The following is a 57,671-nucleotide window of genomic DNA, read 5'->3' on the forward strand; positions in this document are numbered from 1 at the left end:
AGGCTTTATCGCAACTAGAAATTCATGTTGCTGACCTACACCCCGATATGGAATAATACGTAATCTTGATTCCCATGGATGTGAAGAGTCACTCATTGAAAATGAATCTAAACCGTCTGATTTTTCAATTATTTCTGGTGGTAAAAACCCCTTTGCTCTCGATATATCGAGTATCATAACAGGAGACTTTGTAATAGGGTCATAAAGTTGATTTCCACTATCAACTAATCCTCTTAGCATGATCGACCTTTCTTCTATTGAAATGGAGATTTCAACTAATTGGTCATATTGAATTTTTTTAATCTCCATGTCTTCTAATCTTGTTTTTGAGAAATACCATAATAATGGGAAGCTAACGAAAACAAAGCCCCAGCTAACTGGACTTCCAAAACCTGTTGATTTCGTTGCAACAACACCATTCCAAATTTCAATATCAGATTTCATAAAGAAATGTATCCCTAACATACCACCCCCAAGTAAAAAAGTTGAAAAGTAAAAGGTTAATAGTGCTTGAAAAAAATAACGAAAGCGTTTAAAGCCAAATGCAATCAATACCATTACAACAGAAAATAATAGCTTCACTACCGGGTGACTCACAATTGAAAAATAGGGTGTGAGAATAAACAACACAATGGCAGAACCAATCAATGCACTAATGATTAAACGCACTTTTTGGATTTTTCTTTTTAAAATCATAGCAGTTAACAGTAGTAATGATGCGTCGATGCAAAAGTTTAATAACCAGATCGCATCTAGATAGACTGTCAAGCTAGCACAACCTTTACTCGTAATCTAGAAAATAGATTTGGTTCTATTCCTGTAAAAACTAGTATATAGTATATTCTAGTTGGAAGTCTGTCAGTTTATGCCGATAAGAGCATAGAAATTTTGAAAGATTTAAACCTATTTTGTCAAAATGTTGATATTCTTATTTTTCACTCAACACAAGAGCTAAATTTAGTAATATTGTTTATCTGGAAAACTATCTTAGACGAAGATAATTCCATATTGTAGAATCGGTATTGCAAAACATTCATGTTATTTTTTGGATTTCTCCTAGTAAGTATGCGACCATAACAGTAAATCTTACATAAAAAAGATACCTTATAATTCCGTCTTCCATTACAATCTACATGCGCTACATAAGCGAATAGTACTTACTCAAACCCAACCTAATTTAGAAAATAAAAAAACAGTAGAGATGATCCTCTACTGTTTTACTATTATTATTATCTGCGACGATTGCGATTACGTAGGAATGTTGGAATATCTAGTGTGTCTTCACCCTGACTTTGAACAGGAGTTTCTTCACGTTTTACTTCACGCTTCACATGTGGAGTTTGCGGTGTTGCTTTTACTCCACCTTGCAGAGATGGTCTTGTTTGCTTTGGTTCAGGTGAACTGTCATCAAAACCAGTAGCAATAACTGTAACAATGATCTCGTCCTTTAGCTCATCGTTAATAACAGAACCGAAGATCATGTTTACATCTTGATCAGATGCAGATGCCACGATATCAGCAGCTTCTTGAACTTCATATAGACTTAAGTTTGAACCACCTGTAATGTTCATAAGAACACCTTGGGCTCCATCAATTGACTTTTCTAGTAATGGACTTGAGATTGCACGCTTCGCTGCATCTGCTGCACGGTTTTCACCAGCTGATACACCAATACCCATTAAAGCAGATCCTTTATTAGACATGATTGTTTTAACGTCTGCAAAGTCAAGGTTAATTAAACCTGGAGTTGCAATTAAATCTGAAATACCTTGTACACCTTGACGTAATACGTTATCCGCTTCACGGAATGCTTCAAGCATAGGTGTATTTTTATCTACGATTTCTAATAAGCGATCGTTAGGTATCACGATTAATGTGTCTACTGCTTCTTTCATTGCAGAAATACCACCAGAAGCTTGTCCAGAACGCTTTCTACCTTCAAATGTGAATGGTCTAGTAACTACTCCAACTGTTAGAGCACCAATTTCACGAGCGATTTGTGCGATAACAGGTGCAGCACCTGTACCTGTCCCACCACCCATACCAGCAGTAACGAATACCATATCCGCTCCTTTTAGTACTTCTTCAAGTTGTTCTCTACTTTCCTCAGCAGCCTTTTTGCCTACTTCAGGGTTAGCTCCTGCACCTAAACCTCTAGTTAATTTCCCACCAATTTGCATTCTTACTTCTGCTTTTGAAAGGTTAAGAGCTTGTGCGTCAGTGTTAACAGCAATAAAATCTACTCCTTGAACTCCATGTTCAATCATTCGGTTTACTGCGTTATTACCCCCACCACCAACACCAATCACCTTTATCGTTGCCAATGAATCTAAATTTGTATCGAACTCTAACATTTATAGGTCCTCCTAATATACCATATTCCTTACCGTGAAAATCTATTGTGTAAGTCACTCGAAGATAGACTATATCTTATTCAAAGAAATATCCAAAAAACTTCTTTACCTTATTTTGAATGTTTTCATCTTGTGACTTTGCTTTCTTAACTGGCTGGTTTTTCTGTACTTTCCTTTCTGTTGCATCCACATTCACAGAATCACCGATTTTCTTTCCTTGTAACTTTGCATTTTTATAAGCAAATTGGATTAATCCAACGCCTGTTGTATATTGTGGTTCACGTACACCGATATAATCAGGTACAGCAATTCGCATATTGCCTCTTAACACTACTTGAGCTAATTCTAATACTCCTGGCATAGATGCCACTCCGCCTGTTAAGACGAAACCACCCGGAAGTTCCTTCACTCCATGCTTTCTTAATTCTTCACCGGCTAATTCAAAAATTTCTTCTAATCTTGCTTCAATAATATCAGATATTTCCAACTGACTAAATTGCTGGTGTTGATCACTTCCGATAATCGGGACGCTGAATACTTCTTCTTCAGAAGCTGTATCATAAAAAGCATGTCCATGTTTAATCTTGATTTTTTCAGCATCCTCTGTTGAAGTACGAAGACCAATCGATAAATCCTTTGTAATATGTTCTCCACCAATAGGAATAACAGAAGTGGATTGTAGCGTTCCTTGGTCAAACACTGAAATATTTGTAGAGCCGCCACCGATATCAATTAAAGCAACACCTAGATTTTTTTCATCTTTTGATAAGGAAATAGCTCCTGCTGCTAGTGACTGCAAGCAAATGTCTGTTATCTCTAAACCAGCACGTTCTACACAACGCAATAAATTATGTAAAACTGTTTTGGATCCAGTAATGATTGTCCCTTCCATCTCTAGACGCACACCAATCATCCCACGTGGATCATTAATCTCGTCTAACCCATCCACAATAAATTGACGTGGTATTACGTCTATTATTTCTCTTTCAGGTGGGATAGAGATTACTTGAGCTGCGTCTATTACACGTGTGATATCTTCATTTGTAATTTCACGATTTTCACTAGAAACTGCAACAACACCGTGGCACGGTTGTAAGTGGATATGATTTCCGGCTACCCCAACAACTACACGGTTAAGTTCGATTCCTACCATACGTTCTGCTTGTTCAATTGCCTTTTTAATAGAATGAACGGTTTCATCTATGTCTACGATCGTTCCTTTTCGTAAACCTTCAGATTTTACGTTCCCCACTCCAATAATGTTTAAGTTATCATTTAGCATTTCACCAATGATTACCTTTACATTGGATGTACCGATGTCAAGACTGACAAAAATTTCGTTGTTGTTCACTCTATGGCACCTCCCTTATGATTTCCAATTCTATTTCTGTTCTCTCACATTGCCTTTAACTATTTATAAGATAATCCATTCATTTTGTTAAAAAAATTAATACACAAGGAAAATATTCAACAAAGACAGTATAATTCCCTTTTTTGAAATTAACTTTTTTCTACTTTTTCTCTTGGAGTAGACCATTTTGCAATTAAAATACGTCTGATGACGGCAATATTTTGGAATAATCTTACTCCAAAGGCAAATACAGCAGCCAAATACAAGTCTACACCAATATGGACACCAAGAAAAGCTAAACTTGCAGCGAGAATAATATTAAAGAAAAATCCCGATACAAAAACTTTTTCATCATATAAATTTTGTAAGTGAGCACGTATTCCCCCAAACAAAGTATCTAACGATGCTAATACTGCTATTGATAAATAATTGGAGTATTCATCAGGAATTCTAATCTCTGACAGTAGTCCAAGTATAATACCTAAAATTAATCCTAGGAGTGGAAGCCACATCTTAAGATCCCTCCTTCGTGCTATCTGGTTCCATATGTTTAATTCGAATGGTATCATCGTATCCTGGGATCATAATATGATTTGTTGGAGAAGAAATTTGAAGTTTTAGACCTTCAATTTCAAATTCAAACTGAATAGATTCTGAGGCAACCATTCTTTTATAAAGTCTATCTACATCTTCTGAAATGATTTTAACTTCAACAGGTACATCTGGAATCCTCGTATTATTAATATTTGTAAATCCATTTACATCTCTAATTGCTGAAGTATTTACATATCTTTGTTCACTTATGGCAATATGCTTAGCCCCATTTATATTTAATTCATTTATGAGCTTTCGAAGCAAATCAGCAGAAACTTGTGGACTTGCCTGTCCTAAAATAGGCTCGTCAAACATATTTTGAATTGTAATGGTAATACCGGGACCTGAGACATCTGTTAATCCAGCTTCTTCCTTTAGCTCTTGAAGGTTTTCTCGTAACGTCACTTCTTGGCTTTGTCTTCGCTTCGACTCATAGTTTTCAATTGTTTGTTCATACTTTCTAATTTCACGGTGTAAATTAGCTTGTTCTTCTAATTCAACTTTTATTGCTTCTCTTAATTCCCAAGCATCTCTTGTATCTCTCACGATCGGTTCATTCGTTGTTTGAAATTGAATTGCCAACATGAATCCAACCAATAACGTTATAAATGTAAAAATAACCGCACCTTTTTTCAATGGGGACCACCTACAAATTCCACTAAATTCTATTCTCTTCCTAGTAATGGGTCTAATATAATTTGCTGTTTCTTTTCTATTTTCACGCTAACATTTTCACTTACAAGCTGATCCTTTATTCCACCTGTAATATTAAGAGCTCCATCAAGCACATTAGGATCTCCAATTGCAGAGACTACAAAAGGTGCAGGGTGCTGTGTTCCATCGACACTAACAACTGGACCTATACACAAAATAAAAGAATTGTGGAAAATGCGCTGACCATTTATGGCGATTGCATTAGCACCAGACACTAAAAGCTCATTTATTACACTTTGAATGTGTCTTTCATGAACGATATAGTTATTTACATTCGCTTGATCTGGAACATATGAGGAATCGGCAAGGGTAACCTCAATTCCTTTTCCCTTCACTTTTACTTCACCAACATACATTCTAAGTTTTTCTACGTCTTCAACAAGATTAAATAAAACTTGTTCTTCATCTGCTAAATTTTCCTCCAGCTCACGAACTCTTTCTTGTTTTTCAAACAACTCTTGTTGAAGCTTACGGTTAACTTCCTCTTGACTAATTAACGTATTTCGATATTCATATTCCCTTTGCCATTGCTTGTCAGTTAGTACATTTTCTTCTTGATTTTCAGTTTTCGTTAACTGATAGGAGAAGGAAATCATAAAACCAAGTACTAAACAAACAAAGGAAAGAATAACGTACTTACCCTTCACCTTCATCATTGTTTTCATCTTCCTCATTTACTTCTTCAGATTCTGTTTCTGTTTTTCCTGTTTCTTCATTCGATTCTTCTACTTCCAGTTGCTCATACGATTCAAAATAATAAGCAACCTCCATATGAATAATGCCTTTTAATTCAGGGTTCAACTGACTTACAATCGCTGGATATGCACTCATTTTCTTAGCAAAGTCTGTTATTGTTGCACTTACTTCACGACCGTCATTCATAAATAAAGTAATATGCACCGAATCTGATTCCTCTGGTGTATGATGAATTTCTGAAATGGAATTTACAATAGCCGGAGAGAGCTTTGCTAGTTCAGAAGCCATCTCTTGTAATTCCTCACCTGGTTTCCAGTCCATTAAAATGGGTGCATCAGAAGGAAACGATGTACTTTCACTTGATTTCAACACATTCCCATCTTCAAGGATAGGATAATACTTGCCATCATTTATGGCATAAGCAACACGTTTCATTTCAGTAACTACAATTCCCACTGAATTCGGAAGCTTTCGTTCTATTGTTACACTTTTTATTTGCTTATTCTGTTTTATTTTATGTGTAATCGATTCTGTATTTAAATTCCAGAAGCTTGTCTTATCATTAATTTCAGATAACGAAACGATTTCATCACTAAGAACATGAACGTTTCCTTTTACTTCAACATTTTTCACATGACTAAGAGGTGATTGGAGATACAAAATCCCGATAATTAACAGAAAAAATATAGACACATAAAAAATGAGTCTCCGATTTGCCTTTTGTCTTCTCTGCTGCTTAAGCTTCGGAATACGTTCTTCTAGTGTAAGGACTTTCCCCTTCTCCATTTGTTCATCCACCTAAAATATATTATTGTTCATCTATTGAAACTTACGATATGTAAAATGAATCAAATACCTAAAATAAACGGCATTGTTAGTATGCCGTTTATTTACAATACCATTATTAAATTATAGCACAATACTGTATGAAAATGGATTATTTTCGTCCAATTATTTCTACTTCCGTATGAAGCTCAACATGATATTTTTCGAGTATTGTTTTTTGGATATATTCGATCAAATCTAGCACATCTTTTGCCGTTGCATTGTCCGCATTTACAATGAAATTCCCATGCATTTCAGATACCTGCGCTCCACCAATTTGAAACCCTTTTAATCCTGATTCTTCAATTAATTGACCTGCATATTTCGGAAGAGGATTTCTAAAAATACTTCCTGCACACGGATAATTCCAGGGTTGTGTGTCACGTCTGTAATCTTTATTCTTCTTCAACTCTGCCTTAATGTCCTCAGCATTACCTTTTGTTAGGTTTAAAACTGCCGCAACACAAATTCCTGGTCGCTCTTTTTGAAGAATAGAGGTACGATAGGAGTATTTCATTTGTTCATTCGTCAACCATTCAAACGTTCCATCTTCAAATAAGATATATGCCTTCTGTAGGATCTGAGCGAAGTCCGATCGATGTGCACCTGCATTCATGTAAACTGCCCCACCTATTGAGCCTGGTATTCCAGCAGAAAATTCTAAACCTGATAAACCTTGTCGTGAAAGAACTGTTGCAAGTTTTACTAGAGGATATCCAGCACCGACCGTTACTTCTGTTTCATTGATTTCAAGTAAATCTAATCCTTCTCCGAGCTTAATGACAACACCTTCAATACCTTTATCTGAAACAAGTAAATTAGAACCTCTACCAATCGCTCTCCAGTTTACTCCAAACTCTTTAACAAGTTGTATAGTCGTTTCTAATCCTTCAATGGAAGAAGGTTCAACAAATATATCGGCAGGTCCACCAATTTTCATCGTAGTATGGTTTGCTAATTTTTCTCCTATTAAAACTTTACCAACATTAGCTTCCTGAAGCCTACTAGCTAATTTTTCCATGTTGACCTCCTAGTCTCAAGATGTCTCGCCATTATTACCTATAGTATGCAATCGTTTGGGCGAATGTACATTTTATTTACGTCTATTTATAAGCATGATTTGTAGTATAGGGAAATACTTTCTATATCACTTTATCATAATGTATCTAGTGAATTGAAGTAAAAACTAAAGGTCCCGGAGAATCTACAGAAATAATAGAAAACCCTGCTGATTAACAGGGTTTTCTATTATTTAGGATGTTTTCGTTGGGATTGTTGCTTTAAAACAAGCGGAAAGCTCCTGACTCCTGTGGGAAGTAAACGGAAGTGCGAGACCCCATAGGCATATAACGCCGAGGCGGCTCGCATCCCACTCCGCAAAAAGCAAGTTGCCTGCAGCGGAAAGGAATGGTCAGGGTTCAGAGTGAAAACAACAATCTTTTAGAAAAAAACCATTATTTAATATCTAGCGTATCTGCTTATATTCAGCAATACTCCAACCGCCATGAGCATGAGTGTTAAAGATGAGCCTCCATAGCTTAAGAATGGTAGCGTAATCCCTGTTACAGGCATTAATCCTATAACAACACCGATATTAATAACAACTTGGATGGCAATCATAGATATAATTCCAATCGCTAAGAAACTACCAAATAAATCTGGGGCACCTAGTGCAATTCGAACACCTCTCCATAAAAGGAGGGCAAATAATAAGATGACTAATGAGCCGCCGATAAAACCTAACTCTTCTGCCAAGATGGCAAAAATAAAATCTGTTTGTGGTTCTGGTAAGTAGAAAAACTTTTGACGGCTTTTCCCAAGACCAAGTCCTAGAAGTCCCCCAGGACCAATTGCATAGAGAGATTGGATAATTTGAAATCCACTTCCTAACGGGTCTTCCCATGGATCTAAGAAAGAGGTGATCCGCTTTATTCGGTAAGGTGCTGAAGCGATTAGGGCAACAAACCCTAATACCCCTATTAAACCTAATCCAACAAAGTGTAGTATTCTTCCTCCAGCAACAAAAATCATGACCATACAAGTTCCGACCATAACCGTTCCAGTTCCAAGGTCAGGTTGAAGCATAATCATCCCAAAAGCAAAAAACACTAATGATAAAGACGGAATAAGACCTTTTTTCAATGAAGTTATTTTCTTTTGATTCTCAGACAAATATTTTGCTAGAAAGGCAATCATGGCTATTTTCATAAATTCTGAAGGTTGAATGGAAAAAGCACCTACTCCAATCCAACTTCTCGCTCCACCACGAACTAATCCAACACCTGGAATTAGTACGAGTACTAACAAAATAAAACAAATGATTAAGACAACTTTAGACCACGTTCTCCACGTCCAATAGTCAATATTCATAATAAAAAACATTGCTATTACACCTAAACCAGCAAAAAGAAGCTGTCTTTTTGCAAAGAAGAATGAATCCTCAAATTTATACGTAGCCCAAGCAGCACTTGCACTGTAAACCATGATCATCCCCACCGCTAGCAGCATAAGTGTGATGAATACTAATAAAAAATCAGGAGTAGATTTCTTCGTCGGCAATGGGATACACCTCAACTTTTGAATTAAGGGCAAATTCAATTGCTTTAGAAGTTTCAAGCCACTTTTCTAAAGAAAACGTCCAAGCCCTTATTTCAGTTTATGCACGGCCTCCGTAAAAATGTCTCCTCTTACTTCAAATGTTTTATATTGGTCCCAACTAGCACACGCAGGTGATAGAAGAATCACATCATTTGGGTTTGAAAGATTATAGGCGACAGGTACCGCTTTTTCCACATTATCGACATGTTCAATCGTTTTAATTCCTGCTTTTTGCGCAATGTTAATTAATTTTTCGGCTGTTTGCCCAAAAGTAACAAGAGCTTTCACATTATTCATGTAAGGCAGGAGATCATCAAAATCATTGCCTCTGTCTAAACCACCGGCTAATAAAACAATTGGCTTTGTAAATGCTGACAATGCTGCTGAGGTAGCCAATATATTTGTCGCTTTGGAATCGTTATAAAAATCCCTCTCGTTTTTTGTACCAATATATTGTAAGCGATGTTTTACACCTGTAAATGTACGTAAAACATGAATGATTGAATGATTATCAACACCAATTAGCTTTGATACTGATACTGCTGCAAGAATATTTCCTAGATTGTGCTCTCCAGGTAAGGCGATGTCTTTGATGTTAATAATCCCTTCACCTTTAAACTGTAGTACATTATCTACAATACACGCGCCATTTGGAATGGTCTGCTTTGTTGAAAAATACACCTTAGTTGCATTGCTGTGTTCTACAAATTGAGAAACTTCTTGATCATCTAGATTGGCAACAGCAAATTCATCTTCTGTTTGTGCTTTGAAAATATTAGCCTTTGCTTTACCATATTCTTCTTTTGTTCCATGATAATCAAGGTGCGCTTCGAATAGGTTAAGGAATACTGAAATAGCTGGCTTAAATTCTTCAATACCCATTAATTGAAAAGACGACAACTCCGTAACAATATAATTGTCATTTTTCGCTTCTTGGGCTACCTCACATGCAACAGTACCGATGTTACCAGCAATTAACGGATTTTTCTTTCCTACCTTCAACATCTCATAAATCAATGTTGTTGTTGTAGTTTTACCATTCGATCCTGTAATACCAATAAAAGGCGCTTCTGATATTTGATAAGCTAATTCAACTTCTGTAAGAATTGGAATATGAAGTGTACTTGCCTTTTGTAATAGAGGGTTTGTATAAGGGATACCCGGATTTTTTATAATGGCAAAAAGTGATTCGTCTACGAGTGCTAATGGATGAGAGCCACAAACAACATTAATTCCTAATTCAACAAGCATTTGGGCAGTTTCATTTTCCTCTAAAGGCTTCATGTCATTCACAATTACATTTGCCCCGAGCCCGTGAAGAAGCTTAGCCGCAGCAAATCCGCTCTTAGCTAAGCCTAATACTAAAACTTTTTTATTTTTATAGTTATTTATCGTTTTCAATTACATCCACACCTCAATATAGATTCCAATAACAGCAAACAGCAATCCTACTGTCCAGAACGTTACAACAACTCGCCATTCCGACCATCCAACTAATTCATAATGGTGGTGCAGTGGGCTCATTTTAAAGACTCTCTTACCGGTCGTTTTAAAAGAGATAACTTGAATAATAACAGATAACGTTTCTAAAACAAAAATACCACCAATGATCACAAGTAATATTTCTAACTTCAGCATGATGGCAATGGCTGCAATTGCTCCACCAAGTGCTAATGAACCCGTATCTCCCATAAATACTTTAGCAGGATGTGCATTAAAGACTAAAAATCCTAATACTGCACCTACCACGGCTACTGAGAAAATGGCAACATCATATTGAGATTGATTCCAAGCAAGGACAGCAAATGCACCAAAAGAAATGGCCGATGACCCTGCTAACAAACCATCTAATCCATCTGTTAAATTAACGGCATTTGAACCACCTACAAGCATGAATAATAAGAATACAAAATAAAACCACCCTAAATCAAAGGACAATTCAGTACCGGGTACTCGAACTACTGTTGAAAAGTCATGCTGGATAAAAATGATAAAGAATACAACCGCAATAATAATTTGACCGATTAGCTTTTGTTTTGAGGTTAAACCCAAGTTTCTCTTCATTACTACTTTTATAAAGTCATCTAAGAATCCTAAAAGTCCATAACCAAGTGTTACAAACAACAATAAGAATACCTCTACAGAAACATCTGAAAATTTATTTATGATGACAAGTGTAGTCACGGTAATAGAAAGTAAAATCATAATCCCGCCCATAGTTGGGGTACCAGTCTTCTTTTGGTGAGATTTGGGTCCTTCTTCTCGAATGCTTTGACCAAACTTTAATCGACGTAAAAAAGGAATAAAGAAAGGTGAAAGAACAACTGATATTAAAAATCCTAATATAATCGTATACAAAATCACTTGTTCTAACATTGCTCTTCCCCTCCTTTCTCTTCTATCAAGAGATTTGGAATCTCTTTTTTCATGATAGTAGAAAGATTATACAATGTATCCTCTATCTCCTTACTATAAAATTCACTATGTATACATGTTATGGGTAATAAGAATTTCGTATGCACAGTTTCGTTCCCTTTCATAGAATACGTTTCAATATAATAATTTACGACCTTCGTTAGAGCATCACCATACGACTCTACAAAAAACACTGGAAAATGAGTAGGTAAATAGCCAGGTACTGGGTCGTTTTTTTTCCAAAGCGTTCCTACTGATCCATTATTAAGAGCTAATCCCAAATCCTTAACATTTTTTTCATGATCGAAGGACATTGGGATAAATAGGCTTTTTGGTAAGGCAGCATTAGGGTTTGTTGTTACTGTACTGAAGCTAATACTCTCTAATGCAATCCCCCGCTGCTCCTCAAAGATGTGTCTTACATCTTTTAGTGTTAACATTCTGTCAATCTCTCCTTTATTGCCCTTTTCGCAACTTCTCGATCATCAAAGTCAAAGACTTGATTTCCGATAATTTGGTATGTTTCATGACCTTTTCCAGCGATTAATACGATATCATCTTGATGTGCTACGCTTATTGCATATTGGATCGCTTCCGCGCGATCAACAATTGACGTATATTCTTTTCCGCTGACGCCTGCCTCCATATCTTTTAATATTTGAACAGGATCTTCAGAACGCGGATTATCTGAAGTGAAAATAGCCTTATCTGCTAACGTAGCTGCAATATTTGCCATTATTGGTCTTTTCGTTTTGTCACGGTCACCACCGCAACCAGCGATTACAATAACTGCTCCCTTTGCAAATTCCTTTAATGTTTTTATCGCATTTTCAAGGCTATCTGGTGTATGGGCATAATCGACAATCACCGGAAACTCTTGACCTGCTTGCACAAGCTCGAATCTTCCTTGGACACCTTCAATTTCATTTAGTGTATCTAGAATCACTTCAACTGGAACTTTAGCCGCAATACAAGTAGCGATAGCTGCAAGCATATTATAGACGTTAAATAAACCTAACAATTGGATTTGCGCGTCATATTCCTTCTTGAAAATTGAAAGCTTAAAGGAAGTTCCGTTATTCGTCATTTTAATACATGATGCCATAACATCACTAACATTTTTTATTCCGTATGAAATGACGTGAGCAGCAGTACTTCTTTTATATTCATCTGATGCAGCGTCATCATGATTTAATATAGCAAATTTAGGTTTCTTCACATTAAACGTGTTTCCTAATTGAGCAAATAATAATCCTTTCGCTCTTTGATATTCTTTCATTGTGCCATGATAGTCTAAGTGGTCTTGTGTAAGGTTCGTAAATACAGCTATATCATAATCGCATCCGTGAACTCTACCTAAATCAAGGGCATGTGATGATACTTCCATAATCGCTGTCTCAACTTGATGATCAAGCATGTTTGAAAAAGTCTTTTGCAAAGTTAGTGATTCTGGTGTCGTATTTTTCACTTCAAACGTTTGTTCACCAATTTTTGTATGTATCGTTCCGATTAAACCTGTCTTCTTTCCTGCAGCATTCATGATCTTCTCGATCATATGTGTAGTTGATGTTTTTCCGTTTGTACCAGTAATTCCTATTAACTGCATTTTATGTGTGGGTTGCCCATAAAATGCATCTGCTAGAATCGCCATTGCACGTTTCGTATCATTTACGTAAGCGACAGGAACAGATGCTTCAACTGGAACCTCTGCAAGTATAGCAACTGCCCCGTTTTGTAAAGCTTGCGATACATAGTTATGTCCATCTACGGTATATCCTTTTATACATATAAACAAGCTTCCTTGTTTTACTTCCCTAGAATCCATTTCAATAGAAGTGATGTGGGGATTTTCTATAAGATCATTGTTGTATGTAATTATATTTTTTAGTAATATATCGAGTTGCATAAGAAATCCTCCTTGAGAAAAATAGTCCATCCTAATATATATTACATGATGTTTCACATAAAAAAAACCAAGGATTTTACTCCTCGGCAACTTTGTCTTTATTTTCGGCTGAATCTCCAAGGTACACACGTATAACTGATCCTTCTTCTATCTTGACCCCTGCTCTTGGAGCTTGTTGTATAACCGTATCTCCCTCACCTGTAATATCAAGTTTTAAATTATATAGTTGTTGTCTTAATTCATTTTTTGTCATCCCAAGTACATTTGGTACTTCAACTAAAATTGGGTCTGGGTATTTATATTTCTTTTCAATTTGACCTTTTCTTGGCTTTACCTCTAAAGCGCGCAAACTATCTTCCATAATGTTCCCTACAATAGGCGCAGCAACAACTCCACCAAACTGAACGGTTCCTTTCGGATTATCAACGGCTACGTAAATAACAATTTCAGGATCATCTGCTGGAGCAAAACCGATAAAAGATACGATATGGTTATTTTCCATATATCTTCCATCTTTAACTTTTTGCGCTGTACCTGTTTTCCCCCCAACTCGATATCCCTCAATAAATGCACCGCCACCGGATCCTTGTGCAACAACGCTTTCAAGAGCATGTCTAACTTTCTTAGATGTTTCTTCTGAAATTACACGTTTTTTTAATTGAGGTTTATTTTCTTTCACAACTTTTCCTGTCTCTGGGTCAATAAATTCCTTTGCAATATAAGGGGTATATAAATACCCTCCGTTTATTGCTGCGGATACAGCTGTAACCTGCTGAATTGGAGTCACTGATACCCCTTGACCAAACGCTGTTGTTGCTTGTTCAACTGGTCCAACTCGATCTATATTGAATAGAATTCCTCTACCTTCACCTTGAAGGTCAATTCCTGTTTTTTGGCCAAAACCGAAATCTTTAATGTATTTAAAAAGTCGTTCTTTTCCTAGTCTGTCACCTAACTCTACAAACCCTGGGTTACATGAATTTTGGACAACTTCTAAAAATGATTGATGGCCATGTCCACCACGTTTCCAGCAGTGAATGGTTGCCCCACCTACCTTGACAGAACCACTATCATTAAATTCATCTTTCTCTAAGTCTACCTCACCTTCTTCAAGTGCTGCAGCGAGAGTGATAATCTTAAATGTTGACCCCGGCTCGTACGTACTCCACACAGGCAGGTTTCGGTTATATATTTCTTGTGGAACTTCTCTGAAATTAGCTGGATCAAAATTTGGGCGACTATCCATTCCCAAAATTTCACCTGTCTTCGGATTCATAGCTATTGCAATCATACCATCTGGATTGTATTTCGCTTCTGCAATATCTAATTCTCGGTTTATAATCGTTTGGACCTTTGAATCTACTGTCAATTTAAGATCTAAGCCATCTTTAGGAGGCTCATAGTCTGCTGATAAATTCGGCATTGGTTGACCCTTTGCTGTTAAGTAGGGCTGAACACTACCTTTTTCTCCACTTAGTTGATCATCATAATAAGCCTCAAGCCCCATTAATCCTTGATTATCAATCCCTGCAAATCCAAGCACATGAGATAAATAACTTCCATTCGGATAATGACGCTTGGAGTCTTCTGCAATATAAACCCCATTTATCCCAAGTGCTTGAATCTCTCTCGCTTTTTCATGAGTAATCTTCCGTCCCTCATTCACTCTTACTAAGAAACTATTTTGTGTTAAGTATTGATACGCTTTATCCTCTGACATGTTTAAGGTCGCAGCCAACTTTTGCGCAGTCGACTTTGGATCCTTAACTTGTCTAGGCATAACAAATACAGTTGGCGCACTTATATTAGTCGCTAATGGCACTCCATTACGATCTAATATTTCACCCCGCTCTGGTTCAAAAGGGATATCACGACTCCACGAGTTTTTTGCTTTATCTGTTAGCCAGTCTCCTAACCAAAACTGAACAAACCCTAACCGAATATCAATTACTGTAAAAAGAAGTACTCCCACCGTTAATACAATGACTAATCTCCTTCTTACTGTCACGTTCGAAACACGCATATTCCAAGATCCTCCCTTTATAGAGAAGTACAAAATAGTTATTTTCATTCTATTTGTACAATCATTCTAGGCTCGTTTCATCATATGCTTGTACCTAGTGGAATAGAACAGGACATGGACAGGTTGAAAATGATTTTGAATTAGATTTACGGAGTCAGTACATAGGCTTATTTTTTGTGGAATGAAGATTAGTATTCTACTTTTTTGATTTGTGCACGAACTTGTATTTTAAACGTAAAAAGAGCCCCTTAATCAAGAGGCTCTTCCGTATTACTATCACTATCAGCTTGTTCCACTATCTCTTCTTCTGGAGAATTTGGAACAGCAAGTTCTATGACTAGCTGATCACCATCTTTCAATGATGAATTCGCTGCGATATTTTGTTTCTTAACATAACCATGTCCAACGGTATTGACGTTTAACCCAAACAAGTCACTTAACTTCATTACATCGCGCAATGACCATGTCGTTATATCAGGCATGGCATGTTTTCCGTCTGTTCGAAGCAATACTCGCTCTCCTGATAACACTTGAGCATTCGCATATGGGGCTTGGTCAACGATCTTTGTCCCATCGCCGATCACAATGACGTTCGCACCTTTCTGAGTTAACTCTTCTGTGACAGTGGCAACATTCCTACCTTCATAGGAATCAAGTTTAAACCCTACTTGTTTCTTCTTTTGCACCTGCTTTACTTCTTCATCAGAAATGGTTGGTTTAATGTTTAAATATTGTAAGCTGTTTTTAACTACACTGTTAAAGATTGCAGAGACTGGTTGGGAGCCGGATTCATGTAAAGTAAGTTTAGGTCTTGTAACAGAAATATAGACGATTAGCTCAGGATTGTCTTTAGGCGCCATTCCTAAAAAAGAAAATACGTTTTCCCCATGACCATTTAACCAGCCACCCTTACCGTCAGGAATTTGAGCAGTACCAGTTTTTCCTGCGATTTTATAACCTTCAATACGGTAAGGCTTTCCTGTTCCTTTCTCTGAAGAAACTACCGTTTCAAGTATATCCATTACTTGTTTAGCAGTTTGTTCTGATATCGGAGTACCTACAACAGTCGGCTTTCGATTTTCTATAAGTTCTTTAGTTGTTGGATCTTCAATTTTATCTACAATAAATGGTTTCATCATTTTGCCACCATTTGCAATGGCAGTAGCTGCTTGAATTTGTTGGATTGGTGTAACCGTAGAACCTTGACCAAATGAAGTTGTTACCTTCTCAATCGGCCAATTATATAAAATATGGCCACTAGCTTCACCAGTTAAATCAATTTCTGTAGGTTGGCCAAATCCAAATGCTTGTAAATAGTTTAATAGACGGTCATCACCATTCATTTTTTCCATAACAAGCTTTGCCATTGCAACGTTTGATGAACGTTGAAAACCTTCTAAGTAAGAAATCGTTCCCCATCCACCTCGGAAATGATCTCTAATCGTTCGATCTAGAACTCGATATGAACCTGATTTATACGTTTCATTTGGATTGAAAACTCCTTCTTCTATTGCTGTTGCAAGTGTGAAGATTTTCATCGTCGAGCCTGGTTCATATTGCAATCCAATCGCATCATTTAGCATATATGCCCCAGAAGGAATATCATTGGGATTATAGGTCGGTCTTGAGCTCATCGCTAGAATTGCACCTGTCTTAGGGTCAGCAACTATTCCAACAATGTTCTCAGGCTCATATTCTTTCATTACTTTAGACATTGAATCTTCTAAAAATGCTTGAATCTTTTGATCTATCGTTAAGTAAACATTCGCACCATTTTTAGGTTGTATTACTTCATCCTCTTGGAATAGCAATGAAATTCCATTACGGTCACTCTTTTTAGTGATTTGTCCATTTTCTTCAACTAAGTATTTATCAAGTGTTTTCTCTAAACCTTGCAATCCCTTCACTTTGCCATCTTCGCCTTTTCTAGCAAAACCGATGACATGTGTGGCGAACATTCCGTTTGGATAATAGCGAATCGTTTCTTCTTTAAACGTTATGCCAGGTAATTTAAGTTCACTTATTTCTTGCATTTTTTGATAACTTAACCCTCGACCTTTTGAACCCAATTCAATTTGGTATCTATCTTCTTCAATTCTTTTTACAAATAATTGATATAAGTCTTCATACTCCATCCCCAAAATTGGCGCAAGCTTTTCTGCTGTCTGTTCAGGGTCAACAACATGACGTGGCTTGTCCTTTGGGCTATCCTTTGATGCCTTCGGACTTAGGATTGCTTCAATTGTATAGGCTGGAGTATCCTTCGCAATTGGAATTCCATTTCGATCAAGAATATTTCCTCGGTCAGCGTCGACCGTTTGGGTTCTTGAATACTTCTCCTCTGCCATGACAGGAAGTTCTTTTCCTTCGACTGTACCTGTTACTTGTATATATAGAAACCTAGCCATAAAAAGAAAAAAGAGCCCGGCAAATAGAATTGTAAATGCTGCTGCTCCTTTGTTTATGTTCGTGCTTTTCGTTTTCATTATTACCACGCTCACACTTTGTATTAGTCTTGGACTACTTTCACATTGTTTTCGTTTAACATTAACCCAAGTTCATGAGCCTTTGCCCAGATACGTTCGTATGTACTAAGCTCCATAATCTGATGATTTAGATCGGCATTTACCTTCGCTTGTGTTGAAATTGATGCTTCTAGTCCACTGATGTCTTTGTTCACAGAGTATATTTTAGCACTATTTGATACCATCACGATACCACCAATTACAACCATTAATGAGAATAGAAGGTATAGAATTTTCTCACCAAATGTAATCTGTAGTTTTTTCTTAGTTACACTTTGAATCTGTTTTTCTTGCTCTAGTTCGATTTTACGTCTTTGCTGAATTTGATAAGCTAAATTACTCAAACTCCATGCCTCCTTTGTTTATTTTACTTTCTCAGCGATTCTGAGTTTAGCTGAACGTGCACGATTATTTTCTTCTAACTCTTCTTCAGAAGGAATGATTGGTTTTCTATTTACTAATTTAAGAGCAGGTTTGTATTCTTCCGGAATCACAGGTAATCCATGTGGTAAGTTTGGACCTGTTGATTGCTCTTTAAATATCGTTTTACAAATGCGGTCTTCTAGTGAATGGAAGGTGATAACACTGATTCTTCCTCCAACAGGAATTAAATCAATAGCATCTAACAACGCATCTTCAAATACTTGTAATTCGTCGTTTACGGCAATTCGAATCGCTTGGAATACTCGCTTTGCAGGATGTCCTCCAGTTCTTCTTGCAGGTGCCGGAATACCTTCCTTAATAATTTCTACAAGCTCCCCAGTTGTTTCAATTGCTTTTTTCTCGCGGTACGCTTCAATTTTTCTTGCAATCTGTTTTGAAAACTTCTCTTCTCCATAATGGAAAAAAATTCGTACAAGCTTTTCATATGGCCAATTGTTCACAACATCATAAGCCGAGAGACTTGATTGCTGGTCCATTCTCATATCAAGCGGAGCATCGTTGTGGTAGCTAAATCCACGCTCTGGAATGTCAAGTTGGGGTGAAGATACACCTAAGTCAAATAAAATCCCATCAACCTTATGTATATCCAGTTCTGCAAGACGTTCCTTTAAGTATCTAAAATTACTTTTAATTAATACCACTTGATCCTGATAGCTTTTTAATTTTTCTTTCGCTGTTTCAATCGCTAAGCTATCTTGATCAAATGCGAAAAGCTTTCCGCCTTTCGTAAGTCTAGATACAATTTCATAGCTGTGCCCTGCGCCACCTAGTGTACAGTCAACATAGTATCCGTCTGGTTTTATGTTAAGTCCTTCTACAGCTTCATTTAGTAATACCGTTTTATGTTTAAACATCGGAGCACCTCACAAGAATTAAATATCAAATCCTTCTAAATTCTCCGCAATCTCTGCAAAAGACTCTTCTGAGTCAGAGAAGAAGCCTTCCCAGCTGTCTTTACTCCAGATCTCGATACGGTTTGAAACACCGATTACGACACATTCTTTTTCTAGTCCAGCATATTGCAATAGTGGTGCGGATATATTTATTCTCCCCTGCTTGTCTACTTCACATTCAATAGCTCCAGCAAAGAAGAATCGGGTAAAGGATCGAGCATCTTTTTTCGTTAGTGGTAGAGCCTTAAGTTTTTCCTCAAGGATTTTCCACTCTTCTAATGGGTAGCCAAATAAACATTTATCTAACCCTCTCGTTACGATAAATGTTGTTCCAAGGTCATCTCTAAATTTGGACGGTACAATTATACGACCTTTTGTATCAATATTATGATGGTACTCGCCCATAAACATGCCCTTGTCACCCACTTTCTACCCCAAAGCCACCACTTTTCACCACTTTTCACCACTTACATGTACTATTCTCTCTCATAATCACAATTCCTGCAAGAGGGCATTTACTTTTTCTTGAAAAAATATGTTAAAAAACTTGGCTAGCACCGAGTCCTTGGAGCTAGTATTGGCTTTTCCTCTTTTATGTGTTCGGAATAGTAGAATAAAATTCTGATAAAAAAAAACTCTTCACCTTTTGGCGAAGAGTTTCAAATTGTTTAAATATATATAACCTTATGAGTGAATTCAGATGATGATGTTCGTTCCAACATAAGTGGAATGAGGTCAAAACCATATATGTTGAGAAAATAAAAAATGTTTAACATTCTTTCCTGTGGGTAATCATTTGGTTTAACCAAATTTTGAATACGATTGTATTTTTTTAAGGTGATTTCATGTTTTCTTTCAGATTGTTTATGAAACTCCTGTTCTAGAAAATCAAGCTGACGATGAATAAGCTCTTCGTTCTTTCTAACGATTTGTTTTAAACTATCATGAATTGAAGTTGCCTTTACCTCAAGCTTCTCATAAGACCCGCGAAGAACTTCCTTCATTAAAGTAATTTCGTCATTCGCTTCATGGTCCATAATCTCTCGAAGGAATTGTTGTTTATTATGATTTACACCTTTTTGCAGGACATCATCCGTCTGTAAGTTTAATTCTTCGATTTCCCTTTGTACTGGCCTCGTAATGATTGTAGACATTAACCTTGGAAAAACTGGAGGCATCTTGCGATCAACAGCTTCAAATACCTCTTTTAACTCTGCCCAATACGAAATCTCTCCTGGCCCTGCTACAAACGAAAGTGTAGGAAGTAAAAATTCCTGCATTAATGGCCTCGTTACGACATTGTTACTAAATAAATGTGGCTCTGTTTCTATTTTCTCGATGAGTTCAACTTCCGAAAAGCGACATTCTCTTGCCTTTCCTTCGAAATATGGAATGCCATCTTCTAGCTTGTACTCCAATAGTACACGATCACCATTCACATGATAAAAGAGATGGGCAGTATTACTCTCTGTTTCAATTAAGTTTGAATAACCTTCTGCACTTTTTTTATGTTGCTGCTTATGTAGGGCCTGATCAATTTGGGCATTATTTTTCACTATACTATCAAAGTAAGGAATTTCAATTTGACGTAACTCTTTACTCGCAGAATCCATTAAAATTAATCCTGTATCCTTGAATAAAAGAAAAACAAGTCTAGCAAAAAAATCTACATATGTATTTGATTCGTGTACGCACGTTTTTACTTTTTGGATAATGTCTTTACTTAGATTTGTTTCACCAAAATAGAAAAACACTTCATCCACCCATTGGAGACAAGCATCTTTATCGATTTCACCGTCACTAAGAGATTTTTTCGTTCTCCATTTTTGAGGTAATGGTACTTTTTTTATCGTCTCATTTTTCTCAGTAAAGATGTGGTTCACTTCTTCAAAGTCGTGATCCTCTCCAGCAATCCAGAAAATTGGTAGAACAGGTCTATTTACTTTTTCCTGTAACTGACGTGCTTGATGAAGTATAGTTATCAATTTATTAATGGTATATACAGGTCCCGTTAGAATCCCAGCTTGTTGTCCCCCAACTACAACCATAGCGTTCGGATCTTCTAGCATCTTAATATTTTGAAGTGTAGATTCATCTGCTCCGAGCGCTGAATTATAACGAAATAAATACTCCATCACTTCTTTTCGCGGGAATGAGTAGTGTTCGAGTTCTTTTGCCCTCTCCACAAATGCACTCTGTTCAAAAGGAGAATAATGAAAGTATTTTGTTAATTGCATGCTTTTATTTAAGTAATCTGAAATGAATTGATTTGCTGCGGGCACATTATGCTCACGTATCTCCATGAAAGACCTTCCTTTCTAGGACCCTAAATTTCTCCCTAGAGTATAGCACCTGGAAGAGAAAAAAGAAAAATTATTGCTTGAGCTATAGTTCCCAAATCCTAATTGATAACCCATATATCGTTAACCCTAGATGAAATACTAGAAAAAATAAGAAGTTACATCTCCATACACCTTTAACAACCTTTGAGAAATTTACTTCTTCATTAACTTTCCATTGTAAAAATAAGAAAATGATTGCAATAAGCAAAATAAAAATTAATATATACGATACAAAGGAAACGTTAAAAATCACCTGTCCTAAATAGTTGACAGAGAAAATTAAAAAGAAGGTTGTCATATCAACTGAGTATTGAAATGCTCTTCTTTTCTTTTCCACTAGTGAACGCAAAGCAATAAAAAATAATAAAAAACCTAAAAGAGGTATCGTAATAATTGTTGCTAGTACCCCAGAGAATAAGGAAGCCATCGCACTCTCTCCTTTATTTTTCTAACCCTTTAATTCCGTTATACAAAAAATCAATAATAGGAGTTGAATGGTTGTTTTTCTTTAGATGTGTTTGTATATAGCCTAATATACTCTCAATTTCGGTTTTGTTGTTTTGCTCAATATCTCGTAACATTGATGAGCGATTATGAGCTGTTTTCTCGCATACCGAAACGACTGTATTCCACCATAAAACCGGATCGCTAGGATTAAGTAATAAAGTAATTTCTTCAAACAGATTTTTAAATAACTGATGAAAGTAAGGATTACTTAGGAGTTGACCATTTTCAACTCTGAATAAAGCAGTTAATGGATTAATCATTGCATTAACCACTATTTTTCCAATCAACATTTCGTACCAATCATTTATTTCTATAATCGGAAATCTTTCAGAAGAAATTGAAGGCACGATTGACCTCAGCAATTCTTCATTCCCTTTATATGTACTGATCTTCGTGATTCCTACTCCGGTATGTAAAACAGTATTACCGTTCTCTTTTAGCGCACCATGTTCTACGACACCAACTAATAAAGCTAGATGTGGCAAGCTATCCACAAAATCAATATGACTCATTCCGTTTTGTATAAATAAAATAGGAATGCTAGAATGTATATTTCTCAGTGAATCTTGTATTTGTTGAATGTGATATTGCTTAACAGCGACAATCACGAGGTCATGGCTTGTTATCCCGTGAGAGATACAGGATGCTTGTACAGCATGATTAGAACTTTGGTCGTCCACAAGTTTCATAATCCCTTTTTCATTTAAAAGGGTAGCCTGTTGTTCTGTCCTTGTATATACAGTTACTTGGTGATTTTCTTCAGCGATATAAGCTCCGAAAAGGAGGCCAATTGCCCCACCACCAACAATACCAACATCCATGGTAATAACTCCTTTAGACCTATAATACTTATAGTTTATCAAAAAATCAGCCTAAACTGTTTAATTATTTCGTTAGTTTTCATAATTTTTATTCAATCACGAGTTAATTTCAATCCTTTGAAGTATTCTAGGGAAAATGAAAACCCTATGAACAGAGGCTCATAGGGTTTTTCGACATTATACTGGATATACAGGATGTTTACGTTCTCCAAATGGCATTTCTTTTGTTTCGTACAATGCAAATCTATTAACTAGAACATCTCTTAGCTCAGAAGCTGCGACAATGTCATCGATAATCATTTCTGATGCTAACTTATAAATATCAATATGCTCTTTGTATTCTTGTTGCATTTTCTGAACAAATTGTATTCGTTCTTTTGGATCTTCTATTTCGTTAATTTTGTTCGAATAAACTGCATTCACTGCAGCCTCTGGTCCCATAACAGCAATTTGAGCAGTTGGAAGTGCAATACAGCAATCTGGTTCAAATGCTGGACCAGCCATTGCATAAAGACCCGCTCCATATGCCTTACGAACAATTACAGAAATTTTCGGCACAGTTGCTGAACTCATCGCTGCGATTAACTTCGCACCATGTCTAATAATCCCTGCTCTCTCAACCTTCGTACCAATCATGAATCCTGGTACGTCAGCTAAAAATAATAACGGAATATGAAATGCATCACAAAGCGTGATAAACTTTGCAGCTTTATCAGCAGAATCTACGAAGAGAACCCCACCTTTTACCTTTGGTTGATTTGCGATAATTCCAACTGGACGACCATCTAATCTAGCTAATCCTGTAATAATCTCAGGAGCAAATAGTTTTTTAATTTCAAAAAAGCTACCTTCATCGATTAGTGAATCGATTGCCTCGTACATATCAAAAGGAGCATTTTGGTTCTCTGGAACAATCTCTGTCAAGGAACGTCCTTGCTTTGGTTTAAATCCATCGGAGAGAGGAGCTTTTTCTGTATAATTACTTGGGAAGTAATCTAGGTACGTACGCGCAATAGCGATTGCCTCTTCCTCATCTTGAGCTAAGATATCACCACATCCACTAACCGAACAGTGCATGCGTGCTCCACCCATCTCCTCTAGTGTTACTTTTTCACCAATTACCTTTTCTGCCATACGTGGTGAACCTAAATACATAGATGCATTTTTATCAACCATTACGACAATATCACAAAAGGCCGGTATGTATGCTCCACCTGCAGCGGATGGTCCAAATAGCAAACAAATTTGTGGAATCATACCAGAAAACTTGACTTGGTTATAAAAGATTTTCCCTGCTCCTCTTCGGTTCGGGAACATATCAAGTTGGTCTGTAATACGAGCTCCTGCTGAATCAACTAAATACAACATAGGAACTTTTAGCTTTTCAGCGGTTTCTTGGATTCGGATAATTTTCTCAACTGTTCTTGCACCCCAAGAACCTGCCTTAATTGTTGAGTCATTTGCCATTACACAAACGGTTCTACCTTTAATCTTTCCGATTGCCGTGACAACGCCATCTGCCGGAAGGTCTTTTGCGCTGTTATTTGCAAACATGCCATCTTCTGTGTATTCACCATTGTCAAATAATAAACGTAAACGATCACGAACAAACAACTTATTTTGTTCCTTTAGCTTCTCGTGATATTTAGGTGCTCCTCCAGAAGAGATTACTGATCTTTTCTCATTTAATTGCTGCTCAAGTTGTTCAGTCTTTAGCACATTGTTCACCTCGCATTAATTTATTTCAACACTACTAAAATGTCACCTTCATTTACAAAATCACCTATGTTTACTTTAATTTCTACTACTTCACCAGCTTCTGTACTTTCAACTGGAATTTCCATTTTCATTGATTCTAAAACTAATAGCGTTTGACCAGCAGTCACACTTTGTCCAACCTCTGTTATAACGTTAAATACTGTTCCTGCCATACTTGATGTAATTTCTTTCATTTTCATTTCCCCCAATTATGCTTTAATCTTTGTTAAATATGATGTAGTATAGTTTCCTATTTGGTAGGATTCCTCTGATAAAATTTCTTCGAATAGAGTACCATTATGTTTAATTCCATTAATCGTGAGTTTATTAAAAAATGCTTTTGCCTTCTCTATTGCTTGGAGACGATTCTCACCATAGACAATTACCTTTGCTATCATCGGATCATAAAACGGAGTAACGGTTGAACCACTCTCATACCCATAATCGATTCTAACTCCTTCACTCATCTCGTAAGAAAATTGTTCAATCTTCCCAGGTGAAGGCATAAATGTAGTAGGATTTTCAGCATATAGTCTAAATTCGATAGAATGACCATTTGACGTAATTTCGTCTTGGTTTTTCGGAAGTTTTTCTCCAAAGGCCACTAAAATCTGCCACTCTACTAAGTCCAGTCCTGTTACCATTTCTGTTACAGGATGTTCCACCTGTAATCTAGTATTCATTTCTAAGAAGTAAAAGTTTTCGTTTTCATCGACAACAAATTCAATTGTTCCTGCATTTACATAATCAACCGACCTTGCAGCCTTTAGAGCAGCTTCACAAATTTCCACTCTCTTTTGTTCTGATAAGAATGGACTTGGTGACTCTTCAATAACCTTTTGATTACGGCGTTGAACAGAACAATCACGTTCAAATAAATGCACGATGTTTCCGTGAGTGTCACCGAATACTTGCACTTCAATATGTCTTGCATTTGTGATGAACTTTTCAAGGAAAACCTCGTCATTACCAAAGTACGCTTTTGCTCTTGTCTTCGTCGTTTGGTATGCATTTCTTAATGCTACTTCGTCATCACACTTTTGCATGCCAATACCACCACCGCCACCACTTGCCTTCAGCATGACAGGATAGCCTATTTCTGAAGCAAATGAACAAACTTCTTCGATATCAGAAAGTCCATCTGCACTCCCCGGTACCACAGGTACTCCTGAATTCTTCATTGTTTGACGAGATGCAATCTTATCACCCATTAAAGAAATTGTTTTTGCTGTAGGTCCAATAAATCGAATACCCTTTTCTTCAACTTTTCTCGCAAATACTGCATTCTCAGAAAGGAAACCATAGCCCGGATGGATCGCATCTACCTGTTCTTGCTCTGCAATCTCTAATATGAAATCAGCATTCAAATAAGATTTTTGAACAGGAGGCTCCCCAATACAATAAGCGACTGTTGCTTCTTTTACATATGGCAGCTCTTTATCCGCTTCAGAATATACGGCTACAGTCTCGATATTTAAACGTTGACACGTTTTAATGATCCGAAGTGCTATTTCTCCCCTATTAGCGATTAGAATCTTTTTCAAACCCACCAGCTCCTTTCTGCCCTCGAACATTGAATGTTATCTCTAGTTAGGAAATAACACGGTAAGCTTCCTACAGTTGCCTAATATAAAATTAAGCCACTATCAGTAATATTTCTTTACTTTTCATAAAATTCCTTCTTTCATTGTAACCGCTTTCGCAAGTTTGTGCAGAATTTTTTGTTTTTTTGTATTATAATGTAGGAAGAATAAGTTGAAATCATTTTTATTTCTCGTTATTTTTTTGTATGATAAAGTAGAGATGGTATCCGACAAAGGGGGATATAAAATGGCAGCATTTAAAGTTGAAAAACTTCGAGTTAATTATAAAACATTAGAAGAATTTAAGAAATTTAAAGAATATGGTTTGCAGGAATTGTCTATGCTTGAAGACCTTCAAGCGAACATTATGGAAGACGATATCGAATCGCCATTTTACGGAATTTATTATGGTGATAAGTTAGTTGCGCGAATGAGTTTATACCGTGTCGATCAAAAGGAAGACAAGTACTTTAATCCTCCACAAGAGTACTTAGAGCTTTGGAAATTAGAAGTACTAGCTGATTATCAGCAAAAAGGATTCGGAAAAGCATTAGTCGAGTATGCAAAAGGCTATAACTTACCAATTAAAACAAATCCTCGGATTAAATCTGCAGAGTTCTGGAGCAAGATGGACTTTGTTCCAGTTGAATACGATATGGAACGAGATTTTGGTGCAAATCCACTTGTTTGGTACCCGAATTAGAGAGCAATAATTTTACTTCAAAATGAAAACCAGCTAGAGTTACTAGCTGGTTTTCATTTATTATTTTTCCACTTTTTCTAAGCTTCCATTTCTTTCAATTTGGAATTTTACTTGGCGATTTTTCGGATCTTCTTCTTGGAGCATCATCATTTTTCTAGCACGGTCCATAATCCCCATTAACGCTTTATAATCTTCTTTTACGAGATCTAATTGCTTCTCTACTTCTTTTTTCTCTTTTTTCAATCTAGTATTCTCGTCTTCTAACGAACTCACCCGTTCCTTCAAGTGATCATATTCCTCTTTTAACGTTCCTTGCGTATCTTCCGATTGCTCATATCTTCTTAAGTACGCAATTACATCAGATAATGTTAATTGGTCATCACTATTTAGACTATTTTCTTCATTCGAATGTGTATCTTCTACCACATGAGCCTTCGGAGTTGGACCTTCCTTCTTTAATTCTTTCCTTTGTTGCTTTGCTAATTCAATTCCTTGTTTGTATTGTTTCCTAACGTAAGAATTCCACCTAAACCCACATGCAGCTGAAGTTCTCGATAGATTTCTACCAACTTCTTCAAATGCTGAGAGTTGAGTGCCACCTTCTCTAATATATTTCAATACAACTTCTGCCAATAGTAAATCCTCATCTTGTGTCCAAGCATCTTGACGTACTGTTGTCATTCCAAAACCCCCTAGTCACTTTTTTATTTCATACATATGCGACTAGTAGAAAAGATAGACATAGGAATACTCTAGTAAAGGATAATTTTTTTATTTTTCCACCTTAAATAAGTTGTTGATATCCATGGAAGATACTCGCTTACAGCAGTTGAAGGGGGTAATCTCCCTTCCAACCTACTTCATAAAATCAAGTCTTTTTAGTAACTTATTAATTTTTCTTCCTAGCTAAAAAGGCATTTACTGCGTGGTGATGTTCCTCACCTTCCCAAAGGATTGAGCATTGTTTAATTTCCTCGTTCATTCTAGATTTTAAGTTGGAGGATAACCATTTTCTGACTGACATCGCTTTATATGATGCAAGTACATCAGATGAACTGTTGTTCAATAACTCTTCAATCCATTTGATTCCTTCCTCCTGGAATTCTCCTTCGTCAAACACTTGATTAATAAAACCAAGTTCAACCCCTGTTTCAGAGGGAATAACGTTAGCTGAATATAGCATTTTACACGCTCTATCAAAGGGAATCTTTTCTAATAACATTGTTCCTCCTCCCCAGCCCGTTGTGATTCCTAGCTTACCTTGAATGAATCCAAATTTAGTTGATTCCTTTGCGATACGAAAATCACATGCTGTTGCAATTTCACAACCTCCGCCCACTGCTACTCCATTCATAAGAGCAAAAGTGGGACGATTTAATGTCATGAGTTCAAAGAGTATATCCCCCATTTTAGACAGCATCGAGTATGCTTCTTCTTCCGTATGTAAACCGTGAAATACAGATAAATCACCACCGGAACAAAATGCCTCCATTCCCGAACCTGTTATGATTAAACCTTTTATTGATGAATCTTGTTTCACCGTATGTATCGCTTCTTTAAATCCTTCCATTACCTGATAATCGATTGCATTTCTTACGTCCGGGCGATTAATTGTAAATAACAGTAATTGATTGTGCAAACGCTCAAGTTTTGTCTTTTTCATAATCAATTTCCCCCATGCTTTGTTTATTATGTTTATATGAAAAAAACCGTACTAGATTCTAGTACGGCCTTAGTCTTCATGTATTATTTGTTTACTACTTCTTTCCCTTTGTATGTTCCACACTCTTTACATACACGGTGAGCTAATTTCATTTCACCACAGCTTGGGCATGCCACCATACCAGGAATTTCTAACTTGAAATGTGTACGGCGCTTTCTCTTTGCAGTTTTAGATGTTCTTCTAAAAGGTACAGCCATTCGTCCCACCTCCTTAAAAAGTCACATAGTTACATTGTTACTTATCTTTTTCAAAAAAGTTGGCTAATCCAGCAAGACGCGGATCAACTTTTTCTTCTAGTTCAAGTTCGGTTATGACTTTCCAACCTTGTCCCACTTGAGGTGCACTTTTCTTTTCATCTGGATTCTCCGCAAAGATTTGCATTGGAATCTCTAAAAGAATGTTCTCCTCAATTACAGGCATTAAGTCAATCACTTCACCTTGAGGTTCATGAAAATCCACATCAACCTCGTATTCTGCAGGTTGCAGAAGAAAATGTTCAGTTGTCGTAATGTCAAATGGCAATTCAACATCCACTAACGTTCTAGAACACGGTAGCACAAGCGTGCCAGTTAGATGTAAATGAAAAGTTGCTTTATCACTACTCACGTCAACCCTGCCAGTCACTTTCACTGGAGATACGTCACGTATTTCATGATTCTTCTTTTTCAGTTCACTAACTTCAATAACCTCATCAAGTGTTAGAGGTTTATGAAGATATTTTTTCAACTGATGTATATGCCATTTCATCATGTTCACCTCTATGAGCAACAAAATAAATTATAGCTTTGTATAATAGAATTGTCAATATTTTTTCTTTACACTATACTTATGATTATACAAGGCAAAACCGAGCGATTGAATGCTTGTTATATCGCTAAAGTACACTTTATCATGTTTGTCTATGAAATGCCAATTGATTCAATACTTAAATTTTTATTGAAATACTAGTTCGGACCACTTTTCTGGTCCTACTCTATCCAAAAGTGGGTGATTTCATGAAATCTGCTGGTGTAATTGTTGAATATAATCCTTTTCATAACGGACATTTATATCATTTACAACAAACAAAGGAAGTAACCAGAGCAGATGTTGTAGTTGCTGTGATGAGCGGATATTTTTTACAACGCGGGGAACCTGCATTATTGTCAAAGTGGGCTCGAACCAAAATGGCTTTAAGCTCAGGAGTTGACATTGTTGTTGAGCTTCCGTATGCATTTTCAACGCAAAAGGCTGAATTGTTTGCTAATGGAGCAATTTCTATATTAGAGGCCATGAACGTGGATGAGGTTTGTTTTGGTAGTGAATCAGGGAACATTTCTTCCTTTTTAGCAACCTTATCGGCTATGGAAGAAAATAAGGCTGCATTTGATGTACTTGTTCAAAAATATAGTAGGGAAGGCAACAGCTATCCGAAAGCAGCATCACTTGCATATCGAGCACTAAATATACCTGATGCAACGGTCGACTTAAGCCGTCCTAACAACATTCTTGGATATCATTACGTAAAAGCAATAGCCGATCAAAAAGCGCGTATTAAACCGATAACCATTACTCGCACGGGAGCTAATTATCATGACGAGCATTTTCAATCCCCTTCCATTGCGAGTGCAACCAGCATTCGAAAGGCCTTATTTTCTAATGAAGGTACCTTGCAGGATATTTTAAACTACGTTCCTGAAGCTACGTACACTTCTCTATTTGATTATAAAAAGGTTATGGGACAGCTGCATGACTGGGAACAATACTTCTCCTTATTAAAATATAAGGTCTTAACAACTGACCTTAATGTCCTAGCAAGTTTATATGAAATCGAAGAAGGACTCGAACACCGTATAGTTTCTTCTATAAAAGAAGCAACGAGCTATCATGAATTCATGGAAAACTTAAAAACAAAGCGTTATACGTGGACAAGACTTCAACGAGCATGTACACACATATTAACTCACACGAAAAAGGATGTTATGAAACGTGTAACAGCTGATCATAAATCTTCTTACATCCGATTATTGGGAATGAGTCAGAATGGACGAGCATATTTACAAAAGTATAAAAAGGAACTTCCGTTACCTTTACTCACAAAACTAACGTCACAGTCGAATGAAATGCAGCAATTAGACATTAGAGCAGCGACTACATATGGTATGGTTCTACCAGAGCCAATACGTTCAGAGTGGATGAAAACGGAGTACTCTACTCCACCTATACAGTATGATGAGGAAAGTAAATCATTTTTATAAAGAATTACACTAAAATACCAGTTAGATAGATAAAAAAGAAGCTGGGACATAACTAAATAATGGCGAATAATATCTAAATTATTCTACCTATTAAATATGATATTTTTTTCCTACCCATTGCTATTTATTAATCAGTTAAGCTGGAAGAACAAGTTCGTTCCATTGCGCTGCAGACACTCGCTTTCCTCTACTTCCCGCAGGAGTCGAGTGTCTTCCGCTCCATTCCACTAGTTTTTATAAATAGTATGCAAAATCAAACAAATTTATTGAAAGCAACAAATAAAGACCCGAACTATTAGGTGAAAGATATTGCCTAATAGTTCGGGTTTATCATTGGCTGAAATACTTATGTCTCAGCCTCGTTTGCGTTCCCTTGCTCTAGTGCTCATGACAAAGTATAAGTTTACTAAGAACGCCCATGTCCTGTGGGCAACGTAGACTTCAGTACTCTTGATTACAAGTCCGCTACCTTATTTATTTCATGGATTCTAAATAGTTTAATGCATCGTCTAATGTATCAACAGGAATGACTTTCATCTCCGTTTTTATTTCTGTTGCTTTTCGTATGGCATCATCATAATTAAAGTGCGCTCGTGGAGCGAAGAAGTATTCAGCTCCTGCTTTATCCGCTGCTACTACTTTATGGACAATTCCTCCAATTGGGCCAACTTTACCATCGTAATCAATCGTACCTGTACCTGCTATTTTATGCCCTTTTGTTAAATCTCCTTCAGTTAATTGATTGATAATTTCTAATGTAAACATTAATCCTGCAGATGGCCCACCTACAGCTGAAGTATCGAACTCAACATCCGGATCCACACTAATTTCACGATCTGTTACTAACGATATACCCACTCCTACTTTTGCAGTGTCCTCAGGAAAAGGCATGAGTGAAATGACTTTTTCTAATTTCTTATCGTCTCGCTCAAGTGAAACTGTAACAGTATCCCCTTTTTTTAGGCTGCCTACTGTTTCTATAAACTGTTCTGAACTTTCAAGAGGCTTACCATTTAACTCGTATATACGATCTCCTACTTCTAGCTTCTTCTCTGCATCCATTCCTTTAACTATGCTCATGACGTATACACCATTGTATTTGTATGCAACTTCTTTCCCTGCTTTTTCATATGCAACTGCAATAGCGACATTTTGAGATAAATCCATAGCATGAAGCTGTCTATAGTAATATTCTTTGTCACTTTCACCTTCTACTCTCATATCCTCTGCGGGAATCAACTCAAGGTTTGATGAAATATGTGACCATACATATGTATACGGGTTTATTTGACCACGACTAACCCCAACAGTTGTCATTAAAAATTCTCCTGTTGCTTTGTCACCTCCATCAACTTTTACGATGGGGGAAAGCTCATACGCCTCTCCTGGCAAGTTTAAGTAGTACGGTAGCTTAATGAAGTTAACAATGAAAATTATGATGATTGAAATAACGATAAATGCGTATTTTCTTTTTGTATATCTTTTACTCACTATTTTTCTCCTTCCATTCTTGAATCACTTTAATGATAGAAGGAAGTACAAGCTCTGCTTCCTCTTCCCCGATTTTTATAATTTCGTCAATATTAGTAAAGGCTCTAGAACTAAAATTCTCAACATGTGGTCTTATCATAATGTCTGAAGCAATTTCCCGATGCTGGACTAATTCGTCTTGCATAATGTCAATACTTTGTAAGATCACATCAAAAATAGACGTAATTTCCTCATTTATTTTAACATGCGAAACATCAACAGCGATAATTAAATCTGCCCCCATATCACGGACGACGGAGACAGGAACTCTATCACTCACTCCTCCGTCAACTAATAATCTATCGTTCACTTTGACTGGAACAAAAATTCCTGGTATTGAAATACTAGCACGAACAGCATCTGCAATCGGACCTTTTTGAAATACGACCTTTTCCCCATTTTTTATGTCTGTTGCGACAATTGATAGAGGTATTTCTAAGTCTTCAATATTCTTTCCATGTGTAAATACTTTTACTAATTCCTTCACTCTATTTCCCGCAATAAACCCCATCTTTGGTACCGTGAAGTCTAAATAATATTTTCTCTTAAACGCAATTGCCAGTTTATATAACCGATCTATTGGGTGTCCAGCAGCATAAAAACTTGCTACTAGTGCTCCCATGCTACTCCCTGCAATAAAATCGATTGGAATATGATTCTCTCTTAGCACTTTTATAACGCCTAGATGTGCAAATCCTCGTGCACCTCCAGATCCTAAAGCTAGACCTATTTTTGGATGTCTCAAGCATATCACTTCCCAAAAGTTTTTTCATTGTTTAATACAAAACTCATGGTCTAAAAGAGACCCCTATACACGTATATTGATACAGTAGTGGACAACCGCTACATGTCTTATATGAATTCAACATACTTATAATCTGACTTGTTTTTCAATACTTGAAATTACAAGAAACTCCTCAAAAAAATAGCCTTTCTCATTCATACTCGATGAACAATTATTTTAGAAGTTCAATTCTTTAGGAGGTACTCGAGTGATATTATCTAGAGTAAAAACTTTATTTTTAGCAGCCTTTGTGACCTTGATGGCAATTGCCCTTATCTCCTTTCCACAAGAGTCATTTGAGGCTTCCATAAGAGGACTTGATATGTGGTGGAAGGTTGTATTTCCTTCACTATTACCTTTTTTTATCGTTTCGGAAATGTTAATTGGGTTTGGAGTGGTTAGCTTTATTGGGGTTATATTAGAGCCAATCATGCGCCCTTTATTTCGTGTACCTGGGATTGGTGGATTCGTATGGGCGATGGGAATGGCTTCTGGATTTCCAGCAGGAGCAAAGTTAACAGCCAGAATGCGTCAGGAGGAACAACTAACAGCAATCGAGGCAGAACGTCTCGTCTCTTTTACAAATTCTTCAAATCCTTTATTTATTTTTGGTGCTGTTGCGGTTGGATTTTTCCATGACCCGAAAATAGGACTTGTTCTCGCACTTGCCCATTACTTAGGAAATATTTGTGTAGGATTAATCATGAGGTTTCACGGTGCATCAGAGCAACCGAAAAAAACAAAAGGTAACAAAGGCATTTCTATTATTGAAGCATTTCGAGTATTACATCGTACTCGAGTAAAGGATAATAGACCGATTGGAAAACTATTAGGAGATGCAGTTTTATCTTCTATTAAGACGTTATTAATGATTGGTGGATTTATTATATTATTTTCAGTACTAAATCAAATTTTATCTTTAGTAAATATCACACAATTTTTCAGTATATTTATTTCATTATTTCTACAGCTTTTACACCTATCACCTGAGTTAAGTGTACCTTTTATTTCAGGACTATTTGAGATTACACTTGGTAGTGATTTAACAAGTGATACTGAAGCTTCTTTATTACATAAAGTAATCATTACTAGTTTTATACTAGGTTTTTGTGGTTTCTCTGTTCAAGCACAGGTTGCAAGTATTTTATCTGAAACCGACATTCGCTTTCACCCATTTTTTATCGCACGTATCTTTCATGGATTTTTAGCTAGTATTTTTTCCTTTTTGTTATGGAAACCCCTTTACGAAAATGCAACAGAGAGCAGTGATTCACCTGTTGTCCCTGTATTCAACATGGTTCAGAGTACATCGAATGATATGGCTCAATTATGGAATGTGCTGAACGAGCTTGGCCCAATTTTTACGATTCTCTCATTATTCTTATATGTAATTTTATTATCTAGAAGATTATTTGAAAAATAATACAATCTTAAAAACCCCTGAACAGGGGTTTTTATAATGCGAGATGATAAACAAATAATTCTCCCTTTATTCCCATAACTCTTATACCTTTATCATTGAATCCGCTTTTTTTATATAAGCTTTGGGCTGTTACATTTCGTTTATTAACGGCCAGTATTACTTCATTTGCATCTCTGAAGTGTTCTTTTATAAATGCAGGAAGTATTTGCATCGATTTCTTAGCGATTCCTTTTCCTTGAAACGATGTTCGAACTGAATAGGCTCTTAATAATAATGCGTTCTCGTTATTAGTATAATTTTTCACACCGTTATATCCGTGCAAAACAAAGAATCCAACAGGCAAACCATTAGCATGAATAATGATTGGATTTCGATCTTCCTCTTGTTCGCACATCTCTATCGCATCTAAAGAAAACGCTGTATAGTAAGAATGATCCTCCGAAAGATCATAGGTTTGAAGATGTTCCCTAAACCCCTCATTGTAAAATTCCAATGTTATTTGATCTATGTCTAATGTTAGTGACATGGCCGCACCTCGGTTTTACATTTTTTACTAATTATACCATATAAAAGAAGCACTCACGTATGTGAGTGCTTCAAACAATTATTGAAATTTCTTTTTTAAAGCTTCTTCTACTGCTAAAGGTACTAGGTCTTTAATATTTCCGTGATATTTTGCTGCTTCTTTTACGATTGAAGAACTAAGGAACGAATATTGGTTATTTGTCATCATGAAAAGAGTTTCTATATTTTCATTTAGCTTTCGATTCATGCTTGTAATCTGCATTTCATATTCAAAATCTGATACAGCTCTGAGTCCTCGTAAAATAGCATTTGCGTTAATACTTTGAGCATAATCAATTAACAAACCTTGATATGAATCAACTACTACATTAGGAATTTCTGTAGTTACTTCTCTCAATAACTCTTTACGCTCATCTACTGTAAAGAGAGGATTTTTAGATGAATTATTTAATACGACGACATATACCTTTTCGAATACCTTCGAACCACGTTTAATAATATCCAAATGACCTAAAGTAACGGGATCAAAGCTTCCTGGACATACTGCAATTTTTGACAAAATGGTTCCCCCTTCATTACAACTATGTAACTCTTATAGCTCAAGATTCAATATTTGGATAATGGTAAATCGAAATTGCAGTTATTCCATAGACCTCATGTCTTTTAAGCTCTAATTTCCCAATTTGTTCAGGCAATTCAGCTTCTACTGCGTGTTCGACAACAATGGCTCCGTCTCTTTTTAAAAGGTTGTTCACGTCTAGAATAGAGATAAGCGCTTTCAATTTATGATTGTGATAAGGCGGGTCTAAAAAGATTAAATCAAATTGAACTTCTCTCTTGATGAGCGCTTTCAATGCACGTTCTGCATCATTACGATAAATTTCAGCTTGTTCTGTTAATCTACATGTTTCCACGTTAGTGCGAATAGTAGTAATAGCCTTTTGTTCTTTGTCTACAAATATAACTTTATCTAATCCTCTACTTAATCCTTCTATTCCTAGGCCACCACTACCACCAAACAAGTCTAATCCAATTCCCCCGTCGAAATATGGACCAATCATGTTAAAAATAGATTCTTTAACCTTATCCGTTGTCGGTCTTGTAGACTGACCAGGAACAGCTTTAAGTGGATGTCCTTTACATGTACCAGAAACGACTCTCATATATTTTCACAACCCTTATGTAACATTAACGAATTTAAATGACAATGGATGACAAAATTCTAGCCATTCCACCAACAACTTTTATCCTAACATAATTAGCTAGAAAGGAAAACATTTGTCATGTTAACACTTTTCCTTGCTTTGAATAACTTTGTTTCTCTAGAATTGTTTTCTATTTGGTACATTGCATTTCTTTAAAATATCACAAATAAATTAAGTAGAAATGTATAGCTAATGTTCATTTGGTCATACTTAGTAGTAACAACATCCTTTGCGTGATGTTGTTGCCAACCGCGGAGAAGACTTACGTTTCCCCATAAGTTCTTCCTCCGGTTTCTCCTCTCCCTTTGCCTTCTTACTCTTAAAGCTAGCTTTAAGAAATAGAGGGACCCTGTAGTTTCGATAAACTACAGGGATTTTTTTATGGAGAATTATAACTAAACTAACCATATAATATTCTATGGATTTTATGGTATCATGTAGAATGATTTCAGCTGAAAGAGAGGATACAATATGGTACAACGATTTATCGAACTAGGTGAAGGGTATTCCGATATTTATGAGCTCATAGAAATCGGAAAAACGAATAAACATCGTATTAACGCTCTTATAGAATTACATACAACAAAGGGTGAAAAGAAAGTAACGTCTGTAGCCATTGCTTTACATCCTACAGCAGTCGGCGAGTTCTTGCCCATATATATTTGTAAAGAAGGAATCCCACTTTCCTCCGAGAAAACGAGTGGAAGATTAGCTTTATTTCATAACTTAAGCGAAGAACTAGAAAAACCTATATCACGCTTTGAGGTAAAGAATTCAAATGCATTTGCTGATGATGCACTTTACTATCAGTATTTAACCGGTATTCTACGCCTATATCATGTTATTCCACATATATAATAAGAAAAGCGCAAGCGCCAAAGTTAGCCTCAGGCATAGCAATTGTTCCAAAGAGAATAAAAGGATGGGGTTCCCTTTTATTCTCTTCGGGTTATTTGACATCAGGCGGGCTGGGCGCTGGAGCTAGACACTAAACATATCCAAAAACTTATACTTTCTTATCTATAGATAAAGGACTCTCTAGTTAGAGAGTCCTTTAAATACCTACTTTGTAGTCATATTCCTTTGCCTTATCTGGTCTTGAGTTTTCATACTCTGTTTTAATGAATGGCTTGTAGGAAGGTTCCACAGATTTTACAAATGGCAAAGCAGATAGCTTTTTCATCAATTGTTCCGTTTCTTCCATATTGCAATATAAAACACAGTATTTTAGTCGTTTGGATACATAATGTATGTTGCCGAAACGACGTAGGTTTTTTACTTGCTTTAAATGGTGCAACCAAACTACTATTCCTTGACGCTGTTCAAACATCATTTTTTCCCCTTTGGCTACGATCTATTTCAAGAATAAATTAAATGCTTAGATCAAATATGTATTTTAATAGAAGACTTTCTAAACATAGTCTACATGAAGTATCTTTTGCAAGCAATAATAAAACGTAAATGGAGAAAGGAGACCTAAGTATGGACCTTGATGACATTTGGGTAATGTTCCTTCATGAGCTATCATCCTATCGTCATTATCACTCGGTTAAGAAACAAATATACACAGGAGTTCCCTTTCTCTACATTCAAGTAGCAGAAAATACAAATACATCACAAGAAGACATTGAAACAACCATTAAAAAAGCAGCTGCTCGATCAATGAAAGGAAAGAGACTTCACTCTGAAACAATCTTTGTCAGACAAGAACAACATCTATTTGTATACAGACATCGTTTTTATGTACCTCAAGAAAAGATGTTTTGCTGCGGAAATTTATGTGTTAATTGTGTACGATTACGTAATAAAAAATAACCATAAGCTTTTGCCCATGGTTATTTGCAGCCACAGCTTCCACCAGAGCCACATCCTCCAGTACTACAGGAAGACATAGAATCAAAAAATGGATTGCCTGTTGGAACTTTTATATATTCCGATACAGCTTTCCCAATCAACACACTAATTTCATCAAGCAGCTCCTGTAAATCCTTTTCTGCCTTTTTAAAGTTAGCGATAACTGGATGTAAATCGACTTCTCTCTTTACATACCTTGTTTCCAAATTTATTTCTTTATAATCTGGGTGGTATTTCCCAAAACGTTGAACTTCTTCATAACGCTCTTTTATATGAACAAATCTTTTTATCAGATTTTGTGCTTCTTGATTGGAATGAAGTAGATAATATGCAGTTCGATATTGCTCTGCAACATCTGATTGAATAACCATTCGAGCTAATAACTCTGCTTCCTCTAATAGCTCGACTCTTTCTAAGGTTGCTAACAATCACAACACCTCCTTTTAGTATCATACCATGAAAGAGTGTAGTTACAAAACGAATATACTTGGAAACTTACTAGTTGAAATTTCTTTTAAGACAATAGTTTTTCTTCTACATTAGCACCATCACTACAACAGTAATGCTAATTTCTACGTTACTCACAGGACTTGAACGTAATATTAGAAGGACCTTAATACGAAGAAGGACCAGTACTCTTTTATGATTCGATACCATAATAAAAAAATGAGGCTGGGACAGAAGTATTTCAACCAATGATAAACCCGAACTATTAGGAGAGATTTTAACAAATCTTTCACCTAATAGTTTTGGGTCTTTATTTGTTGCTTTTGATTTGTTTGATTTTGCATACTATTTTTAAAAACTAGTGGAATGGAGCGGAAGACACTCGACTCCTGCGGGAAGTAGAGGAAAGGCTGAGACCCCGCAGGCGTCGCCGAGGAGGTAGGTTTTTTCACGATAGTGAAAATAACCATCAGCTTCCTCCCCGCGGAAAGCGAGTGTCTGCAGCGTAATGGAACGAACTTGTTCTTTCAGCTTAACTGATTAATAAATAACAAAGGATACGAAAAAAAATATACTATTTGAAGATGATTTATTTAGTTATGTCCCATTCTTACGGTATCACAACTTCCATTTCTTTTTGAACTCCATAGCTTGAAGCATCATTTCGTACTAGTTCGAGCTTTAACATGTGTTTACCTGTTGGTAACCCTTTCAGTATAAAGGCGGCTTGATGAATTTCATCAATTTGGCTTCCGTTAAGGTAAACCTTTAAATATCCTTCATTTTGCACGTGTTTTTTAGATTCTTTTGAACTAAAGGTAAAACCATTTACCACTACTTCTACATAAACATCTTTTTTTTTCACTTTATGACGTACCGTAACAGCTTGCTCATTAATAGGTTGATTAGTCTTAATCGTATTCATAACTTCTATGGCTGTGGAATTAGTTCCTAAAGCTTCAGGAGCTTTTGGATCATCTGGTCCACTACAAGCCACACTTAAAGCTAAACATGTAATTAAGAATATGTATTTCATGAAAGGCTCACCTCTTTTTACATATTGTTTGCCCAAATCATGAAAAATACACAAATAAAGTGGATGTCATGAACTTCATCCACTTCATTTATAGGTTCACTGTTAATCATTTTGTCTCATAACTTGAAACATACTTATCATCATTTGAGCCATCTGCAGTTTCTGAGAGAAACTTGTCACTTTATGAGGAATTGTTTTTCCAAAGTATTCTTTTGATGAAAGATCAAACTGTTCAAGAATTGACGGGTCTCTTGCTAATTTGCGATACCAATAAGGTTGTTCACGAATATATTTCACATAATCCGGATTTGCCCGTATGACTTCCATAATTTCTTTTCTCATCGATTTCAATCCTTACTGTAAAAAAAAGGGTTAGTTGATTGCTTTGACTTATTAGAATCATCTGTCCCTTTAAATTGACTAATGATTTGATGTATCGTTGAAAGCGCATCTCCTACTGAGGCCATATGTTGTTCAACTTGAGCAAGATCAATACCTTTCACAGCTGTTAATATCGTGGACATAAAGTCATTTTTTTCGGATGACTCCTTCTTCTTTTCTTTGTCGTCTTGATATTCATTCCAAATTGGATCATCCTCACCAAGTAAATACCAATCTTCAAACAGTTCTTGCCAAGTTTTCTTTTTACTTTTTACCTCATTAGCTAATTTAGGGTGTCTTTTTACGAACTCCTTAAATTTTTGGATAGAAGGATGTACAGTTTTTTGACTCATGCTTCTCACCTCTATTTTCCATACTACGTTATATATGCCTACACTATATTGTAGTTTTGAAACAGAAGTTGGTTCGCCCATTTTCACCTTAAATGCTTTTATTCATACTTGGAAATTGCTATGATAGTATAATAAAAATGATTACCAAGAATTTTGGTGGTATGCGGGACAGTGGAATAGGTAAAAACACTTCACCAAAAGCTTGATTTAAATCGGGCAATAACAACACCTTTAGAAAGGAACAAGTAAATGGTAAATACAAAAATAAAGATTCAAGAGCAAGTAGATCAATATTTACAAAATGCAACTGAAAAAGATCAAGAAGTATTGGAGTTTGTACTAGAAGGGCTACTAAACAAACAGAATCAGATTAACCGTTCATACTTAGGCGGTTTACTACATGAAACTAGTTATTTCAATGAAGAAGAACTCACATTTCACATGACCATTCCAAACAGCTCGATTATACAAAATGCTTTAAACATTGCGCACGGAGGAATAACTGCTACACTGTTAGACTCGGCAATGGGAACGTTGGCAATTCATGTATTACCTAGTCACTTAGCTGCTGTTACAACTGAAATTAAAATTAATTATGTTGGTCCAGGGATTGGTGAGAAGCTCACTTGTGATGCCTCTATTATTCATAAGGGGTCAAAAATTATCGTTTGTGAAGGTAAAGTGTACCGTGACGATGGAAAGCTAGTTGCTCACTCTACAGCAAGCTTCTTTATCATCCCACGTGTTACGAAAGATTAATGGTCACTGCTGTCGTTATTCCTATTCTCTTTTTCTATTTTCTTTACATCACAGTAAAAGAACGTAAAAAGAGAATTAAACAATGGACAGAATATGGGAAAGTGCGAGAGGAAAGTGTAGTACAGGGTAAAATCGTTCAAGTACACAAGGCTACGGAGCGTTATATTGGAAATTATTATATTTCAAAAATAACCTTACTCCTATTGACAAATAAAGGTACAGTTAAAGCCATAATCCAGAGTCCTATTACTCCAACTTGGGAAGAAGTTTATTTTGAAAAAGATACAGTCATATCCTGTTATGGGCAGTGGACTGATTCAATCTTCTACTTTCAACGTTATAAAATACAGTAAAAAAACTAAGGCTTTTCCTATGTGGCCTTAGTTTTTTTCAAATTCAAATTCCCACGTATTAATAAAATTTTGAGTATAGTATTTCTCATAAACACCAACACCGAGATGAGTAAATTCATTATTCAGCAACGTTTCACGGTGTCCCTTACTATTCAACCAGCCTTCTACCGCAGCAATTCCATCTACATATTTAGCTGCAATATTTTCTCCAGCTAATTGATATTTTATTTCCCCTTCCTGTAATCGATCAGCTAGACCACCTTTTGTAGGAGAATCATGTGAAAAGTAATCATTCTCTTTCATATCTTTACTATGTAAAAAAGCTACTTTCGACGTTTCTTCATGCCAAACGACTTGTTTTATCTCATAACGTTTACGAATCATATTCGTAATATCTAAGATTTGCTCTGAATTTCCCTTTTCAACTGCAGACCACTCCTCTGATGAAAGCTCCCTCGCTGAAATGAGTTCACCACGGTAAACGAGTTCATATGGACGTTGTTTTACTAATGTTTCATTATCCATATATCGAATGCTTGATAATTTCTTCGTGAATTGATCAATATACAATTGCGCCCATACTTCACCGAATTGGACAAGAGGTCTAGCTAGCTTTTCCTCTTCAGAAAGTTCGAAACGGTATGAATTATCCTTAACATTTATGTTGTGTGTAGTTTGTAATTCAATATTCTTTGTAATCTGATCATATGGTTGTCCTATATAAAAGGGATCTAGATTTACATCGCTTCCAATTGCAAACAGTGATACTACTTTATTTTCTAATACCCCAACTTGTATATAGGAGTTTTCATTTTGCTTGTAAATCCACCAAACATAGTCGTAAGATGAAGGATCGATTCGTATTGGCTTTCCCCACATATTTTGTATGTGGTCACCTGATTGGCCAATTAACATATGCATCCCTTTATATTTTTCTGCATCAAGCGCATGATTATTTCCTGTATAATTCACATTATTTGTCTCTTTATTTTTTCCTTTCTCACTCGTATTTAACATTTTTACTTCTTCACTCTTACTAGTAATCTCTAATTGAGAATAGAGAGATATAAATGAAATAAATAATAGGATTATAATAGAAAATAGACTTTTCTTCATACTTGCCCTCCTTGTATACCTTCTTTCAAAGTATATTTACGGAAGGAGAAATTATTCCCTGAAAATATGATTTTTTACTAGTTTAATTAATTCAATTTGGAAGATTACTAGTTTCAAAAGTAATATGGCACCTAGTAAGACTAGGCACCATATTAGCTAATGAGTATGATGGGATGGTTCAGATATGTCGGATAGTGCGGCTCCAGCACTTTCATCTGACATTTGATTGACTGCTAAATCCCCTAATGAAACGATTCCAACTAAGTTTCCATTTTCCACTACAGGTAGTCGTCTAATTTGCTTCTCAGCCATTAAATGAGACGCTTCCTGTAATGTAGTATCGGGTTTAACCGTAATAAGGTTTGAACTCATAATATCTGTAAGTTCATGAGAACCTGAACGCTTTTCTGCGTAGCCCCTTACAACTAGGTCACGGTCAGTAATCATACCGATTAACTTCTCATTTTCAATGATCGGGATAGCTCCAACATCTAGATCCTTCATCTTTACAGCTACTTCGTATACATTGTCTAATGGAGTACAGTATTCAACGTCAGTTGACATTACGTCACGAACTGTCTGCATTTGAAACCCTCCCTTAATTTTGTATAAGCATAACCCCTAAGTAAGTGAGTTATACTATTATTTAGTATGAGCGTTTCATATCGTGGACTATTCATTTTTAAAAAATTTCATAAAATCGACATGTAAAATAAACACAATACATTGCAAGTTAACGGTTTTAAAGCTATTATTAATTTTGGATAGTTTTAGAGGAGGGATACATACAATGAAATTCGAAAATACAGGTATTGAAAATCAAGTTGTAGAATTATCAAGACTAGATGAAGCTATGGAAGAATTAGGATTTGTACGTGCAGGTCAATGGGATTACGAGCGTGTAACATATGACCACAAGATCGAAATCCTAGAAGCGAAGGAAGTATATTACCTTCGTGTTCAAGGTTATGCAATTGAAGGTGATGTTGGAAGTCACCATGCGACAATTAAGCTACTGACACCTTTATTAGGTAAACACTATTATCCCCATGGAGTTGAATATGGTGAAGGGGAAGACTTCCCAAAAACTGTACTGACTCGTAGTCAAGATTTATTAAAAAAAGCAAAAGAAGTACTAGCAACTCTTGCTCAACAATAATCTAAAAGTAAAAAAACGCATGAATATCATGCGTTTTTTTTTATAAAATTTCTTGAGGCTTAACTTTAATTTGTTCTACCTTAACATGAACTGATTCTACTTCAATTCCTGTCATTGCTTCAATTTCTGATTTTACAGAACGTTGGATTGCTTTACAGGTTTCTACTATATCATATCCATAGTATAAAGCCACTCTCATCTCAATTGAAATTTCTTCCGCCTCACCTTTTTCAATTGAAATCCCCTTTTGCTTACCTTTTTTATTTATGACCCGGATCATCTCATCTTTTATATCTGTAACTGTACCTGCAACACCTTCAATATCAACAATTGCTAAAGAAGCAATTAACGATACAATTTGGTCCGCAATGTGAACACTTCCATAGGGTAATACTTTGTTAAACATTTGATTTCCCCCTCATCATCATTTACTCACCATAGTGTATGAAGAAATGAAAATTTGGGCACTACTTTTTACTCCTGTTTAGCGTTTTACTGTAAAATTTTTAGTTTTCATACTATAATTTAGTTATAGAGAAAGGAAAAATTCACGTCCAACTTGGAAGGAGAAACAAATTGTCTTTTTTACTCTCAAAGCGTTATTTAATTATTTCTATTGTTATAGCGGTTTTTCTGTTTCTTATTTTTTTTATCATGCCTATATCTGTACCGTTGATAATGGCTATCCTTACGGCTCTTTTATTGGAACCGATTGTAATATTTGCTCAAAGAAGATTTAAAGTATCTAGAAATGTTTCCGTTATAATCGTCTTTATCATTTTTATCTTATTTGTTGGGATAAGTGGATACTTTCTAACGACAAAGGTTGTTGGAGAAGTGATTCAAATCGCTCAAAATGCACCGAATTATATTAATGACGTTACACGAGCATGGTATAACTTTGAAAATCGTTTAGAAGACATGGCTAAAGACCTTCCAAAAGAGTTTGTACATGAGATTAGTCAACAAGTTCGTGATTTCCTTGAAAGTGCTAGAAAAAGCTTAACAAATTCATTGAATATTGAAAATTTAAAAAATATCGTAACAGATATACCGAATTACTTAATCAATTTACTTGTATATTTAATTGCACTATTTTTATTTATGATTGAACTTCCAGCCCTGAAGAAACAGGCATTCTCGCATATGACTGAAAAAACTGCTGAGAAAGCTCAATTTATGGCATCTAGATTATCGTTTGTTGTCTTTGGATTTTTAAAGGCACAATTTTTAGTCAGTGTTCTAATATTTATGGCTGCCTTCCTTGGTTTACTTTTAATTGTTTCTCCAGAAGTTGCAATTGTTATGGCAATCATCATATGGATTATTGATGTAATTCCAATAATAGGCTCCATTATTATTATGGGTCCATGGTCACTATTTCATTTTATAACAGGTGATGTAGCTACAGGAACTCACCTTGCCATTCTCGCAATTGTCTTATTAACAATAAGAAGAACGATTGAACCGAAAGTAATGGGTAGCCAAATTGGTCTTTCTCCTTTACCTACGTTAATTTCAATGTACTTAGGATTGAAGATATTTGGCATCTTAGGATTCTTTATTGGCCCAATGTTATTAATAGCCTTTAATACTGCACGAGAAGCTGGAATTATAAAAGTAAATATTAAGCTATAAAATAAGACGACAAGTGCAAAACTTGTCGTCTTATTCGTTTAAGCAGCATGATGAAGCTCCCAATATAGAAATGCCCCATCCTTTAATGTACATTTCATACCAAGTCTTTCTAATAGCCGAATTGATTGTTCATCGTTACTATTGCATTCAGTAAGTATTGATTTGATACTTTGTGCTTCAATAAACCAATCAATCATTGCTTCTATTGCCTCAAATGCAATACTTTCGTCCTGTATTTCCTGTATTAAATGATGAGTAAACTCCACGACTCCTTCTACAGGCTTTCCTCGCATCATAATATCACCGATAATTCTTTTCTCTTCATACAGAATAATCATCCATATACCCCAGCCAAACTCCTCTTTATCACATTCCAGTTTTTCAATATAATAAGGCAACATCCCAATAAGATCTGTAGATGGCCAGTCAGAGGGGATCTTTATCGGTGATCTCTTTTCGAGTTCTTTGCGGTATATCGCTAATGACTTTATAAGATCTAACGAACATGGAACAAGTAGCAAACGTTCAGTAATAATCTCCATGAATACTCTCTCCCTTCACTGTATATGGACTTTGTAGAGAGTGATTTCTTCTCTTCTAATGAAAACATAAGAGTGAAATAAAAATGGTCATAGAATATCCTATTCTATGACCAACTTTTCATATGACTTTTCTGACACATTTCTTAAGGGGGAATAACTTAAAAACCAAGGATGGCTTTAATAACGGATGTTGTTTCTCCACCGGAATAAAATACATATAACAGTAAATACACTGCTACACCCGTAATTGCGGTAAAAAACCAAACTATGCTTGTAATAGGACCCATTTTTCTGTGTTTCTCAAGCTTATTTTTAAATCCTAATATTAATGTTGTAATACCTAAAATAGCTCCAACCGTAGCAAGAGTGATGTGAAAAATCAAAAATATCGTGTAGAAGATTTTTATATCATCGGGTCCACCAAAGCTAGTGTTTCCAACAAAAATTGTACGAGATGCATAAATGATAAAGAATATGATTGCAAATATCGCAGCTGTAATCATTGCTTTTTTATGAGCATCACCTTTTCTTTGTGCAATTAAATACCATCCAATTGCAACTGTAATGGCGCTAAGAACAATAAACGTTGTACTTATTGTAGGTAAAATCGGTAAATTCATAGGTCGCATCCTTTCAGACTATAGAAGTATGTAATAAGAGAAAGACATGCTACTGCAAGTCTTTCTCTGGCTAGACGTTTTTACATTAAACATTAGTTAATGTGTGGCTCTGACTTCACTTCCAGTTCATCCTTTTCACGCTCTTTCTTCGCCCATTGGAAGAAGATATAGCCTAAAATTGAACCGTACACAATTTCTTGAACAACTTTCATGATGACACCACCGAGTTGTTGATCTTCAATTAGAGGAAACCAATTAAATAACTCAGGCGTGCTAATATTCAATGAAGCGATCATATCTGCTGGTACACAAAGCTCTAAAGCAGTTAACCACATCGTCGAATCTGTATACGTTGTATACATTGGCTCACCTGCGAAGATAATAAGCGCGCAGGCAGGAGTTAAGAGTACACCATCTGCAAAGATGTAACCAATTTTCTTAATTGGTGATAAACTCTGAGCTTCAGGTAACGGGTTCACAACTGGCCACCACATAAATAGTGCACCGAAGAATAACACCGTCGTAGTAATAGAATGAAGTAACTCATCCGTCTTTACTACATCGAATACGAGTGGAATGTGATAAATAGAGAAAATACCATTAAATAAAATGAGTGCAACCAGTGGTTTTGTTAAGAAATCGAAAATAGGTTTAATCCATTTTCCATTAATCACTTCTCTAATTAAAGATGTTGGTAATCCCAAAATTAACAGTGGTGGTACTGCTAGATAAACAACGGCCATTGCTGTCATATGGGCACTAAACATTAAATGTCCAAGTAAGTCAAAGGGGCCACCTTTCATTAAATAAAGTAAAACCATACTTGAGACAAAAAAGAAGGCTTGCTGACGCGTTACCTTGTATTTATCCTTACGAATTAAGAAGAAATAAAATCCAATTATTCCTATTATGATTACTAAATAGATCGGACTCCATAGAGCTCTAAATCCAAATATACTGATGTCCATTCGGGCACCTCCTAAAAAGGCATAATAACTAGTAGTACAAGCTTTCACACATTACCTATTATACATTTTTCAAAATCTACTAGCAATGAACGTTATGTGAACGAACATTTCCAAATATAGAAAAAGAGTGAGCAAATTTGCTCACTCTCACCTTGATTTATTACCACCAAATAATTGTTGTAAAAGCCAGTACTGTTATACCAGCAACTAAAATTCCAGAATATAGGAATAACGCTGGCGCTTCATGCCCTTTATGACTCATGTGCATGAAATAGTATAGTTGGAAAATAACTTGAACAACAGCAAGTAATAAAATAAATGGAACCGAAAACCAGCCTGTGAAATCTTTATACCCTACTGCTAGGAATGCAACTAGTGTTAGTGCAATCATTAGGGCAAAAGAAACAACTTGATATTTCATGTCCTGTTTATTTTTCTTACGACGATATGCAATATCAACTTTTGGGTTACCAGTTTGTTTTGTAGCCATCTGATTATCCCACCATTCCCATTAAATATACAACTGTAAAGATGAACACCCAAACAACGTCAATGAAATGCCAGTAAAGGCTAGCGATGTAAAATTTAGGTGCATTGTACAGGCTTAATCCACGCTTCGCGTTACGTACCATTAATGTGATGATCCATAGTAAACCGAATGCTACGTGGGCTCCGTGGAATCCTACTAGCGTATAAAATGCTGATCCGAAAGCACTACTTGTAAACGTAAATTCAAACTTATGAACATAATGATTAAATTCATAAATTTCAAGTGCTAAGAATGATGCTCCAAGAAGAACTGTAATGAATAACCATAGTTGCATTTTAGCAAATTCGAAATTCTTCATGTGATACATAGCGTAAACACTTGTTAGAGAACTTGTTAAAAGCAGCATCGTTGCTAAAAAGGCAATCTCTAGTCCAAATAATTCTTGAGACGTAGCTCCACCGTTAGTGGAGTTTTTAAGTGCTAAATATGTTGCAAATAGAGAACCGAATAGTACTGTTTCTCCACCTAGAAAGAACCAAAATGCTAAAAACTTATTTTTTCCTTCGAGGGTTGCTTTTTCAGGTTCTGCAGGGTATGTTTCTGCTGTTAATTTTTCTTCAACATGCGCTCCCATTATCCCTTAACCCCCTTATCATCATCGTTTTCTAATTCTTCTTTATGAATGTGGAATCCATGATCATCAAGTACAGAACGGAAGAACATCGTTCCTAATACAATTAACATACCAACAATACCTACAATTAATGATGGAATGTTTGTAGTATCACCCTGAATGTTCGCATACATGAATCCGAATGCTGCGATAAATAATCCAAGCGACAAGATAAATGGTAAGATAGAAGGATTTGGCATATGAATATCTCCTAATGGTTCTGCAGGCGTCATTTCATTTCTGCCTTCCATCTTCTCGACCCATAAAGCATCTAAACCACGAACAAGTGGTAATTGCTTAAAGTTATATTCAGGTGCAGGTGAAGAAATTGCCCATTCTAAAGTACGACCAGTACCCCAAGGATCGTTTCCAACACGCTTACCTTTTACTGAAGTGATGATTACGTTGTAAAGGAATACAAGCGTACCAAGCGCCATACCAATTGCACCAATAGAACTGATTAAGTTTCCTAAGTCCCAGCCATGGTTTGGTAAATATGTGAATACACGACGTGGCATACCCATTAATCCTAAGAAATGTTGGATAAAGAACGTTAAATGGAATCCAATGAAGAATAACCAGAACGTAATTTTCCCAAGTGTTTCGTTAAGAAGTTTACCAAATACTTTTGGCCACCAGTACGTGATACCAGCGAATACTGCGAATACTACCCCACCAACGATTACGTAATGGAAGTGAGCTACAACGAAATATGAATCATGATATTGGTAGTCTGCTGCAGCTGCTGCAAGCATAACTCCAGTTACTCCACCCATTACGAAAGTAGGAATGAATGCAACTGCCCAAATCATTGGTACTGTGAAACGAATATGTCCGCCCCACATTGTAAATAGCCAGTTAAAGATTTTTACCCCTGTTGGTACAGCAATTGCCATTGTTGCAACAGCAAAGATTGCATTCGCAATTGGCCCTAAACCAGTTGTAAACATGTGGTGAGCCCATACCATGAATCCTAAGAATCCAATTAGTACAGTAGCGAATACCATTGCGGAATAACCGAATAGACGTTTTTTAGAGAATGTTGCAAAAATCTCAGAGAAAATACCGAATGCCGGTAAAATTAAGATATATACTTCAGGATGTCCAAAAATCCAGAATAAGTGCTCCCAGATAATTGTATTTCCACCAGCGGCTTCGTTAAAGAAGTTAGAACCGAATAAACGATCAAACATCATTAAGAATAATCCAACTGTTAATGCAGGGAATGCAAATAGAATTAGTGCAGATGTTACAAAAGATGACCAAGTGAATAATGGCATACGCATATAAGTCATACCAGGTGCACGCATGTTAATAATGGTAACTAGGAAGTTAATTCCCCCCATTAAGGTACCTGCTCCTGAAATCTGTAAACCTAATACATAAAAATCAACACCGTGCCCAGCACTTTCCATTGCAAGTGACGCATAAGAAGTCCAACCTGCATCAGGTGCGCCTCCCAAAAACCAGCTTAAGTTCATGAATACTCCACCGAAGAAGAATAACCAGAAACCTAGTGAGTTTAAAAATGGGAATGCAACGTCACGTGCACCGATTTGTAATGGAATTACTGCGTTCATGAAACCAAAAATGATCGGCATCGCAGCAAAGAAAATCATGGTCGTACCATGCATTGTTAAAATTTCGTTATACATTCCTGCACTCACAAAGTCGTTATCAGGAACAGCTAGCTGGATACGGATAAATAATGCTTCTAATCCACCAACAAGGAAGAAGAATCCACCAGCGATGAAATAAAGAATGGCGATTTTTTTATGATCTACTGTTGTTAAGTAGTCCCAAATCGTTGCGCCAATCGTATTCTTTGTTAACGTACTCACGATTTTACCTCCCTTTCAAATGATGCTTACTTCTTCTCTACAGATAAACTAAATAAATACTCAGTTAATGCATCAATTTCATCTTCTTCAAGTTTGTCATAGGTATTTGTCATTTTGTTACCTGGTTTGATTTCTTCAGGATCTCTTAACCAGTCTTTTAAGTTTCCTTCATTGTAATCTAATATACCAGCAATACGAGTGCGATCAGCGAAGTTAGATAAATTCGGAGCTAAACGGCTTCCTTCATTACCAACAGCGTGACAACCAATACAACTCTTCTCTTGGAATAATTGTTCACCAGCTTGAGCCAGCTCTGTATCTACTTTTGGTTGTACGTTTGCCATTTTATCAATCCAGTTATTGAAGTCTTCCTTAGATACTGCTCTTACTTTAAAGTCCATTAAACCATGTGATGGCCCACATAACTCAGTACATTTTCCATAGTAGATTCCTTCTTCGTATGCATGTAACCACATTTGGTTTGTGTTATCTGTGTTTGTGTCCATCTTACCACCGATTGTTGGTACCCAGAATGCGTGTTTAACATCTGCTCCCTTAAGGTTAAAGTAAACTCTTTCACCTGTTGGAATAATTAAATCTTGAGATGTTACCACTTTGTGATCAGGGTATTCAAATTCCCACCAGTATAGGTACGCAGTAACGTTTACGACAAGAGCGTCCTTATCACGAGTTTCCTCTTTCATAGGTGTTACGTCAGCTAACTTAAACGTATACGATACTGTTGGTACTGCTAATATGATTAATAATAGAATCGGAATAACAGTCCAAATAATTTCAAGCTTATGGTTTCCTTCAACTTGTTCTGGGATTTTATTTTCATCCCCTTTACGTTCGCGGAAACGGAACATAACGTAAATAAAAATTAATGTTACTACTAATACAACAACAACCATAATGATTGTACTAATCATCATGAGTGAGAATTGCATTTCGGCTCCTTCACCTTTAGGCTCTAGTGTCGTTATATATGACTCACCACAGCCCGCTAAAAAAAGCGCCATCATTGTAAATAACGAAAATAAGCGCCACTTCAAGTGCCCTTGTTTCATAACGTAGTTAACCCCACTTTCCTTAAGTAATAATCAATGGTCCTTGCTTGGATGTTGGAAACACATCCTAAGTTTAAAATATATAAACAATAAAGGAATCCCAATTTTCATATACCCGTAATACAGGTATTCATAACTAGATAGTTAGAAAAAGGTTGCTACGATCATTGCTACAAACAGAATAGTCAAATAGTTAAGAGAGTATACAAACATCGTAGTTGCCCACTTAATATCATCCTTTGATTTGTAGCCTTTTAATCCCAACCATAACCATCCAATGTTTAATAACGTTGCTATTACTACGAATATAGTACCTAGCGAGAATAAATAAAATGGTAGTGGCAGTAAGCAGACAATCCAGATTATGATTTGACGCTTTGTCATTGCAAATCCATGAACAACTGGCAACATTGGTATTCCAGCAGCTCTATACTCCTCTACTCTTCTCATCGCAAGTGCTAAGAAGTGTGGAGGCTGCCATATAAACATAATTAGAAAAATTGCCCAAGCTACTATATGCAAATCGGGATCAACAGCTGCCCAGCCTATTAAAGGTGGTACTGCACCTGATATACTACCGATTACGGTATTAATTGTATATCGTCGTTTTGACCACATTGAATATAAGACCACATATGTGAATGCGCCAACTAATCCAATTACAGCTGCCATGATACTAGTCGCTGCTAGCATAACTGTACCAATCGTTGTAAAAATAATCCCCATCCAAAGGACTCTATTCGGAGAAAACCTCCCTGTTACAGTTGGTCGTTTTTTCGTCCGATCCATTAGATGGTCAATATCGCGGTCAATATAATTGTTTAAACTACAAGACCCGGCAATCACTAATGAAGTTCCAAGAAGTGTGAGTAGAGCAATATGCCAGTTGGCTAGAAAGCTTTGTCCAGTATAGTGAAAGGCTAGCCAAAGACCTGTAAATGCTGTAATTAGGTTTGACCTGATAATACCTATTTTTATTAAGGCCATAAAGTCTTGCCATACAGTAGTGTTATAGGCCTCACTCTGAGGACTCTCATGCTCCGTGCTTGGCGCTTCATCAATTGTCCTCGAATTTGCCATTACATAATCCTCCTTTGAGTAAGAACAAGCAATACATGATGAGGCAGTCCAAAAAAAAGAAGATACCTTCAATATAATATAAATTTGAAGAATATTAAAGTACACCCCTTGTATATTAAACCACAAATCAGTGAAAATTTGTGAAGGAGTTATGGACGATTTTTGTCTTTTTTGTGAATGAACATTGGCCCATTATGTACTCAAAAGTTGTAAATACATAACAAATTTACATAGAAACATTCTATAATTGTGAGAGATTTTGTTTTTATTATTCCTATATACGATTTCTCCCCTTTATATTTCTAGCAAACTAATCAATAATATTCAACCTTTTTTAGTATAATTGTTGCCCTAACTAGTTATTTCTATTTCAAACTTTTATCATAATCTATATCTTACCTATTTAACACACAATTGTCACTTTATTTCCTTTGATATTTCGACAGCTTTTTTATAGAATTACTATTGTATGCTTTTTTAATTTAATGTCATAAAAATCTATTAATATTATTGAAAATAGGAATGAAGGTGAACAATTTGAATCGAGCCTTAAAAACGTTCGCTATAATTACTACGATTGGTATGCTGCTCGTCTTAATAAGCGGGGCAGTTGTAACGAAGACAGAATCAGGTGAAGGCTGTGGGGCAAGTTGGCCGCTATGTCACGGCGAGTTTGTTCCAAGTGATATTACGTTTGAGTTAGTTATTGAACTTACTCATCGACTTGTTACCGGTACAGTTGGTATTTTAGTTTTAATACTGTCTATTTGGACATGGAAAAAGTTAGGTCATATTCGGGAAACTAAATTTCTCTCTATCCTTGCATTTTCATTTTTAGTGTTACAAGCCCTCATTGGTGCTGCAGCCGTACTATGGGAGCAATCCTCTGCTGTACTAGCCTTGCACTTTGGAATTTCTCTTATCTCTTTTGCAGCTGTTTTTCTATTAACACTTTTAGTATTTGAGGATCGTTCAAAAGCAAAAGCACAGCCTGTAATTATAGATCGTAGAATGCAATTTCATATGGTTGGGATTATTATTTATAGTTACATTGTTGTTTACACAGGTGCATTAGTTAGGCATAAAAATGCAAGTCTTGCATGCCCTGAATGGCCATTATGTTCAAAAAGCGGTTTACTGCCTACACAATCACATGAGTGGATTCAAATGGGCCACCGTTTTGCAGCAGGTTTGATTTTTATTTGGATTATGTATGCAACATATTTAGCTGTTCGCTATTATCGTGAACAAAAGACTATCAAAAACAGCTTTATTGTGTCTGCTATTTTAGTTAGCTTACAAGTTATGAGTGGTGCAACAATTGTTTTAACAAAGTTACAATTTATCGGGGTAGCCTTATTACATGCATTTTTCATTTCATGTTTATTCGGGGTATTAAGTTACCTCATCTTATTATTAACTCGAAGTCGCCACCAGCAAAGAATTAATAATACTATCACGAAGACAACGAATATTTAAAAAAGCGAGGATAATTCCCTCGCTTTTTCTTATGTTTTTTTTCGCATGAATTGATGTTTTTCGAGAATATTCCCTTAGATCTTTCGATGTTAGCCATTAAGATGCCAACATTTTATTAGCGAAAGACCCTTTCTTATTTATCAAGTTCTAATAATAAATCACCTGTCTGCACCGCTTCACCATCCGTAACATAAATGTCCTTTACGGTTCCTGAGAATGTCGCTTGGACAGTTGTTTCCATTTTCATAGCCTCTGTGATCATAAGGTGGTCACCTTTTTCAACCTTCTCACCTTTTTTCACTAGAACCTTTACGACTGTTCCTGGCATTGTGGCAGCTACATGATTAGGGTTTTGTCTGTCAGCTTTTACTTTTACCGCTACAGTCGATTTAACACTTTCATCCTTTACGATAATTTCACGCGGCTGTCCATTTAGTTCAAAGTACACCACTCGTGTGCCATCAGCTTGAGGCTGACCAATCGAAACTAGTTTTACAATTAACGTCTTACCTTGTTCAATGACTACTTCTATTTCTTCTCCTAATCTCATCCCGAAGAAGAACGTCGGAGTGTCTAATACTGAAACATCTCCAAATTCCTCAACAATCTTATGATAGTCTAAGAATACTTTTGGATATAACGCATATGAAATCATTTCGAAACTTGTTGTTTGTCTATTTAACGTGTGAAATAACGTTTCTTTTAATTCTTGGAAATTAACTGGCTCTAATAATTCTCCTGGACGAACTGTTAGAGGTTCTTTTCCTTTTAGAATAATTCGTTGTAGTTCTTTAGGGAAACCTCCGTGCGGTTGTCCTAGATATCCTTCAAATAACTCAACAACAGAATCTGGGAAGTTTAACGTTTCACCTTTTTCATATATATCATCCTCAGTAAGGTCATTTTGCACCATGTAAAGCGCCATGTCTCCTACTACCTTTGATGACGGAGTAACTTTTACTATATCTCCGAATAGTAGATTAACTCGACTATACATCTCTTTTACTTCATCCCAACGATCATCTAATCCAACAGCCTTCGCTTGTTGTTCTAAATTACTATATTGTCCACCTGGCATTTCATGTTCGTAAACTTCCGTACTTGGTGAATGTAAACCACTTTCAAAATCAACATAATACTTCCTTACATCTTCCCAATAATGAGATAGCTTTTCTAATGATTGAACATTCATGGTCGGCTGACGGTCTGTACCTTCTAGTGCATAGTATAATGCATTTGCGCTTGGTTGAGATGTTAGCCCTGACATAGAACTCACTGCAACATCGACAATATCTACTCCTGCTTCAATTGCTTTTGCATACGTATAAATACCATTTCCACTAGTATCATGCGTATGAAGGTGGACAGGGATTGATACTGCATCCTTCAGTGCCGAAACAAGCGTATAGGCTGCCTGTGGTTTCAGCAATCCCGCCATATCTTTAATCGCAAGTAGATGAGCTCCTGCTTGTTCTAACTCTTTCGCCATTTTAACGTAATATTCTAAATTGTATTTCGTTCTACTTATGTCACCAATATCTCCTGTATAACAAATGGACGCTTCTGCAAGTTTTCCAGTTTGACGAACTGCGTCAATCGCAGGTTTCATACCTTCCACCCAGTTTAGACTATCGAAAATACGGAATACATCAATACCGGCATTCGCAGACTTGTCTACAAACTCATATATAAGATTGTCTGGATAGTTTTTATAACCTACTGCATTCGAAGCACGTAGTAGCATTTGGAATAGTGTATTTGGAATTTTTTCTCTTAACGAAAGCAAGCGATCCCATGGATCTTCTTTTAGGAAGCGATACGCAACATCGAACGTTGCTCCTCCCCACATCTCAAGTGAGAATAAATTTGGCATGAGTCTTGCAGTTGGTTCAGCAATATTCTCTAAATCTTTTGTTCGAATTCTCGTAGCAAGAAGTGATTGATGAGCATCTCTAAACGTCGTATCTGTAAATAATACTTCCTTTTGATTTTGCACCCATTTCGTTAATCCCTCTGCACCTTCTTGATCCAATATTTGTTTTGTTCCTGGTTGAAGTGATTCACTTTTTATCAATTCTGGGATTCTTGGATTTGCATAGATTGGCTTTTTCCTTTTCTCAACACCAGGGAAACCGTTTATTGTAACTGTGCCAATATACGAAAGCATTTTTGTACCACGGTCTAGCCTTCTAGGAAAAACAAATAACTCAGGAGTTGTATCAATAAACGATGTATCATATACACCTTGAACAAACTTCTCATGCTTCATTACATTTTCTAAGAACGGAATATTCGTTTTAATACCACGTATACGGAATTCTCTCAAGTTACGAGTCATTTTCGCAACTGATTGTTCAAAAGTCAGAGCCCATGTAGATACTTTCACTAATAAAGAATCATAGTGAGGTGTAATTACAGCACCTTGGTAACCGTTACCCGCATCAAGTCGTACTCCAAATCCGCCACCAGAACGGTATGCCATAATTTTTCCTGTATCAGGCATAAAATTATTTAAAGGATCTTCAGTTGTAACCCTTGATTGAATTGCATAACCATTCGTTTTAATCTCGTCTTGTAGTGGTATACCCACTTTCTTACTGTGAAGGTGGTGTCCTTCTGCAATTAAAATTTGTGTTTGAACAATATCCACACCCGTAATCATCTCAGTAATTGTATGTTCAACTTGTACACGTGGATTCACTTCAATAAAGAAAAATTCATCACCACTAACTAGAAATTCTACTGTTCCAGCATTTAAGTAATTTACATTTTTCATTAATTGTACTGCAGCATCACAAATTTCCATTCTCAGGTCATCTGACAGCGATACACTTGGTGCAATTTCAACAACCTTTTGATGACGACGTTGTACTGAGCAATCACGCTCATACAAGTGGATAATATTGCCCGTATGGTCACCTAAAATTTGAACCTCAATATGTTTAGGGTTTTCAACAAATTTTTCAACATATACTTCGCTACTTCCAAATGCAGCCTTCGCTTCTGAAGTTGCTCGTTCAAAAGCCTCTTTTACACCTGAACGATTTCGAACTATACGCATACCACGACCTCCGCCACCTAATGCAGCTTTGATCATGACAGGAAATCCATATGTATCACCAAAATCATAAATCTCATCAATGCTTTTTACTGGACCATCACTTCCTGGAATGATTGGGATATTCGCAAGCTTTGCTTGATGCTTTGCTTTCACCTTGTCTCCGAACATGTCTAGATGTTCTGATTTAGGTCCAATGAACACGATTCCTTCCTCTTCACATCTTTTGGAAAACTCAATATTTTCCGAAAGGAATCCATACCCAGGATGAATGG

The 57,671-nt window shown here is 36.2% G+C and carries 59 protein-coding genes (2 of these 59 only partly in view); 9 read left to right on the forward strand and 50 right to left on the reverse strand.

Annotated features, from left to right (window positions below; genetic code table 11):
- The 24 genes from spoIIGA to JR050_RS12895 all read right to left on the reverse strand — a co-directional run.
- Positions 1-768, reverse strand: the 5' portion of a protein-coding gene (spoIIGA, locus tag JR050_RS12780; protein ID WP_204203872.1) for a sigma-E processing peptidase SpoIIGA. The gene continues 150 nt to the left of window position 1, outside the view; the window shows 768 of its 918 coding nt (coding positions 1-768); its start codon is at positions 766-768; the stop codon falls past the left edge of the window.
- 461 nt (positions 769-1,229) lie between these two features.
- On the reverse strand, positions 1,230-2,354 hold the full coding sequence (ftsZ, locus tag JR050_RS12785) for a cell division protein FtsZ (RefSeq protein WP_204203873.1): 1,125 nt from the start codon (positions 2,352-2,354) through the stop codon (positions 1,230-1,232).
- 76 nt (positions 2,355-2,430) lie between these two features.
- Positions 2,431-3,705 carry a cell division protein FtsA gene (gene ftsA / locus JR050_RS12790; protein WP_204203874.1) on the reverse strand — a complete coding sequence of 425 codons (1,275 nt, stop codon included), beginning with the start codon at positions 3,703-3,705 and terminating at the stop codon, positions 2,431-2,433.
- Between the two features lie 149 nt (positions 3,706-3,854).
- Positions 3,855-4,217 carry a small basic family protein gene (locus JR050_RS12795; protein ID WP_204203875.1) on the reverse strand — a complete coding sequence of 121 codons (363 nt, stop codon included), beginning with the start codon at positions 4,215-4,217 and terminating at the stop codon, positions 3,855-3,857.
- A 1-nt stretch (position 4,218) separates the two neighbouring features.
- A complete protein-coding gene (locus JR050_RS12800) occupies positions 4,219-4,935 on the reverse strand; it encodes a DUF881 domain-containing protein (RefSeq protein ID WP_239454368.1) in 717 nt (238 codons plus the stop codon).
- Positions 4,936-4,964: 29 nt separating this feature from the next.
- Positions 4,965-5,666 carry a DUF881 domain-containing protein gene (locus JR050_RS12805; RefSeq protein ID WP_204203973.1) on the reverse strand — a complete coding sequence of 234 codons (702 nt, stop codon included), beginning with the start codon at positions 5,664-5,666 and terminating at the stop codon, positions 4,965-4,967.
- The gene (locus JR050_RS12810; RefSeq protein ID WP_204203876.1) at positions 5,650-6,495 is read right to left on the reverse strand and encodes a cell division protein FtsQ/DivIB; all 846 of its coding nucleotides are present in this window, start codon (positions 6,493-6,495) and stop codon (positions 5,650-5,652) included. The genes JR050_RS12805 and JR050_RS12810 overlap by 17 nt, the downstream gene beginning before the upstream one ends.
- 151 nt (positions 6,496-6,646) lie before the next feature.
- Positions 6,647-7,555 carry a UDP-N-acetylmuramate dehydrogenase gene (gene murB, locus JR050_RS12815; protein ID WP_204203877.1) on the reverse strand — a complete coding sequence of 303 codons (909 nt, stop codon included), beginning with the start codon at positions 7,553-7,555 and terminating at the stop codon, positions 6,647-6,649.
- A 437-nt stretch (positions 7,556-7,992) separates the two neighbouring features.
- Complete coding sequence (gene spoVE, locus JR050_RS12820) at positions 7,993-9,093, reverse strand: stage V sporulation protein E (RefSeq protein WP_204203878.1); 1,101 nt, start codon at positions 9,091-9,093, stop codon at positions 7,993-7,995.
- 87 nt (positions 9,094-9,180) lie between these two features.
- Positions 9,181-10,533: a UDP-N-acetylmuramoyl-L-alanine--D-glutamate ligase gene (murD, locus tag JR050_RS12825; protein WP_204203879.1), complete on the reverse strand. Its 1,353-nt coding sequence runs from the start codon at positions 10,531-10,533 to the stop codon at positions 9,181-9,183.
- Entirely contained in the window at positions 10,534-11,508 is a 975-nt protein-coding gene (mraY, locus tag JR050_RS12830; RefSeq protein ID WP_204203880.1) for a phospho-N-acetylmuramoyl-pentapeptide-transferase, read from the reverse strand.
- Positions 11,502-11,987 (reverse strand): hypothetical protein, encoded by a 486-nt coding sequence (locus JR050_RS12835; RefSeq protein ID WP_204203881.1) that lies wholly within the window; start codon positions 11,985-11,987, stop codon positions 11,502-11,504. Before JR050_RS12835 ends, mraY begins: the two co-directional genes overlap by 7 nt.
- A complete protein-coding gene (locus JR050_RS12840) occupies positions 11,981-13,453 on the reverse strand; it encodes a UDP-N-acetylmuramoyl-L-alanyl-D-glutamate--2,6-diaminopimelate ligase (RefSeq protein WP_204203882.1) in 1,473 nt (490 codons plus the stop codon). The genes JR050_RS12835 and JR050_RS12840 overlap by 7 nt, the downstream gene beginning before the upstream one ends.
- Positions 13,454-13,529: 76 nt before the next feature.
- Positions 13,530-15,476: a stage V sporulation protein D gene (locus JR050_RS12845; protein WP_204203883.1), complete on the reverse strand. Its 1,947-nt coding sequence runs from the start codon at positions 15,474-15,476 to the stop codon at positions 13,530-13,532.
- Positions 15,477-15,724: 248 nt separating this feature from the next.
- On the reverse strand, positions 15,725-17,962 hold the full coding sequence (locus tag JR050_RS12850) for a penicillin-binding protein (RefSeq protein WP_204203884.1): 2,238 nt from the start codon (positions 17,960-17,962) through the stop codon (positions 15,725-15,727).
- Between the two features lie 23 nt (positions 17,963-17,985).
- On the reverse strand, positions 17,986-18,345 hold the full coding sequence (gene ftsL / locus JR050_RS12855) for a cell division protein FtsL (protein ID WP_204203885.1): 360 nt from the start codon (positions 18,343-18,345) through the stop codon (positions 17,986-17,988).
- Positions 18,346-18,363: 18 nt separating this feature from the next.
- Positions 18,364-19,299, reverse strand: a complete 936-nt coding sequence (gene rsmH, locus JR050_RS12860) for a 16S rRNA (cytosine(1402)-N(4))-methyltransferase RsmH (RefSeq protein ID WP_204203886.1) — start codon at positions 19,297-19,299, stop codon at positions 18,364-18,366.
- Positions 19,300-19,317: 18 nt separating this feature from the next.
- Positions 19,318-19,749 carry a division/cell wall cluster transcriptional repressor MraZ gene (gene mraZ, locus JR050_RS12865; RefSeq protein WP_204203887.1) on the reverse strand — a complete coding sequence of 144 codons (432 nt, stop codon included), beginning with the start codon at positions 19,747-19,749 and terminating at the stop codon, positions 19,318-19,320.
- A 257-nt stretch (positions 19,750-20,006) separates the two neighbouring features.
- Positions 20,007-21,641, reverse strand: a complete 1,635-nt coding sequence (gene bshC, locus JR050_RS12870; RefSeq protein WP_204203888.1) for a bacillithiol biosynthesis cysteine-adding enzyme BshC — start codon at positions 21,639-21,641, stop codon at positions 20,007-20,009.
- An 82-nt stretch (positions 21,642-21,723) separates the two neighbouring features.
- Complete coding sequence (locus tag JR050_RS12875; RefSeq protein WP_204203889.1) at positions 21,724-22,107, reverse strand: DUF3397 domain-containing protein; 384 nt, start codon at positions 22,105-22,107, stop codon at positions 21,724-21,726.
- 13 nt (positions 22,108-22,120) lie between these two features.
- Positions 22,121-23,008, reverse strand: coding sequence for a 2-dehydropantoate 2-reductase (locus JR050_RS12880; RefSeq protein WP_204203890.1), 888 nt, complete (start codon positions 23,006-23,008; stop codon positions 22,121-22,123).
- Between the two features lie 177 nt (positions 23,009-23,185).
- Positions 23,186-24,727 carry an acyl-CoA carboxylase subunit beta gene (locus JR050_RS12885; protein WP_204203891.1) on the reverse strand — a complete coding sequence of 514 codons (1,542 nt, stop codon included), beginning with the start codon at positions 24,725-24,727 and terminating at the stop codon, positions 23,186-23,188.
- Between the two features lie 20 nt (positions 24,728-24,747).
- Complete coding sequence (locus JR050_RS12890) at positions 24,748-24,960, reverse strand: acyl-CoA carboxylase biotin carboxyl carrier protein subunit (RefSeq protein WP_204203892.1); 213 nt, start codon at positions 24,958-24,960, stop codon at positions 24,748-24,750.
- 15 nt (positions 24,961-24,975) lie between these two features.
- Positions 24,976-26,310 carry an acetyl-CoA carboxylase biotin carboxylase subunit gene (locus tag JR050_RS12895; protein ID WP_204203893.1) on the reverse strand — a complete coding sequence of 445 codons (1,335 nt, stop codon included), beginning with the start codon at positions 26,308-26,310 and terminating at the stop codon, positions 24,976-24,978.
- Positions 26,311-26,596: 286 nt separating this feature from the next.
- Here JR050_RS12895 and JR050_RS12900 point away from each other — a divergent pair, with 286 nt between their 5' ends.
- Entirely contained in the window at positions 26,597-27,052 is a 456-nt protein-coding gene (locus tag JR050_RS12900) for an N-acetyltransferase (RefSeq protein WP_204203894.1), read from the forward strand.
- A 60-nt stretch (positions 27,053-27,112) separates the two neighbouring features.
- On the opposite strand, the gene JR050_RS12905 is transcribed toward JR050_RS12900, so the two are convergent.
- From JR050_RS12905 to JR050_RS12920, 4 genes are all read right to left on the reverse strand, one after another.
- Entirely contained in the window at positions 27,113-27,733 is a 621-nt protein-coding gene (locus tag JR050_RS12905; protein WP_204203895.1) for an RsfA family transcriptional regulator, read from the reverse strand.
- Between the two features lie 208 nt (positions 27,734-27,941).
- Positions 27,942-28,715, reverse strand: a complete 774-nt coding sequence (locus JR050_RS12910; RefSeq protein ID WP_204203896.1) for an enoyl-CoA hydratase/isomerase family protein — start codon at positions 28,713-28,715, stop codon at positions 27,942-27,944.
- An 83-nt stretch (positions 28,716-28,798) separates the two neighbouring features.
- A complete protein-coding gene (rpmF, locus tag JR050_RS12915) occupies positions 28,799-28,972 on the reverse strand; it encodes a 50S ribosomal protein L32 (RefSeq protein ID WP_204203897.1) in 174 nt (57 codons plus the stop codon).
- 37 nt (positions 28,973-29,009) lie between these two features.
- Entirely contained in the window at positions 29,010-29,522 is a 513-nt protein-coding gene (locus JR050_RS12920; RefSeq protein ID WP_204203974.1) for a YceD family protein, read from the reverse strand.
- 248 nt (positions 29,523-29,770) lie between these two features.
- Here JR050_RS12920 and JR050_RS12925 point away from each other — a divergent pair, with 248 nt between their 5' ends.
- Positions 29,771-31,012, forward strand: a complete 1,242-nt coding sequence (locus tag JR050_RS12925; RefSeq protein WP_204203898.1) for a nucleotidyltransferase — start codon at positions 29,771-29,773, stop codon at positions 31,010-31,012.
- A 474-nt stretch (positions 31,013-31,486) separates the two neighbouring features.
- Here the strand turns inward: JR050_RS12925 and JR050_RS20560 are convergent, their stop codons facing one another.
- Together JR050_RS20560 and JR050_RS12935 are read right to left on the reverse strand one after the other, a co-directional pair.
- Positions 31,487-32,503, reverse strand: a complete 1,017-nt coding sequence (locus JR050_RS20560) for a SepM family pheromone-processing serine protease (RefSeq protein ID WP_346726751.1) — start codon at positions 32,501-32,503, stop codon at positions 31,487-31,489.
- Positions 32,496-33,287 (reverse strand): patatin-like phospholipase family protein, encoded by a 792-nt coding sequence (locus JR050_RS12935; protein WP_239454369.1) that lies wholly within the window; start codon positions 33,285-33,287, stop codon positions 32,496-32,498. The genes JR050_RS20560 and JR050_RS12935 overlap by 8 nt, the downstream gene beginning before the upstream one ends.
- Before the next feature lie 247 nt (positions 33,288-33,534).
- On the opposite strand from JR050_RS12935, the gene ylbJ reads away from it, so the two are divergent.
- The gene (gene ylbJ / locus JR050_RS12940) at positions 33,535-34,749 is read left to right on the forward strand and encodes a sporulation integral membrane protein YlbJ (RefSeq protein ID WP_204203900.1); all 1,215 of its coding nucleotides are present in this window, start codon (positions 33,535-33,537) and stop codon (positions 34,747-34,749) included.
- A gap of 31 nt (positions 34,750-34,780) precedes the next feature.
- Here ylbJ and JR050_RS12945 read toward each other — a convergent pair whose 3' ends face one another.
- The 3 genes from JR050_RS12945 to rsmD all read right to left on the reverse strand — a co-directional run bounded on the left by JR050_RS12945 (position 34,781) and on the right by rsmD (position 36,437).
- Positions 34,781-35,275 (reverse strand): GNAT family N-acetyltransferase, encoded by a 495-nt coding sequence (locus JR050_RS12945; RefSeq protein ID WP_204203901.1) that lies wholly within the window; start codon positions 35,273-35,275, stop codon positions 34,781-34,783.
- 78 nt (positions 35,276-35,353) lie between these two features.
- Positions 35,354-35,833 (reverse strand): pantetheine-phosphate adenylyltransferase, encoded by a 480-nt coding sequence (coaD, locus tag JR050_RS12950; protein ID WP_204203902.1) that lies wholly within the window; start codon positions 35,831-35,833, stop codon positions 35,354-35,356.
- A gap of 40 nt (positions 35,834-35,873) precedes the next feature.
- Complete coding sequence (gene rsmD, locus JR050_RS12955) at positions 35,874-36,437, reverse strand: 16S rRNA (guanine(966)-N(2))-methyltransferase RsmD (RefSeq protein WP_204203903.1); 564 nt, start codon at positions 36,435-36,437, stop codon at positions 35,874-35,876.
- Between the two features lie 513 nt (positions 36,438-36,950).
- On the opposite strand from rsmD, the gene JR050_RS12960 reads away from it, so the two are divergent.
- Complete coding sequence (locus JR050_RS12960; protein WP_204203904.1) at positions 36,951-37,337, forward strand: DUF7147 family protein; 387 nt, start codon at positions 36,951-36,953, stop codon at positions 37,335-37,337.
- Positions 37,338-37,533: 196 nt separating this feature from the next.
- Here JR050_RS12960 and JR050_RS12965 read toward each other — a convergent pair whose 3' ends face one another.
- Positions 37,534-37,809 (reverse strand): YlbG family protein, encoded by a 276-nt coding sequence (locus tag JR050_RS12965; protein ID WP_204203976.1) that lies wholly within the window; start codon positions 37,807-37,809, stop codon positions 37,534-37,536.
- A 152-nt stretch (positions 37,810-37,961) separates the two neighbouring features.
- On the opposite strand from JR050_RS12965, the gene JR050_RS12970 reads away from it, so the two are divergent.
- Complete coding sequence (locus tag JR050_RS12970) at positions 37,962-38,294, forward strand: hypothetical protein (RefSeq protein ID WP_204203905.1); 333 nt, start codon at positions 37,962-37,964, stop codon at positions 38,292-38,294.
- 20 nt (positions 38,295-38,314) lie between these two features.
- On the opposite strand, the gene JR050_RS12975 is transcribed toward JR050_RS12970, so the two are convergent.
- From JR050_RS12975 to ylbD, 4 genes are all read right to left on the reverse strand, one after another.
- Positions 38,315-38,761, reverse strand: coding sequence for a YlbF/YmcA family competence regulator (locus JR050_RS12975; protein WP_204203906.1), 447 nt, complete (start codon positions 38,759-38,761; stop codon positions 38,315-38,317).
- A 629-nt stretch (positions 38,762-39,390) separates the two neighbouring features.
- On the reverse strand, positions 39,391-39,816 hold the full coding sequence (locus tag JR050_RS12980) for a hypothetical protein (protein WP_204203907.1): 426 nt from the start codon (positions 39,814-39,816) through the stop codon (positions 39,391-39,393).
- 102 nt (positions 39,817-39,918) lie between these two features.
- Positions 39,919-40,158, reverse strand: coding sequence for a YlbE-like family protein (locus JR050_RS12985; RefSeq protein ID WP_204203908.1), 240 nt, complete (start codon positions 40,156-40,158; stop codon positions 39,919-39,921).
- Positions 40,159-40,163: 5 nt separating this feature from the next.
- Positions 40,164-40,550: a YlbD family protein gene (ylbD, locus tag JR050_RS12990; protein ID WP_204203909.1), complete on the reverse strand. Its 387-nt coding sequence runs from the start codon at positions 40,548-40,550 to the stop codon at positions 40,164-40,166.
- Positions 40,551-40,799: 249 nt separating this feature from the next.
- On the opposite strand from ylbD, the gene JR050_RS12995 reads away from it, so the two are divergent.
- Positions 40,800-41,309 carry a PaaI family thioesterase gene (locus JR050_RS12995; protein ID WP_239454370.1) on the forward strand — a complete coding sequence of 170 codons (510 nt, stop codon included), beginning with the start codon at positions 40,800-40,802 and terminating at the stop codon, positions 41,307-41,309.
- Positions 41,310-41,689: 380 nt separating this feature from the next.
- Here JR050_RS12995 and JR050_RS13000 read toward each other — a convergent pair whose 3' ends face one another.
- Both JR050_RS13000 and JR050_RS13005 read right to left on the reverse strand, forming a co-directional pair.
- Positions 41,690-42,778, reverse strand: a complete 1,089-nt coding sequence (locus JR050_RS13000) for a CAP domain-containing protein (protein WP_204203910.1) — start codon at positions 42,776-42,778, stop codon at positions 41,690-41,692.
- Positions 42,779-42,934: 156 nt separating this feature from the next.
- A complete protein-coding gene (locus JR050_RS13005; RefSeq protein ID WP_204203911.1) occupies positions 42,935-43,363 on the reverse strand; it encodes a CBS domain-containing protein in 429 nt (142 codons plus the stop codon).
- A gap of 205 nt (positions 43,364-43,568) precedes the next feature.
- Between JR050_RS13005 and JR050_RS13010 the strand changes: the two genes are divergently transcribed.
- Positions 43,569-43,937: a YugN family protein gene (locus tag JR050_RS13010; protein ID WP_204203912.1), complete on the forward strand. Its 369-nt coding sequence runs from the start codon at positions 43,569-43,571 to the stop codon at positions 43,935-43,937.
- A gap of 40 nt (positions 43,938-43,977) precedes the next feature.
- On the opposite strand, the gene JR050_RS13015 is transcribed toward JR050_RS13010, so the two are convergent.
- Positions 43,978-44,343, reverse strand: coding sequence for an Asp23/Gls24 family envelope stress response protein (locus JR050_RS13015; protein ID WP_204203913.1), 366 nt, complete (start codon positions 44,341-44,343; stop codon positions 43,978-43,980).
- 170 nt (positions 44,344-44,513) lie between these two features.
- Here JR050_RS13015 and ytvI point away from each other — a divergent pair, with 170 nt between their 5' ends.
- Positions 44,514-45,575, forward strand: a complete 1,062-nt coding sequence (ytvI, locus tag JR050_RS13020) for a sporulation integral membrane protein YtvI (RefSeq protein ID WP_204203914.1) — start codon at positions 44,514-44,516, stop codon at positions 45,573-45,575.
- A gap of 38 nt (positions 45,576-45,613) precedes the next feature.
- Here the strand turns inward: ytvI and JR050_RS13025 are convergent, their stop codons facing one another.
- The 8 genes from JR050_RS13025 to cyoE all read right to left on the reverse strand — a co-directional run bounded on the left by JR050_RS13025 (position 45,614) and on the right by cyoE (position 52,859).
- Positions 45,614-46,117: a GNAT family N-acetyltransferase gene (locus tag JR050_RS13025; RefSeq protein ID WP_204203915.1), complete on the reverse strand. Its 504-nt coding sequence runs from the start codon at positions 46,115-46,117 to the stop codon at positions 45,614-45,616.
- A gap of 158 nt (positions 46,118-46,275) precedes the next feature.
- The gene (locus JR050_RS13030; protein WP_204203916.1) at positions 46,276-46,737 is read right to left on the reverse strand and encodes a DUF420 domain-containing protein; all 462 of its coding nucleotides are present in this window, start codon (positions 46,735-46,737) and stop codon (positions 46,276-46,278) included.
- A gap of 92 nt (positions 46,738-46,829) precedes the next feature.
- The gene (ctaG, locus tag JR050_RS13035; protein WP_204203917.1) at positions 46,830-47,705 is read right to left on the reverse strand and encodes a cytochrome c oxidase assembly factor CtaG; all 876 of its coding nucleotides are present in this window, start codon (positions 47,703-47,705) and stop codon (positions 46,830-46,832) included.
- A gap of 160 nt (positions 47,706-47,865) precedes the next feature.
- Positions 47,866-48,195 carry a cytochrome c oxidase subunit IVB gene (gene ctaF, locus JR050_RS13040; RefSeq protein WP_204203918.1) on the reverse strand — a complete coding sequence of 110 codons (330 nt, stop codon included), beginning with the start codon at positions 48,193-48,195 and terminating at the stop codon, positions 47,866-47,868.
- A gap of 4 nt (positions 48,196-48,199) precedes the next feature.
- Complete coding sequence (locus JR050_RS13045; RefSeq protein WP_204203919.1) at positions 48,200-48,829, reverse strand: cytochrome (ubi)quinol oxidase subunit III; 630 nt, start codon at positions 48,827-48,829, stop codon at positions 48,200-48,202.
- Positions 48,829-50,709, reverse strand: a complete 1,881-nt coding sequence (ctaD, locus tag JR050_RS13050; RefSeq protein WP_204203920.1) for a cytochrome c oxidase subunit I — start codon at positions 50,707-50,709, stop codon at positions 48,829-48,831. The genes JR050_RS13045 and ctaD overlap by 1 nt, the downstream gene beginning before the upstream one ends.
- A 26-nt stretch (positions 50,710-50,735) precedes the next feature.
- On the reverse strand, positions 50,736-51,779 hold the full coding sequence (gene coxB, locus JR050_RS13055; RefSeq protein WP_204203921.1) for a cytochrome c oxidase subunit II: 1,044 nt from the start codon (positions 51,777-51,779) through the stop codon (positions 50,736-50,738).
- Positions 51,780-51,923: 144 nt separating this feature from the next.
- Positions 51,924-52,859, reverse strand: a complete 936-nt coding sequence (cyoE, locus tag JR050_RS13060; protein ID WP_204203922.1) for a heme o synthase — start codon at positions 52,857-52,859, stop codon at positions 51,924-51,926.
- Between the two features lie 537 nt (positions 52,860-53,396).
- Here cyoE and JR050_RS13065 point away from each other — a divergent pair.
- Positions 53,397-54,338, forward strand: coding sequence for a COX15/CtaA family protein (locus JR050_RS13065; RefSeq protein WP_204203923.1), 942 nt, complete (start codon positions 53,397-53,399; stop codon positions 54,336-54,338).
- A gap of 133 nt (positions 54,339-54,471) precedes the next feature.
- Here JR050_RS13065 and pyc read toward each other — a convergent pair whose 3' ends face one another.
- A protein-coding gene (gene pyc, locus JR050_RS13070) for a pyruvate carboxylase (RefSeq protein WP_430392881.1) crosses the window boundary here: on the reverse strand, positions 54,472-57,671 show its 3' portion. Its footprint extends 241 nt past the window's final position; the window shows 3,200 of its 3,441 coding nt (coding positions 242-3,441); its start codon lies off the right edge, out of view; its stop codon occupies positions 54,472-54,474.

Source organism: Bacillus suaedaesalsae (genome assembly GCF_016890225.1).
Lineage (GTDB): Bacteria > Bacillota > Bacilli > Bacillales > SA4 > Bacillus_BS > Bacillus_BS suaedaesalsae.

Coding starts and splice junctions, on each gene's coding strand:
- ftsZ (WP_204203873.1), bottom strand. CDS start 2,354: ATGTTAGAGTTCGATACAAATTTAGATTCATTGGCAACGATAAAGGTG.
- JR050_RS12795 (WP_204203875.1), bottom strand. CDS start 4,217: ATGTGGCTTCCACTCCTAGGATTAATTTTAGGTATTATACTTGGACTA.
- JR050_RS12805 (WP_204203973.1), bottom strand. CDS start 5,666: ATGAAGGTGAAGGGTAAGTACGTTATTCTTTCCTTTGTTTGTTTAGTA.
- JR050_RS12810 (WP_204203876.1), bottom strand. CDS start 6,495: ATGGAGAAGGGGAAAGTCCTTACACTAGAAGAACGTATTCCGAAGCTT.
- murB (WP_204203877.1), bottom strand. CDS start 7,555: ATGGAAAAATTAGCTAGTAGGCTTCAGGAAGCTAATGTTGGTAAAGTT.
- mraY (WP_204203880.1), bottom strand. CDS start 11,508: ATGTTAGAACAAGTGATTTTGTATACGATTATATTAGGATTTTTAATA.
- JR050_RS12835 (WP_204203881.1), bottom strand. CDS start 11,987: ATGTTAACACTAAAAGATGTAAGACACATCTTTGAGGAGCAGCGGGGG.
- JR050_RS12840 (WP_204203882.1), bottom strand. CDS start 13,453: ATGCAACTCGATATATTACTAAAAAATATAATTACATACAACAATGAT.
- JR050_RS12845 (WP_204203883.1), bottom strand. CDS start 15,476: ATGCGTGTTTCGAACGTGACAGTAAGAAGGAGATTAGTCATTGTATTA.
- JR050_RS12850 (WP_204203884.1), bottom strand. CDS start 17,962: ATGAAAACGAAAAGCACGAACATAAACAAAGGAGCAGCAGCATTTACA.
- rsmH (WP_204203886.1), bottom strand. CDS start 19,299: ATGTTTAAACATAAAACGGTATTACTAAATGAAGCTGTAGAAGGACTT.
- mraZ (WP_204203887.1), bottom strand. CDS start 19,749: ATGTTTATGGGCGAGTACCATCATAATATTGATACAAAAGGTCGTATA.
- bshC (WP_204203888.1), bottom strand. CDS start 21,641: ATGGAGATACGTGAGCATAATGTGCCCGCAGCAAATCAATTCATTTCA.
- JR050_RS12875 (WP_204203889.1), bottom strand. CDS start 22,107: ATGGCTTCCTTATTCTCTGGGGTACTAGCAACAATTATTACGATACCT.
- JR050_RS12880 (WP_204203890.1), bottom strand. CDS start 23,008: ATGGATGTTGGTATTGTTGGTGGTGGGGCAATTGGCCTCCTTTTCGGA.
- JR050_RS12890 (WP_204203892.1), bottom strand. CDS start 24,960: ATGAAAGAAATTACATCAAGTATGGCAGGAACAGTATTTAACGTTATA.
- JR050_RS12900 (WP_204203894.1), top strand. CDS start 26,597: ATGGCAGCATTTAAAGTTGAAAAACTTCGAGTTAATTATAAAACATTA.
- JR050_RS12905 (WP_204203895.1), bottom strand. CDS start 27,733: ATGACAACAGTACGTCAAGATGCTTGGACACAAGATGAGGATTTACTA.
- JR050_RS12910 (WP_204203896.1), bottom strand. CDS start 28,715: ATGAAAAAGACAAAACTTGAGCGTTTGCACAATCAATTACTGTTATTT.
- rpmF (WP_204203897.1), bottom strand. CDS start 28,972: ATGGCTGTACCTTTTAGAAGAACATCTAAAACTGCAAAGAGAAAGCGC.
- JR050_RS12920 (WP_204203974.1), bottom strand. CDS start 29,522: ATGAAATGGCATATACATCAGTTGAAAAAATATCTTCATAAACCTCTA.
- JR050_RS12925 (WP_204203898.1), top strand. CDS start 29,771: ATGAAATCTGCTGGTGTAATTGTTGAATATAATCCTTTTCATAACGGA.
- JR050_RS12945 (WP_204203901.1), bottom strand. CDS start 35,275: ATGTCACTAACATTAGACATAGATCAAATAACATTGGAATTTTACAAT.
- rsmD (WP_204203903.1), bottom strand. CDS start 36,437: ATGAGAGTCGTTTCTGGTACATGTAAAGGACATCCACTTAAAGCTGTT.
- JR050_RS12960 (WP_204203904.1), top strand. CDS start 36,951: ATGGTACAACGATTTATCGAACTAGGTGAAGGGTATTCCGATATTTAT.
- JR050_RS12965 (WP_204203976.1), bottom strand. CDS start 37,809: ATGTTTGAACAGCGTCAAGGAATAGTAGTTTGGTTGCACCATTTAAAG.
- JR050_RS12970 (WP_204203905.1), top strand. CDS start 37,962: ATGGACCTTGATGACATTTGGGTAATGTTCCTTCATGAGCTATCATCC.
- JR050_RS12980 (WP_204203907.1), bottom strand. CDS start 39,816: ATGAAATACATATTCTTAATTACATGTTTAGCTTTAAGTGTGGCTTGT.
- JR050_RS12985 (WP_204203908.1), bottom strand. CDS start 40,158: ATGAGAAAAGAAATTATGGAAGTCATACGGGCAAATCCGGATTATGTG.
- ylbD (WP_204203909.1), bottom strand. CDS start 40,550: ATGAGTCAAAAAACTGTACATCCTTCTATCCAAAAATTTAAGGAGTTC.
- JR050_RS12995 (WP_239454370.1), top strand. CDS start 40,800: ATGGTAAATACAAAAATAAAGATTCAAGAGCAAGTAGATCAATATTTA.
- JR050_RS13000 (WP_204203910.1), bottom strand. CDS start 42,778: ATGAAGAAAAGTCTATTTTCTATTATAATCCTATTATTTATTTCATTT.
- JR050_RS13005 (WP_204203911.1), bottom strand. CDS start 43,363: ATGCAGACAGTTCGTGACGTAATGTCAACTGACGTTGAATACTGTACT.
- JR050_RS13010 (WP_204203912.1), top strand. CDS start 43,569: ATGAAATTCGAAAATACAGGTATTGAAAATCAAGTTGTAGAATTATCA.
- JR050_RS13015 (WP_204203913.1), bottom strand. CDS start 44,343: ATGTTTAACAAAGTATTACCCTATGGAAGTGTTCACATTGCGGACCAA.
- JR050_RS13025 (WP_204203915.1), bottom strand. CDS start 46,117: ATGGAGATTATTACTGAACGTTTGCTACTTGTTCCATGTTCGTTAGAT.
- JR050_RS13030 (WP_204203916.1), bottom strand. CDS start 46,737: ATGAATTTACCGATTTTACCTACAATAAGTACAACGTTTATTGTTCTT.
- ctaG (WP_204203917.1), bottom strand. CDS start 47,705: ATGGACATCAGTATATTTGGATTTAGAGCTCTATGGAGTCCGATCTAT.
- ctaF (WP_204203918.1), bottom strand. CDS start 48,195: ATGGCTACAAAACAAACTGGTAACCCAAAAGTTGATATTGCATATCGT.
- JR050_RS13045 (WP_204203919.1), bottom strand. CDS start 48,829: ATGGGAGCGCATGTTGAAGAAAAATTAACAGCAGAAACATACCCTGCA.
- coxB (WP_204203921.1), bottom strand. CDS start 51,779: ATGAAACAAGGGCACTTGAAGTGGCGCTTATTTTCGTTATTTACAATG.
- cyoE (WP_204203922.1), bottom strand. CDS start 52,859: ATGGCAAATTCGAGGACAATTGATGAAGCGCCAAGCACGGAGCATGAG.